This is a genomic window from Prevotella sp. C0026C3 (assembly GCF_056590795.1).
Genome location: NZ_JBWPWW010000007.1, coordinates 1 through 57671, shown reverse-complemented (window position 1 = coordinate 57671; position 57671 = coordinate 1). Strand labels below are relative to the sequence as shown.

Below are 57671 nucleotides of genomic sequence, written 5' to 3'. Positions count from 1 at the left end.
CCTGCTGTCATCCATTTCTTTGAAACATTCGATACCAATAGTTATATCACCATCTTTACTTTCCTATTGATAGGTACGGTTATCACTTGCGTGGTGCAATCATCAGCCGCTGTGATGGCAATCACTATCATGTTGTGTTCCAGCGGTGTGCTGCCTATCTATCTAGGTATCGCCCTTGTGATGGGAGAGAATATCGGTACCACGGCAACGGCTAATCTTGCGGCTCTCGGAGCAAATACACAAGCACGGCGAACAGCATTGGCCCATTTGGTATTCAACGTTATAGGAGTGGTTTGGGTGCTCTGTTTGTTCTATCCGTTTGTGCGTATGGTGTGCGGATTTGTAGATTATGATCCGGACGGACATAGCCTTTCTACGCAGGAACTGACTCTTCGTCTGCCTATTGTATTGGCGGCTTTCCATACTTCCTTCAATGTGTTGAACACAGGAATATTGATTTGGTTCATCCCGCAAATAGAGAAATTGGTTTGCTGGCTTATCAAGCCGGGCAATGTAGATACCGAAGATGACTTCCGTCTACGTTTTATTCAAACTGGTATTATGCGTACACCTGAACTCTCGGTGTTGGAAGCTCAGAAAGAAATCGAGTCGTTTGCTGAGCGTATCCAGCGTATGTTCAGTATGGTTCCGGAATTGTTGAAGGAGACCGATGATGCCAAGTTTGTGAAGTTGTATAGCAGGATTGAAAAATACGAAGGTATCTCTGATAATATGGAAATAGAGATAGCGAAGTATTTGGACGAGGTGGGGCGTGCCCATTTGAGTGATGATACGAAGGTGAAGATACGTGCTATGTTGCGCGAAATATCAGAGATTGAGAGTATCGGTGATAGCTGTTTCAACATGGCTCGTACCATTAGTCGTTTGCAGCAGAGCAAGGAAGACTTCACGGAGCAGCAATATGAGCATATCCACCAGATGATGCAACTCACGAATGATGCACTTACGCAGATGAATACACTCTTTGTGGGATGTAGAGAGGAGCTGGATGCCAATCATTCTTTCAATATTGAGAATGAAATAAACAACTTCCGTAACCAGCTACGCACGCAGAATATCAATGACATTAACAATCATCTATACACTTATAGTGTAGGAACAATGTACATGGACTTGATACAGGAGTGTGAGAAATTAGGCGATTACGTGGTGAATGTGGTTGAGGCTCGTTTGGGAGTACGCCAACATGTAATCTAATAAAAAAGAGGTTGAGCAACACAGCTCAACCTCTTTCATTTAATCTTGGGCAGGTATGTGGCCTATCAGCCGTTTCATAGGGTTACTATCGTCACACATGAGTGCCGCATAACGGTCTAGAAAGGCTGTCTGACGGACTTCTTTTCGTGTACGTGCCCGGTGTACGTAGGCTCTTGGATTGCGCGGTTCGTAGACATGGAGTACTGAACAAACATGGTGAATCATGTGCTTGAAGGTGAACGGGCAGCCTCGACGGTCGCGTAATTCACACATCATGTAGGTGTCGTACACCATTTCTATGAGGTCGGTGGTGGTACCTTTCCAGTAATAATTCTTGTGTCCGGGACTTAGTTTTAGCAATTGTTCCATCTCTTTTTCCAATTGACTGATGGCCTTGTTTATCCTGTTTCTTTTCTCTTGTTGGTCTAGTTGTCTCTGATTGTTTGAATAGATTTCGTTCATGTTCTGATGATTAAAAAGGGTTGTTATCTTGAAAACTGCTGCTCATATTCAGAAGTTTCGAAGGCAAAATTACTGTGAATGGTGGAAATATAGGTTCACACAATCGGTACATCTCGTTAATCGAGTTTAACGAGATATATTATAACAAAGTAGAAAATGGCCTTGACGGAGTCTACTTCTCACTGTTTCCGAGAAGTCTTTTGCTCAAGTATCTCACAGGATACCATACGGATAGCCATCCGGCAGCAAGCACTGTGATGAAGATAATGAGGATGTCGTCGTAGTGAACACTTACGGGATAGGCGTTCACGATGAAGTTTCCGCTGCTGCTACCAAGCGATACAAGGCCGTAACGTTGTTGTAACCAACAAAGCAACAAACCCAAGCCGATGCCTACAACGGCACCGATGAGCGAAATCATACGACCTTCAAATAGGAAAATATGGGTTATCTGTTTATCGGAAGCTCCTAGATTGCGCAGTGTGACGACATCGTCTTTCTTATCAATGATGAGCATGGAGAGTGATCCGATGATGTTGAAACAAGCCACTACTAATATAAATGAGAGGAACAGATAGGCAATAATCTTCTCTATCTGCATGATTTTGAAGGTATCGGCTTGTTGTTCGAAGCGGTCTCTGACAGTGTATTTATTACCTGCAATCTGTTGCATTTGCGCTTTTACCTCGTCGAGGTTGCTCCCGTCTTTCAACCGTATTTCGAGCGAAGACAGCATGCCTTGCTGTCCAAAGAGGTTGCGAGCGAAGACGATGGAGGTAAGGATATAGTTCTTGTCGTATCGAGCTTGATTGACAACAAAGACTACACCGGCTGATATAAGGGAGTCTTGCACGAATCCACTTGAAGGGTCTGTCATGTCGAGCTGCCCTTCGCGTTGTGGTGCATAGATTTGTAAGAAACCGTTCCAACGTGCTCCGATACCTAAAGTCTGTGCCAATCGGATGCCCGGAATACCGTATTGGAGGTTTCCGGCGTGCAAATCAAACTGGCCATCTCCGTAAAGTATGCTCTTGATATGGGTGAGTTGGTCGAAGTTGTCGTCCACTCCTTTGATGGTCACCATCGTTTGTTGACCTTGATACATGGCGAGTGCCATGTCTTCCACGCTCTCTGTTGACACGTCTACTTGTGGAAATGCCTTGATTTTCGTGAGGATTGGATCATCGGCGGGAGCTGTTTTCCCTTTGGTAGGAACAATCTCTAGTTGCGGGTCGAAGTTGGTAAATAGTGTAGCAACCAAGTCGTGAAACCCATTGAACACGCTCAGTACAATGACAAGAGCCATTGTAGCAACGGCTACACCCACCACCGATATGACAGAAATCACGTTGATGGCGTTCGTACTCTTTTTGGAAAAGAGGTAGCGGCGGGCTATGAACAGTGGGAAATTCATGTAGTTTGAAAAGTTACCGGTAACTCGATTAGTAGATTATTCGAATAATCTAAAAGACTTGTTAACTCGTTTACTTGTCTCCTAGTAAACTCTCTTACTTCTTCAGCAATTCGTCTATACGTTCGATATAGTCTAAGGAATCGTCGATGAAAAAGCGCAGTTCGGGGATGATACGTAACTGATTGTGTACGCGTTTGCCTAATTCGTAGCGGATGGTCTTTTCGTTTTTAACGATGTTTTTGAGCATTTCTTCCCCTTTTTCCGATGGGAATATACTCAAATATGCCGTACAAATACTCAAGTCGGGGCTGATTTTAACGCGTGTCACACTCACCATGGTGCCGTGCATCAGGCGTGTTTGCTCCTGAAAAATAGTTGCAATCTCTTTTTGGAGTAAGCGCGATATGCGGTTTTGTCTTGTCTCTTGCATAGTCTAAAACATATATGTTGTAGGGCAAAGTTACAAAATCTACGAATGTTAACATTAAGATTCTTTTACTTTTTATGTTTAATTAGCACCTCATCGGTTTATCCTCAGTATTAAAAAATACGTTTTAAGCATCTTAATTCTTCTCAATTCTTATAATATTGAGAAGAATTGCGTATCTTTGGCGCGTTCAATACTTGATAATATGATAGAAATTCCCCCTGTAATAGATGATATTTAATAATTATCAGACGACTCAATTCATCGTTGCGCATAAACATTAATCTTTATCAATAGACTTGTTATCAAACGTAAACAGGCTGAGAAGGATGCAGCCAATAGATTCTTTCATATTGGTGATATTAATGAGCGGCAGGCTCAAATCATCAAGATTTTCGATGAGAATATCAATGAGATTCTTACAGTCAAAGATGCTCAAGTGCGTTTTATGATTAGTAACAATACTGCAAAGACTGATATTATGGGGCTTGTGGCGAAAGGGATACTGAGGGAGATAGCCTTGAATAAGGTGAAACGAGGTTACGTGCGTACCGACGAATTCGATGAAATAGTCTATAGCTATTAAAGGTTTGGAAGTATGTATCAATCTATATTCGCAATAAAAATGTTGCAATCATGAGAAAATACTTGTTTTATATAGCCATTGCTGTGGTCTTGGCGGGATGTAGTAGACCTGTAAAGACCGAGCAGGAAAGGAGTCTATTTGTCAATGATGTGGTCATTAAGACTACGCCGGTAAAGAATCAAGGAAGCGGACAACTATGTTGGGCCTATGCCATGTTGGCCACCATTGAGAGCGAGCACTTGATGAGAGGCGACTCGGTGAATCTCTCTACAGCCTTCATCACCCGCATGCGATTGCAGCAAATGGCCCGTGCACGTTATTTGTCGCAGGGTGCTAGTACCTTCAGCTTACGCGGGATGGCACCGCTACTCATTGATATGCTGATGACAGTGGGGGCAGAACCCTATGATAGCTATGAGGATAAGGATGGTTTGAATGTCGCTGTATTGAGTCGAAAGGTAGCTCGTTTGGCCGATATGTCCGCTTCTCGACGCATTGGAATCGATAATATGACTGAGCAACTCGACAATATGCTAGACCGCGCTATGGGATATATGCCGTCACGCTATGTCCACATGCTGGGAGCAGAATATACTCCTTTGGAGTTTGCTCATAGTGTTTGTGGCCGAGACGAGTACGTCTCTTTCACGAGTTTTGCCCATCATCCTTGGGGCGAAGAGGTGGCTTTAGAGTTGCCCGATAACACCCAAGGTTTTCGTTTCCACAATCTTCCCATCGATGAATTGATGAAACGTATTCGTAAGACATTGGCAGAGGGGCATCCGGTATGTTGGGAAGGGGACATCAGTGAGCTTGGATTCGATTTCAAGCAAGGTGTGGCCGAGGTTGATGAGCACGACCGTAAGGCCACAGATATACGCCGCTTAAGCGACTTGCAACACTTCTTGACTACCGACGACCATTGTATGGAACTTGTAGGATTAGCTCGCGACTTACAAGGTCATCGCTATTTTATTGCCAAAAACTCGTGGGGTACGCATAATAAATATGGTGGCTTCATGTATCTAAGTGAAGATTATGTGCGACTGAAAACCGTAGCTGTGGTCATGCCACGTACTGAATGATAATCGTATCAAGGCATTGGTGAAATGTCATTTTGTTCATTAAACCTTATTTTTCGTCTCCTTTTGTTGTTCGTATCAATAGTTTTCATTATATTTGCTTGCAAGATACATTACCTTTTAACATCTCTAAAGAGGATAAATAAATAAGAAATGGAAAAGATAGACAACCTAGACAAGAAGATACTTAGTATTCTTTCTAACAATGCACGTATTCCTTTTAAAGACGTAGCAGCCGAGTGTGGTGTCTCGCGTGCAGCCATTCATCAGCGTGTACAGCATTTGATGGCCGGTGGAGTCATCACCGGGAGTGGTTTCGATGTCAATCCTAAGAGTCTGGGATATTCTACTTGTACTTATGTGGGGCTCAATCTAGAGCGTGGAAGCATGTACAAGACAGTGGTAGAGCGTATTGAGACTATTCCTGAGATTGTGGAATGCCATTTCACAACCGGTCCTTATACGATGTTGGTGAAGCTCTATGCCCAAGACAATGAGCAGCTTATGGACTTGCTCAACAATCAGTTGCAGGGTATTCCCGGTGTGGTGAGCACTGAAACCTTGATTTCATTGGAGCAGAGTATCAAGCGCGAAATACCCGTCAAGATAGACGAAGACACGAAGAAATAGTAATTACATGGAATCTTTTAACTTAGAGTCGCATCTCAACGATATTTATGCGACGTTTCCGGAAGGTAATCACCGGCCGATTATCGGGTTGACGTCTGATCACGCCGACATCGATGCTACGCTGCGCGACCGATATTATAAGCAGGTTGTAGCGGCCGGAGGAACGCCCGTCATCATCCCTCCTGTGGCCGACCGCCACGTCATCATCAACACACTTGAGCATCTCGATGGGCTCATCTTGACCGGTGGGGCCGACGTGAATCCTCTGTGGACGGGCGAAGAACCCGAATCCGGTGTGGGGCATGTGAATGGTGAGCGCGACTTAGCCGAACTTCTTATCTGTCGATTGGCCTTGAATCGGCAGATTCCTATATTGGGAATATGTCGCGGTATACAAACTTTGACCATTGCTTTAGGTGGGCATGTACGGCAGGACATGGGTACGACGGAAGTGAAACATTCGCAGAATGCCGACCGCACACTGCCTACGCATAGCGTTCGGATAGAGCAAGATTCCTACCTATATCATATATACGAGTCGGAAAACACCTTTGTCAACAGTTTCCATCATCAAGCTGTTGACAATCCGGGCAAGCATCTCCGCATTACGGCCAAGGCTGCCGATGGCACGATAGAGGGTGTGGAGAGCACCGAGTATAAGTCCATCTTGGGTGTGCAGTGGCATCCCGAATGGCTCGAAGCCGACGGGTTGAAGCTTTTTTCTTGGCTTGTGAAACGGGCAGCAGAGTATCGTGAGGCATGCGATGTACACAGTCGTGTGTTGACGCTCGATACCCATTGCGACACGCCAATGTTCTTTCCACAAGGTATTCATTTTGAAAGGCGCGATCCACGCATCCTTGTCGACTTGCACAAGATGACCGATGGTCGACAAGATGCCGTCACAATGGTGTCTTATCTGCCGCAACCTCGTGAGGGTGAAGACTTTTCTCAATTAGTCGATTATGCCAAGATTCAGACGAGCATGCACCGTCCCGGTGCGACTATCACGCCTACACAATATGCCAATCTCATCTTTGATAAGATAAAAGAAATAGTGGCTGCGAATAGTCGCTATGTATCTATCGCTCGCACTCCGCAACAACTTTATGAGAATAAAGCGGCCGGTCGAAAGAGCATCATGCTGGGTATCGAGAATGGTTTTGCACTGGGTCAAGACCTCAATTTAGTGAAGCACTTTGCTGACCGCGGTATCGTTTATATCACGCTGTGCCATAATGGTGACAACGATATATGTGATAGTGCTGCTCGTACCAACCATACGCACGACGGTGTGAGCGAGTTTGGTGAAGAAGTGATTCGCGAAATGAACCGTTGTGGAGTTATGGTCGACCTCAGTCATGGTGGTGTTAAGAGTTTTTATGATGCTTTGGAGATTAGCCAGACGCCTATTGTGTGCAGCCATAGCAGCTGTCGCGACCTTTGCGATGTGCCTCGTAACCTCTACGACGACCAACTACGGGCTCTTGCGGCCAAGGGTGGTGTGGCACAAATCACTATTTATAAAGGCTTCCTATGTAAGAATCCTAGCGAAGCTTCCATTGTCAATGTCATGCAACATCTAGAACATGCCATTGCCGTAGCGGGCATTGACCACGTCGGATTAGGTACTGATTTCGATGGCGATGGCGGTGCTCCGGGACTAGCCGACTCTTCCGAGCTTATTAATTTCACCATCGAACTGTTGCGTCGACGTTACAGCGAAGACGATATTCGGAAGATATGGGGCGGCAACTGGCTTCGTGTAATGACCCAAGTACAGAATTACGGAAAATGAAAAAGAAACCAATCATCATCATAGTGAGTTTACTTGTATTAGCTGGTATCGTTTATGCGTTCGTTGGGGGATACGGTTCGCAAACAGAAATGTTGCCCGAAACCGAGGAAGTGGAGAAAGTCAATCCCGTAGGTCCGGCCTTTAATGCCGATAGTGCCTATGCTTTCACACAAGCACAGTGCGATTTTGGTCCCCGCTCTATGAACAGTGTGGGGCACGACCGTTGTGCTGAATGGATAGTGAATCGTTTTAAAGCTTACGGTTGTAAAGTCGAAATACAGCGTGCCGACCTTACGGGGTACGATGGAACTGTGTTGAAGAGCCAAAATATCATGGCTTCTTATCGTCCCGAACTCACTACTCGTATTTTGCTATGTGCCCACTGGGATAGTCGCCCTTGGGCCGATAACGATCCCGATTCTGCTAATTGGCACAAGCCTATTATGGCTGCTAACGATGCTGCTAGTGGTGTGGCTGTCATGTTGGAGATAGCTCGATTGCTCAATCAAGATAAGAAATTGAACATCGGTGTCGACTTTGTTTGCTTCGATGCTGAAGATTGGGGCACCCCACAATGGGCTGATGTTGAAGATGATGGAGAAAGTTGGGCACTTGGAGCACAGTATTGGGCGCAGCATATCCCGGGTGGTTATGCCCCTCGTTACGGAATTTTGCTCGATATGGTAGGTGGCCAAGGAGCCCGATTCTTCCAAGAACAGATGTCTAAGCAGTATGCTCCCGACATTGTTAAGAAAGTGTGGCGTGCAGCTAGGTCGGCCGGTTATGGTAGCTTCTTCCCCAAGATCGATGGTGGAGCAGTGACAGATGATCACATCCCGGTGAACGATTTTGCCAAGATTCCTACTATTGATATTATCCCATATTATCCAGATTGCAGGCAAAGTTCGTTCGGTCCCACTTGGCATACCCTTGCCGACGACATGCAGCATATTGATAAGAATACGCTCAAAGCGGTGGGACAAACCGTTATTCAGGTGCTGTTTATGGAGTAAAAGAGGTTTGTAGGCAAATGGAATAATAACTTCTATCCCGGTTTTTCCCTATTGTGGAAGGCCGGGATTTTTTTGATGCGCTAATGATTCCTTCTCCCATAGAGAGGGGGAGAAGCTAGAAAGGGGAGTACTTTAACCTGATTCGTTATGTATGGGTAACCCTTTAGGGCTTCTTTTTCATAACAATGGCCGGACAAATTGCCCGGCCATGATAGTTTACGTGCGCTAACGAGCGAGTCGGAAGTGTACGTTATATATGCTTTTGCACTTGCAAAAGCGTTGTTATATTATTCTTCTACGAGTGAGAAATCTTCTTTGGTTACACCGCAAAGAGGGCAAACCCAATCTTCAGGAATATCTTCAAATGCTGTTCCGGGAGCGATACCGCCATCAGGATCACCTACTTCAGGGTCATAAATATAGCCACATACGTCGCAAACATACTTCTTCATAATGCTTATAGTTTTAATTAATACTTTATATTTTAATCTTGTTGAGGGCAAAGATAGATAAAATATAGATACGCTCCAAACGGTTTTGGAATTATTTTTAGAAATAAATCTTATTCGATATGAGCTAGTCTGATTCCAACAACCGATAGCGTCGCTCTGTAAGCTTGTTAGCTATGGTCTGTAATGCTTTGTTGCGTATGAGCAAACCTAGGATGCCCAAACCCATCAACGCGATATAGTTCCATGGTTGAGGCAGCAGATAATGCAGCACTCCGTACACGATAATGGCTCCGAATACGGACATGGTGGCAATGTAAGCTTTCATGTCGAAGCCTTGATTGTTAAATACCGAAGCACCAAAAAGGTCGGCCCGTTTCGATGTGAGCGTCAATGCGATGAGTATCAGGTCGACAATTCCGAGCCCAAACACGACGATGGCTACCCAGTCTATGAGCTTATGATTCATCCAAATATAGATAGGCAGGATCGTAATAGAAGAGATAAGGGTGAGCGCGGTATACATGTTGTATTTACGCCGGAGTAGCTGTTCGATGTCAAAAGGCTTCGTCCAAAGTCCGTGGAGATAGTTGGCTTCGATGCCAATGCCCCATTGCCCGATACCCATGGCGGCAGCTGTGAGAGCTAACAGGTTCCATGCCATGGTGAAAGACTCGCCCGACAGATTGGTGTAACTATAGTTATACGCATTGAAAAGGAAACAGGCTATGAGTATCCAAAAGGATACACGCAGGCGCTTGATGCGCATCAGACGTCGTAAGTCGGTTAATAACCCTGACCGTTGTATACTTTTGGTGCGACGTGATGAGGTTTTACGCTCATCGGGATAATTCTCCAGCCGATTGGTATAGTAGAATATCGGGGCGATGAGGAGGGCGATAATCAGCAGTGTGACGATGGCATGTGCTCCACCGGATAGTGCGAATGGGTTGATGGTATGGAGGAAAAGGCATATCAAGCAGAAAGGCAGATAGATGAAGACAGGCAATTTGTACTCCCAACCGTGGGCTTTGTGAAAGGCCAATATCAATGTGGCGTTGAGATAAGATACAGCCAATGATACCACGAACATGGCAAGGCTGCCGCGATAGATGGCTAATGGAAGGAGTAGAAGTGGATAGAATAAGGTTATCAGGTCGGCGCTTAGAGTGATGTATAGCAGCCATGTCCACTGACGAGAGGGGATGGGACGCGTCTTCACGAAGTCGCTCATGTCTGTATCGGGGTGCATGATGAAGAGCTTCATGATGAAGTCTGGGATGAGAAAACCAATGGCTATCATCGATACAACAGCCGTGTCGTCGCCCTGTTTGAGTAGCTGCCATGCCTTTGCGCCCCCAACTTCAAGGGCTATCCAAGCACAAAGTAGCGTAAGAAAATAGAAGTATGCTGCTACAATGATAGGTCTCCATTCGAAGTTGCGACGCTTCTGAACGAGCCACATGTGGAGAAGTAAGCGTATCATTGGGCTATGAAATAATGGTTTAATTCGTCAAATGCGCTGCCGGCTTCGTTGGCAATGTCTTTGACGATGTACCCTTTCTCCAAGAGAAGGATACGGGTAGTCACATCGGTAATGTAGTTTAGGTTGTGGCTGGAGATGATAACGGTGGTGCCAAGTCGCTCATTGAGTCGCTTGATATGGTGTGCCACAGCTATTTGTGACGACGGGTCGAGGTAGTTAAAAGGCTCGTCGAGTATCAGTATTTGGGGCTCAATGAGCATCGCACCGATGATTCCTATCTTTTGGCGGTTGCCCTCTGAGAATTCTTTGAGGTATTTGCCGGTGCCTAACACCTCGTCGTGCATGAGGTCGCTATATTGTTCCAACCGCATTTTTGCAATGTCGTGGTCGATTCCGTAAGCGTCGGCTATGAATTGGAAATACTCTTCAGGTGTGTAGAAATCAATGAGGAAACGACGATCTATGTACGACCCTGTGTAGTGTTTCCACGTCGTGTCTTCGTTGACAGGGACTCCGTTGCTGAGCACTTGTCCCGTTGTTGCCTTAATCAGGTCAAGCATTAATCGGAGCAGGGTGGTTTTCCCTGCTCCGTTGTTGCCTACCAAGCCGATGATTTCTCCGCTCTTGAAAGTGAGTGTGTCGATACTAAGAGCTGTCTTTTCGCCATAGACTTTGCTCAATTCGCATAATTGTAGTTCCATGAAATGATTTAATTTAAGTTTCGCCGGTGGCTCGACTTGGGAGTTCTTTGGAGTTAAAAGGGAGTTAACGGAAGATAACAGACACTTGTCGGATACCTCCCACTAACTCCCTTTTAATTTCCGTTAGCTCCTCAGATTATTTCACCCACTTGTCTAATACAGGTTCGGTGACTCCTGTGAGTTCGCTCTTCTTCTCGTCGTTCAGTTGCTCAAAGATGACGATCTTGTTTTCGCCTTTCTTCAAGAAACATCCCGGTAGGTAGAGCGTTTGCTGTGGTCCGACCTTCCAATAGCGTCCGAGGTTGATTCCGTTTACGAAGACGATGCCCTTACCCCATTTCTCCATATCGAGGAAAGTGTCTCCTACGGTGTCCAATTTGAATGTACCGCTGTAGAGAACAGGTGCCCCGGCATTGTATCCGGCGGGCATCTTATCTACGTTAGGCATCTCGCTCATAGGCAGACCGCGCATTTCCCAGTTGCCTGTAATCTCGTTTCCACCGATGGTGATAGGCTCGATGATACCCTTATGGTTGGCTGTGATGCGTGCACCATAGTTGATACGGCCAAAGTTTTCGACCAAGATGTCGAGTGTACTGTTGAAAGGTACGTTTATTTCCAAGCTGTCCTTGCCGGTTACACGGTTCAGTTCACCCACCTTTTCACCATTGATATATACTACGCCGAAGTCTGCGATGCCCGGCACTTTCATCATTCCGCTGATGGGTTGGTTGAAGTGTCGACGGTAAAGTACATATCCATGACCTTGATTCAACTGCTCGAAATTGAGTGGAGTGTCGCTCTCTACGGCTTTTACACCTTCTAGCAGAGTGAGTACATCGGCTGTCTTAGTGAGTTTGATTTGTGGTATCGAGATGACAGGAATGCGCTCCGGAACTGCCGGAACCTTATATTTTACCGACTTGCTGAGCAACTCTCTCAGTGCATTATACTTAGGAGTGGCCCATCCGGCTTCGCTGATAGGAGCGTCATAGTCGTAGGTTGTCATGTCGGGTTGTATGTCGTTCTTCTTCGCATAGTTCGCTCCTGAGGTGAAACCGAAGTTGGTTCCGCCATGAACCATGTAGTAGTTGAAGCTTACACCGGCATCCAAATATTTCTTGGTCTGCTTCACTATGCTCTCTGTAGAGACGAGTGGACGCTTTTCATTCCAGTGACATAGCCAACCGGGATAGAATTCTGCCACCATGTAAGGGCCTACACCGTTGTTGTATTCGTTTACGGTCTTCTTTAAATTCTCGATGTTGTCTTCGCCATTAGCAGTGGGAAGAATGCCCTTAACGGCTCCACCATTGAACAGCCAACTACCATCTGAGGTGAATCTAGGGATGTTGAAGCCCACCTCGTCGAGTATTTTTACAATCTTGGCATTGTATGCTTTGTGTACTTCTAAGGGTATATCCTTGCGTTGAGCCACGTAAGAACCGAACTCATTCTCGGCTTGTACCATGATGATTGGACCACCATTGGTAATTTGAAGATCCTTCACTTGGCCGGCCAACTGTGTCAAATACGTGCGACAAGCTTTGAGGAAAGCTTCGTTATCGGTACGGATAACCATATCTTTCTCGTTCTGTAACCACCAAGGATAGCCACCGAAGTCCCACTCTGCACAGCAGTATGGGCCGGGACGGAGTATCACCATCAAGCCTTCTTCGGCTGCGGTCTTAATGAATTGTTTGATATTATGGTTGCCGGTTGTCCAGTCCCATACGCCCGGAGCCACTTCGTGATGGTTCCAGAATACGTATGTAGCCACGGCATTAAGTCCCATAGCCTTCATCATCTTCAGGCGATGGCGCCAGTAAGGAGCCGGAATGCGAGCGTAATGCATCTCTCCGGAGTGGAGTTGGATAGGCTTTCCGTCGTACAAGAAATTACCCGATTGAATAGCGAACGTATGCTTTACGTTCTTTGCTGCATGTGCTCCTACTGTCAAAGTAAGGAACAGTGCGGTACAAAATAATTTTAAATGTCTCATATTTAGGTTGATGGTTATTAGTCAATAAGCCCATAGCTGGGGCTGCTTTTCGTGCAAAGATATAGCAAATTTTCCGAAGTCGTCTCGCTATTGTGTGAACTTTTTATATTTGTTGTGAAAAGATGAAGTGTTCATGGTGCTTTTATTGTCGGAAAATATGTATATTTGTGTCGTCCAAATATCAGTAAATATAATGGAAGCAAACACTCTCTTTGAAAATAGGTATCGACTTTCGAAGGCCATGATGTACGATTTTGTGAAGATCGTATATGGTATTAAAACATATATTCTCGCTTTTGCTTTAATCCTACTGTGTGCCTTTTATATTTGGGATATAGCATACTGGAAAGGCGATACGGTTGGCGGTGTGGTCATGCTGGCTATTCTTTTGTTCGGCCTCATGGCCATATCTCCTTACTTCACAGCCCGCCGCGGCTTTAAAGCTATGCGGAAACGCACCAAGGCTTTGCATGGAGTGGAAGACCCCGAAGTATGTTTTGAGTTCGGAGACAGAATCGTATGCCACGTCAATGAGAATGTATCTTATTATGACTACAGCCAAATCTTAAAATATAAGGAGCGTCCCCATGTCATCGCCTTGCTGCTTTCGAAGAACACGGGTATAATGCTCGACCCTCAGGGTTTCACCGTTGGCACCTTGGAAGATTTCAGGCGATTTATCGAAAAGAAGTGTCTGCAGGTGAAGAAGAGGATGTAAGAGGTTATCCCAGTAGGTCGGCTGGGTTACAACAGAAAAAATCTTCGGCTTTCATACCACCTTCGCCATCAACCAAGGAGTTGATAGGATGGAATTTGTCTCTAAATACTGATAGGGCGGTGTTAGTGGTCTCGCTATTGCTTTTTACCTCGATGGTGGCAATTCTACCGTTCTTGTGGATAATGAAACCTACCTCGTCGTTTCCCTCTCTCCAGTAGTTGAGATGGTAGCGATGAGTAAAGGCATAATTAATCAGGTGACCCCAGCATCTTGGAGATTTCCTATCATCTTGGTCAAAGATACAATTTCTCCCGAATAAGAAGCTCCCAATTCAAATGTTTGGCGTAGTAGTGCAGGCTTATTGACCACGGAATTGTATAAGATGTCTTTGTTAATGGTTGCATCGACAATAGTGCTATGGACATAAGCTCGCCATCGTTCTTCATTCTTGATGAGCGATGCACTTCCCGGATAGCCTACGAAGAAGATGTATTGTTCTAAAGAATAACCAAAAGCATCGCGCATTTCGGGGTACGACCAGTGCGACATTCTTATTTCTTCGAAGCGTCCCATGAGCGACTCTGATAGTCCGTGGAGGAGCATGATGCGCGAGGAACCAAGCAGGATAACCTTGATATTGATACCGTTAAAAGTATCGGCATCCCATTCGCGTTTTACGGCTTCGCTCTAATTATTAATTTTTTGTATCTCGTCTATGATGAGTATGCATTCTTGAAGTGCCTCTAATCTCATCTTGGCTCTTACATTTGCCCAACAATCTCCTATCCAATCGGTTTGTGTGGCGGGTATGTTGTCGGCTGTAAAAAAGGAAAATGGCAAGTCGGTGTCATTCAATACTTGGCGAATAAGTGTTGTTTTGCCAACTTGTCGTGGTCCCATAACTACTTGGATGAATTGCCTCGGCTCTTTCATTCTTTGCATTACCGTATGATATTGACTTCTTTTATAGACCATACTCTTTATATTTTTCGACACGAAATACAATATTTTACTCAACGGACTGAGTAATTTTACTCAATAGACAGAGTAATTTTACTCAATAGATGGCGTGAAATTAGTATAAATTATTAATTACATATTCCGTTAAGAAAGAACGGATTCGATTAAAATCATCTAATCGTTGTATAAATTCTGTATTTAATTTTGTGTCAAAACATTTCATTGGTAGCCTCATTGTTTTCTCCAATAACTCTCCGACATATTCTATACCAATATTGAAATTAACTTTGCTTAATACGACAGAACTTAAAGTATTGGATAATATATAACCCCCAAAAAAAGATAGCTGAACAAGAGATAATCTCAATATCGTATGAAGGTTTTTCTCCACAACTCCTTTATCAATGATTGATTGATATAAATAAGGAATCATCCAACTACATAACATTGAAATTATTAGTAATACAAGAGATTTATATATTTTAGTTTTAGACGTTACATATTTTTTTTAAAGTGACACTGCAATAGACCAATCATTCTTTTGTTTTGGAAAATTTGTTTCATAAAAAATAATTGTTGGTTGAGTAAGTATCACAATCCCATCTTCTTTTTCTTCAAGCCAGTATCTCTTTATTTCTTTTTCTGTAAATTTTATTTTTCCATTAGCAGGATCAGCAATATAATACGAATAGGTATTATCTCGTTCTTTTTTAACTTTATATAAAACAACAAAATGATTGCTATTCCAATGTAGAATAACTGGAGACTGCATCTTAACAATTGTTGCAAAGTTGCTTTTGCAACAATTGTATTAAGACCTAATTCCGTTGCTCTATTCTTAACATCTCTGATTGTTATGCCAATACGAGATATGCTAAGACCCTCTTTTATATTTTGTAGCGAAACAGGCTTTCCATAGAATGCACAGAGCATCTGCAAGCATACGGCTCCACAGTCTGTACTCTCCATTTGCCAAAGTGATTTATTTTTTTAAAAATTTACTTTTAATAATTAATATCAATTCCTCGTTCTATTCCCTCATTGTTCAAGGAGCGTTTGGTATTGTTTCGTTTTTTGCCAAAATCAAGCCTATAACTCACGCCCAACAACAGCATATTAGCATTATCCTTGATACATTGGCTGTATTCTTCGGGGTGGACGTCTGATACGACGATATTCTCATAAACACTGCCTCGCTTTGTGAACATATTCACCCCTGTAAGTGAAAAGTGCCAGTTCTTGTACTTATACTGAATCTTGACAGTGTTCCACCTATCCTTTGTGCTGTATGAGTTTCCTGACAAGATATAGTCGGGCTGTATCTGATACATAGCAGTTATAAGCCAATTACCGAAAGACAACGTCCCATTCAGGGATGCGTATAGTCGGTTCCTGACATAACTCTTATCTGTCATGGTGATATGCAAATTGTTCCAACCTACGTTCCCCCATACTGTTGCAAACCCGAAAAGCTCTTGTGTTGCTAAGTTCAACTCAAGATTGAATTGGTCGTTATGCTGTCCGTTAATGGGGCGACTCATAAACATATCATAATACGGACTTGAAACATCACTGATATAGCTATAAGTATAGTAGATAGGTTTCTCTGTCCTGCTGTAAGAAGCCCACAAAGAGCCCGTAAAACGTTTATCAGCATATCGTACATACACCCTGTTCCTAATGTAGGAAGACGGTTTCAGGTCTGGGTTACCCTGCCGGATGGTAATGTCGTCAACCCTTTGTGTCAGGGCAGACTGCTGCGTAACTGACGGCAGCGACGGTTCGAGCATCAGCAGATAATTCAACGTCAGACGTTGTGATAGCGGATAATTGACAACGATGTTTGATTTCAGCCTTACAGCATCTGTCTTGTACGAGTTGTTGTTGGCATGATTGTAAATGCCGATAGCACTAAGGCCGTAATTCAGACGCTTGATTTTTCCCTGGAGTTGACCGTACACCGACAGCCTGTTCTGAGTGATTTTACCCTTACCTAAAATCCCATTCTCTGTTTGTTCGTTGTCGGTACTGTTATAATACTCCTTGATTCCCAAGGCTGCGACAAGGTTCTTGAGGGTTTTAGAATACATCATATCGGCAGTTAAACGCCACGACTTATCGTTTGTTAGCGACAGTACGGAATCATCGGGCAACGGACTTTGATATAAGTTGATGTATCGACGGTTATAATCCCCCGACCCATATATGCCATACACATTGGCTTCAATGTATTGTGTTTCGTCTATCTGTTTTTTGAAGAACAAATCGATTGTGGGCAGACAGTATTTCAATTTTTTGTGCGTCAGGTTCTGATATTTTGACAGGTTACCCATATATTGCTGCGTGTTCCATGAATCTTCATCCATCTTTTGATTCTCAATTCCAAAACCAGCCTTTGCCGCAAAAACCGTATTAGGATCATGCATATAGGTATAACCCAATGATATCGTATTCCACCAGTAGCGGAAGTCGCCGGGTATTCCGTTTCTTTCTCTCAAGACTGGGGCATTCCGTCCGATAAACTCACTGGAAGAGTTTATTTCCCTCTCATCGTAATCTCTCCAGTTGGTGCTATAATTGAGTTCCCATTCGGATTTCTTGCGATAATACTCCAAACCAATATTGCCATTGAGAAAACCTGCATTAGCCCCTGTCAGCACATTGGCGATGACCGATCCCCCATCACCTCTCGGATTGAGTATCACATTAATCACCCTGCGGTTTTCATATCTTACGTCAGGATTGTCATGGTATTCAATACGTAAGATACGTTGCGGGTTTAACGCCAAGAAATGACTTAGACTACACGGTCTTCCGTTAATCTTAAAAACAGGTGTCGCATTATCCACCTGAACCGTTTGCAAAGACTCGTTCACCGTCAGTCCCGGCATTTTATATTGCATGTCGCTCAACAGTGACAAACCGTTGGCTGCCCGGTCCAACTCCTTTCTTGACGGGATGATGATATATCTGTCTGGCTTTTGAATGACCGTTTGGGCAGTGACAACAACCTCTCCCAAACTCACTTCCATAGGTTTAAGTTCTATTGTACCCAAATCTACAAACTTACCGTCAGTTCCCGATATTCTGATGTAGACCGTGGTATAATCCTCTTTCGATATTTCGATTGTCAATATAGAATCAGTGACGTTTGCCGATGAAAACATCCCCGATGGGTCGGTTTCAACCCCGACAACCACCTTCTTCATACTGTTACGTCCGATAACCAAGGCTTTCCGTATCGGCTTACCCTTTTCGTCAACCACAGATCCCTTTACTACATATGCATGCAAGAATATGGATTGCAATAACATAACCAAAGCAAAAAATATCTTTCGCATAGTCTAATTTTATTGTTAGTACCCGTTGGCAGAATTAAGTATGCACTAAATTAATTCCACCAACGGGTTTTTATGAGGTTTTTTCTTACCTCTTTTCGTTTTCCTCTTCTTGCTCGTTGAGGTCTTCACCCCAATGCACACGAGCCTCACGCTTTTCGCGTTCGCGTACTTCCAATACTTTCTGTGGGTAGAAAATCATGCGGAGCGACTGGTTGTAGTTGAAGTAGTTCCATATCCAGTTGAGCAATACCACCACCTTGTTGCGCACGCCCAAGATGGAGCGTAGGTGCACTAAGAGCCACATGAGCCATGCGATGAAACCGCTCAAACGGATACTTGCGAACTCGGCTACAGCCTTATTGCGTCCTACGGTGGCCATCGAACCGAGGTTCTTATAATGGAATGGTTTCAGTTCTTTGCCTTTTTCGAGTCGGCGAAGGTTTTTACCGAGGTTTACCCCCTGCTGGATAGCTACTTGAGCCAGCTGTGGATGACCGTTGGGATAGGCTTCGTCGCCACTCATAATACACTGGTCGCCGATGCTGAATACATCTTCTAATCCCTCTACTTGGTTGAATTCGTTCACCTTGATACGTCCGCCGCGCCCTAAAAGAGCATTGTCGAGATTGCCGACAGGCTGTCCTTTGACGCCACTCACCCAGATGAAAGTACGTGTAGAAATGCTGCTACCGTCGGCCAACATCACTTTGTGATCTTGGTAATCGGTTACCATCTTATTGAGTAGTACGTTGACACCCATGTTACGCAGGTATTTCTCTACCTCATCAGACGATTCTTTAGAGAAAGCAGGGAGTAATCGGTTGCCCGCCTCGATGAGGTAGATATTCATGAGCGACGCATCCAAGTCGGGATAGTCGTGAGGTAAGATAGTGTTCTTCATCTCTGAGAGCACGCCAGCCACCTCTACGCCCGATGCACCACCACCAACAACGACAACGTTCAAGAGTTCTTGTTGTTCCAATTTGGTAGCACAGGTGATGGAACGCTCTATGTTTGAGAGAATGGCATTCTGCAATCCCATGGCTTCAGATACCGTTTTCATGGGTACGGCATTGTGCTCTACGTTCACGTTTCCGAAGAAATTGGTGGTTGCTCCAGCCGAGAGTACGAGGTAATCGTACTCCACTTTGCCGATGGAAGTTTGTATAATCTTCTTGTCAGGATATATCGCACGCAGCTCGGCCATACGGAAATATAGGTTCTTACGGTTTTGAAAGTTCCGTCTGAAAGGGAAAGAGATGGAGCTGGGTTCCATTCCTGCCGATGCTACTTGGTAAATCAATGGGGGGAATTGATGGTAGTTGTTCTTGTCGATGAGAATCACTTGATAGTCGGCTCCTTTCAACTTGTTAGCCAGTTTTAGTCCTCCGAATCCGCCACCAACGATAACTACTCTCTTTTGATTGCCTTTGCTAATATTTAAACTCATATCCTATATACTTTAAAACCATTGCAAAATTACTCAATTTTAGATAAATATACTCTACTCACTTATGATTATTTTATCGCTGCAGATATTTTTCAGTATTGCTGCCTCGACTTTTCAGTGCTGTTGAATGGGCTTGGCAGCAATTCTGATGAGCCGTAGCAGTAGCCCCACCCCAACCCTCCCCAAAAGGGGAGGGGGCAAAGGTAAGAGTTAAAAGGTAAGAGATGTAGAGCCAGAAAGTTTTCCGTCTTACAAGCAAATAAGCCTCTTAGTATACCAATCTATACTAATATAGGTGTAAAAGGTACAAATACCACTTATTTTTATTACTTTTGCAATCAGAATATAATCAAGGGAATGACGGCTCATGTTAACCCGTTTTTGGCACAGTGAAGAGCGGTCGACCTACAAAACAATACGACAATGGAATACAATTTCAGAGAAATCGAGAAGAAATGGCAAAAGCGTTGGGTGGAGAATGCTACCTATCGTGTGACTGAGGACAAGACACGTAAGAAGTTCTATGTGCTCAATATGTTCCCATACCCATCGGGTGCCGGCTTGCATGTGGGCCATCCACTGGGCTATATAGCCAGCGACATCTATGCTCGCTACATGCGTTTGCAAGGTTATAATGTGCTCAATCCGATGGGATACGACGCTTATGGTTTGCCGGCTGAGCAGTATGCTATTCAAACAGGGCAGCATCCGGCCATCACAACCGAGCAGAATATCAACCATTATCGCGAACAGCTCGACAAGATTGGATTCTGTTTCGACTGGGAACGTGAAGTGCGTACTTGCGAACCGGGGTATTATAAGTGGACACAGTGGGCCTTTGAGAAGATGTTTGAATCGTATTATTGCAACGAAGAACAGAAGGCTCGTCCCATCACGGAGCTTGTGGAATATATCTCAAAGAATGGTACCAAAGGCTTGACAGTGGCTCAAAGCGAGGACTTGGACATCACGGCCGAGCAGTGGAATGGCATGAGCGAGAAGGAACAACAGCAGGTGTTGATGAACTACCGTATTGCTTATCTAGGCGAAACAATGGTTAACTGGTGTGCCGGACTGGGTACGGTGTTGGCCAACGACGAGGTGGTCGATGGCGTAAGTGTACGCGGTGGCTATCCCGTGGTACAAAAGAAGATGCGCCAATGGTGCTTGCGCACATCGGCGTATTCACAGCGTTTGCTCGATGGATTGGACAGTGTAGACTGGACTGACTCGTTGAAAGAGACCCAGCGTAACTGGATTGGTCGTTCGGAGGGTACCGAGGTGAAGTTCAAGTTGGCGAAAGCAGTGTCTGACAAGTCTGTTTTATCCGACCAATCTGACCTTTCAGAGTTCATTATCTTCACCACTCGTGCCGATACGATGTTTGGTGTTACGTTCATGGTATTGGCTCCTGAGAGCGAATATGTGGCTCAGGTAACTACCGATGAGCAGCGTGAAGAGGTGGAGAAGTATCTGGAATACGTGAAGAAGCGTACCGAACTCGACCGTATGAGCGACCGAAAAGTGACGGGTGTGTTCTCTGGTAGCTATGCCATCAACCCATTCACAGGCAAGCAGGTACCTATTTGGATTAGCGAATATGTATTGGCCGGCTATGGAACAGGTGCCATTATGGCCGTTCCGGCACACGATAGTCGCGACTATGCGTTTGCAAAACATTTCAATCTGCCTATTATCCCGCTGATTGGGGGAGCCGATGTGAGTGAGGAAAGTTATGATGCCAAGGAGGGAATTGTATGCAATTCGCCGGCTCAAGGAGAGTCGAGTTGTGGTTTGGTGTTGAATGGTTTAAGTGTCAAAGAAGCCATTGCAGCCACAAAAAAATATGTTGAGAGCAATGGATTGGGCCGTGTGAAGGTGAATTATCGCCTCCGCGATGCCATCTTCTCGCGTCAACGCTACTGGGGAGAGCCGTTCCCCGTGTACTATAAAGATGAGATGCCTTACATGATTCCGGAAGAATGCCTGCCGTTGGAGTTGCCCGAAATCGATAAATACGAACCAACGGAGACGGGCGAACCACCATTGGGACGTGCTAAGATGTGGGCGTGGGACACCGCGAACAAGAAAGTGGTAGACAAGAGTCTTGTAGACAACGTGTCGGTATTCCCCATCGAGCTCTATACCATGCCCGGATTTGCGGGTAGTTCGGCTTATTATCTGCGCTATATGGACAACCGTAACGATGAGGCTTTGGTGTCGAAAGAGGTCGATAACTATTGGCAGAACGTAGATTTGTACGTCGGTGGTACCGAACATGCGACCGGACACCTTATCTATTCGCGCTTCTGGAACAAGTTCTTGTATGATATGGGCGTGAGTTGCAAGGAAGAACCGTTCCAGAAACTCATCAATCAAGGCATGATACAGGGACGCTCCAACTTTGTATATCGGGTGAATAACGCCGACTCGGCCAAGGCTCCTGTCTTCGTATCGTTGGGTTTGAAAGACCAATACGAGACCACTCCGATTCACGTCGACGTGAATATCGTGAATGCAGATGTACTCGATACCGAGGCCTTTAAGGCTTGGCGACCGGAATATAAGAATGCAGAATTCATCCTCGAAGACGGTAAATATATTTGTGGTTGGGCTGTGGAGAAGATGTCGAAGTCTATGTTCAACGTTGTCAACCCAGACATGATTGTCGATAAATATGGTGCCGATACACTGCGATTGTACGAGATGTTCCTCGGCCCGGTGGAGGCTAGCAAGCCTTGGGATACCAATGGTATTGATGGATGTCACCGTTTCTTGAAGAAACTTTGGGCACTCTTCTGGGATGCACGTGGCGAGAATGACACGTTCTTGGTCAATGACGATGCTCCTACCAAGGACTCGTTGAAAAGCCTACACAAGTTGATTAAGAAAGTAACCGATGATATTCAGAAGTTCTCATACAACACTGCTATCAGCGCTTTCATGATAGCTGTGAACGAATTGAGCCAGCAGAAGTGTCATAGTCGCGAGATATTGCGTGCGTTGACCATTATCATCGCACCGTTTGCACCGCATATTGCCGAAGAGTTCTGGGCTTCGTTGGGCGAGCAGGGTAGCATTTGCGATGCACAATGGCCGGCTTTCGATGAGCAATATCTGGTGGAAAGCGAGATTCAATTGGCCATTTCCTTTAACGGAAAGGCTCGCTATCAAAAGACATTTGCGGCCGATGCAACCAAGGAATTCATGGAGAAAGCCGTGTTGGAAGATGAGCGTAGTCAGAAATATCTAGAGGGAAAGAGCATCGTAAAGGTGATTGTCGTGCCCAAGAAGATAGTTAATATCGTACTTAAATAAATCAGTATATGAATTTACCCTTTAACATTAGCCCCGTCATACGCGACGAAGTCAGGGACTATCTGTACTTGACACTGGGACTACTGCTCTTCTCTTTCGGGTGGGCAGTGTTCCTCTTACCATACGGAATCGTTACCGGTGGTGTGACGGGTATTGCTGCTATCATCTTCTATGCGACGGGAATACCGTTGGCTTACTCCTATTTTGTGCTCAATGCGTTGTTGTTAGGTGTCGCATTGAAGATACTTGGAGTAAAGTTTTTGATGAAGACCATCTATGCAATCTTGGTTCTTTCGCTGCTTCTTGATGTTGCTCAGAAAGCCGTTACACAGCCCGATGGCACGTTGCTTAGAATACTTGGCGATGGTCAAGACTTCATGTCGCTCATCCTTGGTTGCTCGTTTACGGGTGCATCGTTGGCCATTGTGTTCCTACATAACGGTTCAACGGGTGGTACGGACATCATTGCTGCGGTGGTCAACAAGTATCATAACATCTCTCTGGGGCGTGTATTGATCTTCGTAGACCTTTTGATTATTGGTAGTTCTTACCCTGTTTTCGAGGATTGGAGGAAGCTGGTGTTCGGTCTTTGTACGATGGTTATCGAGAATTTCGTACTTGATTATGTGATGAATGCGCGTCGAGAGTCGGTTCAGTTCATGATATTCAGCAAGAAATATCAAGAGATTGCCAATGCCATTGGTACACAGATGGATCACGGTGTGACCATTCTCGATGGGCATGGATGGTATACCGGACAGGAAATGAAGGTGCTTTGTATTCTTGCCAAGAAGCGAGAAAGCCAGTATATCTTCCGTCTTATCAAGATGATTGACCCTAATGCGTTTGTCAGTCAGTCGGCCGTTATCGGAGTATATGGTGAAGGTTTCGACGAGATGAAGGTGAAAGTACCTAAGGGTATAGAAAAGAAATGAAGATAGTTTTTGCTACCAACAATGCTCATAAACTCGATGAGATTCGACGAATATTGGGCAATCGCTTTGAAATAGTGTCGCTTGCCGATATCGGTTGTCATGAAGATATTCCCGAAACAGGCGATACTTTGGAAGCAAACGCGTTGCAAAAAGCGCAGTATGTGTACGAACATTACGGCTTGAGTTGCTTTGCCGACGACACAGGGTTGGAGGTTGAGGCGCTCGATGGAGCCCCCGGTGTGCACAGTGCACGCTATGCTGAGGGTACCGATCACGATTCCGAAGCTAATATGGCGAAGTTGTTGAGAGAGCTAGAGGGTAAGGATAATCGCCGCGCACAGTTCAGAACGGTGATTTGTTTGATTCAGAATGGCCCTCTCCGTCTCCCCAATGAAGGGGGAGTGTCTTCTCCTTTATCGAAGCATTCTCATGCTTATCAAACAGCAAATCGTGCTAACTATGGTATCCTAAAAGCTTTTAGGGAGGAGAACATTGGTCATACGACAGATGCCGAACGTGCATTATGGGATGCTATCAAGTGCGAAAATCTTGGTTTTAAGTTTCGCAAACAACATATAATAGGTGATTATATTGCTGATTTCGTGTGTCTTTCTGTGGGCTTAATAGTAGAAGTTGATGGTGAATATCATCGCTCTTACGACCAGCGAATTACCGATGAGCAACGTACACAAGACTTAAACAAATTGGGATTTGAGGTTGTTAGGTTTGCCAATGAAGAAGTTATTGAGAATATGGATGGCGTAATTCAAACTATTAAAAAACATCTTAGTGAATTACAAACACTAAAATTTGCTTCTCAACAAACTTCCAAAGTCTCCTCCTTAGGGGACGATTCAACAGGGACAATGACAGCATCTTATTCTGATTCTAGTCTTCAAGTCTCCCCTTCAAGGGGAGATTTAGAGGGGCCTATCTTCTTCTCTGGTTCTGTTTCCGGCACCATTGCACACTCAAAGAGTGGAAGTGGGGGATTCGGATACGACCCGCTGTTTGTTCCGGAAGGCTATGATAAGAGTTTTGCGGAATTGGGTGCTGAGGTGAAAAACAAGATTTCGCATCGCGCCAGAGCCGTGGAGAAGTTGGCAGAGTATCTCCATTCACTCGAAGAATAGGACGTCTTGATTACGCAGCTGTCGATACTTCTGCCCACCTACAACTGCTATTGTATGCGTTTGGTGGCCGCATTGCATGCTCAATGTGCTGCCATTCGTGCTTTAACATTTGAGATAATCGTGGCCGACGATGCTTCCACGGAGCACCGCTATGTGGAAGCTAATCGCTCTATTTGGCAGTTCGACCACGTGTCTTATATCGAATGCGAAGTCAATCGTGGTCGTTCGGGTATTCGAAACTTCCTTACTGCGCAATCACATTATCCCTTTTTGCTCTTTATTGATGGCGATTTGGCGCTCGATAATCCTCATTTCATCTTGCAATATCTATCCTCACAGGCCGATATCGTGGTAGGTGGAATAACTATTGGAGGCACTGTAGAACTTTGGAAGGACAATCTTCGATGGCTCTATGAGAAACGGTCGGAGTGTAAACATACCGTCGAAAGAAGACAACAGTACGGTTTTCGGCAGTTTCGTAGTACTAATTTCCTTGTTCGTAGAGTTGTTGCCGAGCGGTGTCCGTTTGATGAAAGTATCCGAATCTACGGTTATGAAGACGTGTTGTTTGGCAAGTTCGTTGAGCAACAGGGCTTTACTATTGCGCATATTGACAATCCCGTGCAGCTCAATGAGTTTGAGTCGAACGCTCTTTTCTTACAAAAAACAGAGCAATCTTTGCGTGTTTTATCCGGTTGTCGCAATCGATTGCAGGGTTATTCGTCCTTACTTCACGTGATCGAAATACTTCATCGGCTTCGATTGCATCCCTTTTTCAAACAGCTATACCATCTCTTTGGTTCCCGTATCAAACATAGGTTGGAAGGCAATAAACCCAATGTTTTTCTGTTAAATATATACAAGCTTCTCTTTTTAGCTAGCCTTATCAATCCTAAAGAAGACGTATGAAACAACGAATATTCAATTTGATAACCTTCCTTTGTGTCGCTTGTACTGCCTTACAAGCCGCGTCTATCGGCACATGGAAGGCTTATCGTGCTTACAGTGATATTACCGATGTGCAGCAAGGTGGCAATATGCTCTATGTGTTGGCATCTAAAAGCCTGTACACTTACAACAAAAATGACCACAGCTTGCAACTTTATGACAAGACCAATGGGTTGAGTGGTACCGATATTTCGTTTATAGCATGGTCGCAAACTGTCCGTAAACTTATCATTGTTTATACCGACGGGAACATCGATTTGCTCTCTGCTGATGGGCGAACTACCAATATTTTAGGCTATTATAATGCCAGTATTGCCGGCGATAAAACGATCTATGGGGTTGATATCAACGGCAAATTTGCCTATCTTTCCACCGGTTTCGGAGTTGTCAAGGTCAATATGGACAATGCCGAAATAGCTGAAACATATCATCTCGGATTCCGTATAGACTATACATATATTGATGGTGCCAAGCTGTATGTGGCTTCCAGTGTGCAAGGACTTTATGCCGCTGCACTCTCAAGTAATTTGCTTGATAAGGCAGTATGGGCTCGTGTGGGCGATTATCAAGCCTGTGTAAAGTCGATAGACGATGCCCTCTTGACGCAAGTAAAGTCGTTGAAGCCCGGTGGTCCCAAGTATAATGATTTTGGTTTCCTACTTTTTAAGCATGGAAAACTCTATTCAGTTCCGGGATATGCAGATAATCTTCCGGCTGTTATCCAGATATTTGATGGGAGCGACTGGGCTGTGACAAATGAAAAACAACCGTCATTGAACCACGTATTTGTGAACTTTGCGGCGTTGAGTGTAGACCCCACCAATGAGAAGCATGTTTTTGCTTGTGGGCAAACGGGGGTATATGAGTATCTCAACAACGAGATGGTGAAGGAGTATTCCAATCATAATAGTCCGCTACAGACGGCTTCCACAGTAGGCAACAATAATCGCAATTATGTTGTGACAACTGGACTTTGCCATGACAATACAGGTAATCTGTGGGTCATGAATAGCATTAGTCCCTCCACGTCTATCCTTGAATTGAAGAATGACAATACGTGGGAAGCTTTTTACCATAAAGAGTTGATGGTCTATAACAACCGTTCTTGGGAGAATATGGCGGATGTTATGTTTGATAGTCGTGGTCTCATGTGGTTTGTCAATAACTTCTATCGTGTACCGGCATTGGCCTGTTATCAGGCGGCTACCGATGTTATTAAGACTTATCCTACTATTACTAACCAAGACGGAACGCCCCTCCAAATAGGTTATGTGCGTTGTGTGGAAGAAGATTTGGATAAGAATATATGGGTGGGAACGAATGTCGGACCTGTCTATCTATCTGCTTCCGAGATAGCAAATAATGGAAATACATTCACACAAGTGAAGGTGGCGCGTAACGATGGTACCAATTTTGCCTCCTACTTATTAAGTGGTGTGGATATTCTCTCAATGGCTATAGACGGTGCCGGGCGCAAATGGTTCGGTACAAATGGCAATGGTGTCTACCTCATCAGTGCTGACAACCAGACTGAGTTGCAACATTTTGTGGCATCAAGTAGCCCACTTCTCTCCGACGAGGTACAGAGTATAGCCATTGACGATGCCTCCGGTGTGGTGTATTTCGGTACATCCAAGGGACTTTGTTCGTATCAAAGCGATGCCACCAAAGCTGCCGCTATCATGACCAAAGAGACGGTCTATGCCTATCCGAACCCTGTTCGCCCCGACTATACCGGGCCTATCACGGTAGTGGGATTGACCTATGATGCCGATGTTAAGATAGTTTCGGCAGCCGGATATTTAGTTAAACAAGGGCGCAGCAATGGTGGTACGTTCGTTTGGGACGGCACCGGTACGAATGGAAGGCGTGTCCCTAGTGGAATATATATGGTACAAACGGCTACGCAAGATGGCGATAAAGGAACGGTATGTAAGATTGCCATCATTAATTAACCAGTATTATGCGACAGTATATACATACTCATTGGGCTATTGCCATTATTCTATGCTTCTTCCCTGTTGCCTTATGGGCCCTGCTACAGTTACAACCTACATTTGATGATTGGACTTACTTGACGACTCCCTACACCGGAAAACTATCGGAAGTCATTTTTCCTGCAGGCGTCTATTGGCGTCCGTTCGACGGATTGATAGGCTATGTGCTGGGCTTCAATTACCATCTATTCCCTGCGCTCAACCATCTGATAGTGCTCTTGGGACATACTTTGGCTGCCGTATGTGTATTCCTTTTGTGCCAAAAATTGAAGTTTAAGGCTGCTTCTACAAACATAGCTACCTTGTTTTTCTATCTTGCTCCGGGCATGTTGGGCACGGTGTTGGATATCGATTCCATTAACCAGACTTACTCAGCTTTGTGGGGATTGATAGGACTTCTACTTTTTTTGCGTTATCAAGGTAGCGTTCGTATTGCTTGTTATGTCGTTTGTTGTTATTTTGCAGTGCTTTCCAAGGAGAACGGAATCCTTTGGTTTGCCATTATCCCTCTCTTTGCTTGGGGAACCAATAGGCTTTCCATGCGTTGCTTATGGCAGTTTGCCGGTCTTGCATTTGGCTGCATATTGCTGTATGGTATTGCAAGATTGTCATTGCCCAACAGTGGGATGTATGTCAACAATGAATATTATAGTTTTGCTTTGGCAGTCAAGATCAAGAATATCGCCAAGTTTGTGGCAGTTACATGTGTCCCTACTGATTATGTAGGTCTCATGCGTCGAAGCCCTATTGGTATTGCCGGTGCAGTCTTAACCTTCTTTATGGCCATGCCGTTTTACCTGTCATTGTTTGCTTCAAAGGTCCGTTATTGGCGCGAACGGACGTTTTGGATGTTCCTATTCTGCATTTTCTTAGGTGCTTCCATTCACTTGGCAACTATCTTTACCGTCATGCATGCCTACGCTTCTTTAGGTTTGGAAGCTCTCTTGGTAGCCTATCTGCTAGATAAGCAAACAGTCTCTAAGCGTATCATAGGTTTCACCTTATTATATATGGTGTCTGCTTTCATGATAGCCACTTCCCATTGGGATGCTGCAAGAGCAGCAGGGCAATTGGCTCAACGTATGGGAGAGAACACGCTGCGAGTGCTCAAAAATCCAGTTGATAGCGTTTATAGCATCACGTTGGAAGACACTGTAATACGTTATTCTTCGTTCCTTGTACCTCCTGCCAAGGCTTTTGGTTGGGGTAGAGCTGCCATACATGCAAGCGAATACCGATGGCCGAAAGAATGGAAAGATACATTGATACAGCGTGATAATAAGGCTGCTATCCCACGATTGGTAAAACTTGCACATCAAAAGGGCTATCGCTGCGTGATGGTTTATGATGGGGAGAGAATGAAGGTGGTGTCTCGATAGTTTCGTATTATCACTTGCCTGCATATCTCTTTAGTGTACAAAGATACTCTATTAGATTTAGTCTTTCCAAACAAATAGCATATTATTAGTGCATACATAGCAATGGTTCTTGGAAATGATGTTTCCCGTGCTAACCTATAATATATTGTGTCATTCGATAAGACTTATTAAAAACAAAGGGATTACCATTCATCTCAAATGGTAATCCCTTACTGTTAGCACCACGACTGGTGCCTATTGACTAAATTAGAGAGTTATGCTTACACCGCCATACCATGTTGCACCGTATACTGGAGCATACATGAAGGCTGCATCATCGATATGTTTGCCTGTTACGATGCTTTTCACATCACCAAAAAGCATCGCGTCTGTATCTTGCGCCACGCAGTGTAGCACTGCCATCAAGGCAAAGAGTGCTACGAAATACATTCTTTTCATATTATTGAAGTTACTGTTTTATCCGGTGCAAAATTATACTTTGTTTTATATATCAACAATACTTAAAAGTAGGTAAACATTTCTTGATTTTCTGTGGTATTGAGTTTTTAGGTATTATAAGTAAGTATTGTAAAGTGTAAATATATGCTTTCAGATGGAATTGTTTACCTTTGTGGTATGAAGAAGGTTTGTTTTTCATTTTTATTATGGTTGTTAGCAATGCCATATTGGGCTTTGGCGCAACAGTTAAGTCGCATGGCGCAAAGCTTAGAACGCCGTGGTTACGTGAATGTGAAGCAAGTTGAGCCTACGATTCAAGTGAGTCTGATGTATGGGCGTGCCGATAATTTCACGGGGCGGGTGCTTTACGATGACTTGCGCGAGGCTTACTTACATCCCCAAGCAGCCGCAGCACTGGCACGAGCACAGCGTCGGTTGAAGCAATTACGCCCCGACTTGTCACTCAAGGTGTACGATGCGGCTCGTCCCATGAGTATCCAACAGAAGATGTGGGACTGTGTGAAGAATACGTCGAAAGATATTTATGTGAGCAATCCGGCGCATGGTGGCGGTTTACACAACTATGGGTTGGCGGTTGATATCACTTTGTGTGATGCGCGAGGTGACACGCTTGATATGGGAACGAAGATAGATTATATGGGTGCGGCAGCTCATATAGACCGCGAAGATGCACTGGTGGCCGAGCGCAAAATCAGTCGTCGGGCACGCGATAATCGCCGATTGTTACGTCAAGTGATGCGTTATGCCGGTTTCAGAGGACTGCGCACGGAGTGGTGGCATTTTAATTTTAAGAGTCGGGCAGAGGCGAAACGTGCCTACCAAGTGATTAAATAAGGAGGATAGATTTCTGAATTTTGTCCAAAGGACAATTCTTTTAATTACCGTAAACCTAAAGGCTTACAGTAATTAAGTGGTTGTCTTTTAGACAGTATACTATTACAAATTAATCCTCAACACACTTCATATTTTGAGCCAACTGGGCTACGGAGCTGGCTCCGACGAGCACACTTGTCACGCCTTGTTGTTCTAAAATCCATCGCAAAGCTTTCTCTGCGAGTGTGTGTCCGGCTGCTTCGGCCTCTTGGTTCCATGTTCTGAGTTGCGCAAGAAGTTCGGGTGTGAGTCGCTCTTCGGGCAATGATGTGTGATGAGCCATGCGACTATCAGCCGGGATACCGTCTAGATAACGGTTGGTAAGCAGTCCTTGGGCAAGCGGAGAGAAGCTGATGAAGCCGATACCATGGGTGCGGCAATATTCCAATTGTCCTTCGTCCATAGGCTTACGGTTTATCATATTCAGGCAATCTTGGTAGATAAGCAACGGCACATCGCGCTTGCGTAGATACTTGTCGGCTTTCTTCAAGGCTTCCAACGGCCAACGGCTGATGCCCACATAGAGTGCTTTTCCCGCGCGTACAATATCTACTAAGGCTTGCAAAGTTTCTTCGATAGGGGTCTCTGGGTCGAATCTATGGCTGTAGAAGAGGTCTACATAGTCCAAATGCATGCGTCTAAGACTTTGGTCAATGCTTGCCATGAGATACTTACGAGAGCCCCATTCACCGTAAGGACCGGGCCACATGTCGTATCCGGCCTTTGAAGATATGAAGAGTTCGTCGCGATATGGGCGGAAATCATCGTCCATCAAGCGCCCCATTGTTTCTTCTGCCGTGCCGTAAGGAGGACCGTAGTTGTTGGCCAAATCGAAGTGGGTGATACCATGGTCGAATGCGTAGTGGGTGATAGCGCGGCTTCGTTCGTAAGGGTCTACGCCTCCGAAATTGTGCCAAAAGCCCAGTGAGATACGTGGAAGTTTCACTCCTGTGTTGCCACAACGGGCATAGAGTGTGCCGGAATGGTCGTAACGCTCTTCCGCTGCTGTGTACCGTAGTTTGAGATTCATGCTCTTTGTAGAATTAGTAGTTAGTAGTGAAGAGTTAGAAGTTTTTAGAATGAGGAATTAGGAATGAAAAGCTGTATCTTATTTTAATCAACTTCTCACTCCTAAATCCTCACTTCTCACTCTTAACTCAAAACTTTGTCGCTTTCAATCAGATTGAGTAGATGTTCCACGGCCACCTCTTGAGGGATGTTTCTCTCTACACATTCCTGTCGGCGATAGAGCGAAACCTTGCCCGGACCGGCTCCTACGTAACCGTAATCGGCATCGGCCATCTCGCCCGGACCGTTCACAATACAGCCCATGATACCAATCTTGAGACCCTTCATATCCTTGGTTGCCTCACGAATTTGGGCGATGGTCTGTTGCAAATTATATAAGGTGCGACCGCAACCGGGGCAGCTGATGTATTCTGTTCGGGTGGTACGAAGGCGCGAAGCCTGCAATATTCCATAGGCGGTTTGGTCGATGAAGCTTTGTGGAATGGTACCATCGTTCATCAGCCAGATACCGTCGGTGAGTCCGTCTATCATCAATGCGCCCATGTCGGCTGCTGCTTCGAGCTGCAAATCGCTCTTTTCAAGCTGTGAATGGCGATACATCTGTGCGAAGATAACAGGGTTTTCAACTCCCGCATTCATCATCTCGTGAACCAAAGCACGCTGCTCTCCTAATCTGTTTTGGTGATTTGAAGCACATACGACCACCACTTCTGGGTGACTCTTGAGGCATGCCAAATACTCTTCTGTGGGACAGCCATATTGCAGAACGAGGAATTTGAGCGGAGCAGAAACTTGTCCTATAAATGGCATAGCGCTTACCGGGAAGATGGGGAAGATGTGAGAAACGTCTCCACCTTGGCTTGCTAATTCGGCGTATGTGTTGAAATCGAGGATGTAGTTCTGCCCGGGGAACAACTTGTCGGGCATTGCCGAGCCGGCATAAATATAGTCCGGACGTTGCGAGGGAGTCTGCTTGTCGCGGCTATCGTCGTTTCCCAGATTACCGATAACCACAGGAACCTGTGTTCCACCCACGTGGTGTACGGGTTTGGTGTGGCGTCGTTCAGGGCGCAACCAGTCGAAACCGGTATATGGCTCGGCCGGAATGAGCATGTGACCGCTATGCTTTCCGAGGTAATCTACCAAGTGACGAGCCACAGGAATCTCGCATTCCGGCTCCTCGCTGAGCGATACACGAATGGTATCACCGATGCCATCGGCCAATAAAGCACCAATTCCTACAGCGCTTTTGATACGTCCATCTTCGCCTTCTCCGGCTTCCGTGACGCCCAAATGCAGCGGATAGTGCATGTCTTCGCGCTCCATCGTGTCGACCAAGAGGCGCATGCTGCGTACCATGACCACCGTATTTGATGACTTGATGGAGATGACTACGTCGTTGAAATTTTCTTTTTTGCAGATACGGAGAAACTCCATACAACTCTCAACGATACCTTCCGGTGTGTCACCATAGCGGTTGCGAATGCGATCAGAGAGCGATCCATGGTTCACACCGATACGAATTGCCGTGTGATTCTCCTTACAAATGTTGAGAAACGGTACGAATCTATCCTCTATCTTCTTTAACTCTTGCGCATATTCCTCGTCGGTATATTCCAACTTAATGAACTTGCGAGCAGGGTCAACATAGTTTCCCGGATTCACTCTTACTTTTTCTGCGTAGTGAGCAGCCACATCGGCTACGTTGGGATTGAAGTGTACATCGGCTACAAGTGGGGTGTTGTAGCCACGCGATCGAATGCCCGCGTTGATGTTTTTGAGGTTTTCTGCCTCCTTTGAACCTTGTGTTGTGAGTCGCACGAGTTCTCCTCCTGCGCGGATGATACGCTCTGCTTGTTCCACACAAGCATCGGTATCGTTGGTGTTGGTGGTCGTCATCGACTGTACACGGACAGGATTTTCGCCGCCCATGTCGATGGCTCCGATATGTACAACGGACGATTTGCGCCGTTGATAATTGAATAAATCTATCATTAGTTGGTCTTGAACTTATAGTCCTTTATATCTGCTAGCTCTGCATTTGCTTTCTCTATCTTTTGTCCCAAAGACGCTTTCCAAGCGTCAACTTTGGCTGCCATGTCGGCATCGGAGACCGCAATGATTTGCGCCGCTAGGATAGCTGCGTTCTGAGCAGCATTTATTCCCACTGTAGCTACGGGTATTCCGGGTGGCATTTGGATTATGGAAAGCATGGCGTCAAGCCCATCCAGCATGCCCTTGATAGGCACTCCAATGACGGGAAGTGGGGTAGATGCGGCGATAACACCGGGCAAAGCGGCCGACATTCCAGCTGCTGCTATGATGACTTTGATACCGCGTTCGCGAGCACCTTTGGCAAAAGCTTCGACCGCAGCGGGCGTTCTATGAGCCGAAAGAGCATTCACTTCGAAAGGTATCTCTTGATTTTCGAGCCATTTACAAGCTTTTTCCATGACGGGCAGATCGCTTGTGCTGCCCATGATAATACTCACAATAGGTTTCATATAAATGGATGTTTAATTATATAATTGCTATGGCGACAAACGCCAATAATAGTCCTAAGAAGAAGCCCGCAATGATTTGGGCCAATGAATGTTGCCGCAGAATCATGCGACTGGTACCTACCAAGCCGGCCAATATCATGACCAAGCAAAGCCACCATACCGGGTTGAACTCGAAGATGAGGGCAAATGCCATCAGCGCACCGGCTACTCCGCCACTCGCAACAGCATGGGTAGAAATCTTCCACCATACGTTTATCAGTGCACAGATAATCTGAATGACGAGCGCTGCCACCAAGATACCACCCATAAAGTGGGGCACATGGAGCAGATTCATCAGATAATAGCAGGCAAAGTAACACAATATGGAGATGACGTATGGCACCATTCGGCGCTCGCGAGCACCCAATTCGATGAGTGTCCACCCATGATAACGACGATACATGTGTATGAGTAGGGTAGGCGTAAGGATGGTAAAAAGATAGACCATAGCCAAAACGGAGAGCTTATAAGATAGCGGAAGCATGCTCAGATAGCTGAGTACGAAGAGTGCTACCAGTCCCAATAGTGGCAGATAGAAGGGCGAGAAGATGATACTTATAATTCTCGCAGCCGTTATAAGGTCCTTTTCTTTCATTACCTATGGTTAATCTAAAATCTTCAATTCAATTATTAATCTTTTATTCTTATTCTCTTTTTTGTCTCCCAAAAGCTACGTTTTGCGCAGTCGGGCAACCGGTAAGCCGAGTTGTTCGCGGTATTTGCCCACCGTACGTCGGGCTATCGGATAGCCTATCTTTTTCATTTCGGCCGTCAATAGGTCGTCGCTCATAGGCTTACGTTTATCTTCTTTGTCGATAATCTCTTTGAGTGCCAACTTGATTTTGCGTGTAGACATCTCCTCACCTTCCTCTGTCGTGTAGCTATCGGTGAAGAAATAGCGCAGTGGAAATGTTCCCCATCGTGTTTGGGCATACTTTACATTGCTTACACGACTGATGGTTGAGATGTCCAATCCCGTCTTGTCGGCAATGTCTTTCAGTATCATCGGGCGCAAATCGGCTTCGTCTCCGTCTTCGAAATACTTGTATTGCCAGTCTATGATAGCTTTCATGGTGACTGTAAGCGTGTGTTGTCGCTGCTTCACTGCCTCGATAAAGCCTTGTGCTTTGTCTACTTTACCCTTGGCATAGAGCAATGCCTCTTTCATCTGGCGGCTCATTCCGGCTTTGTTGTTCTTGTAGGTTGCCATCATATTGGCAAATGATTCCGAGACATGCAGCTCCGGAATATTCCCTCTATTTAGCGAGAAACTCACGCTACCATCATCGGCTGTGTCGATGATAAAGTCGGGTGTAATTTGGTGGACGTTCCGTCCTTCGGTCTCACCAAGTGATGCTCCGGGTTTCGGATTGAGTCTTATGAGCTCTCGATGCAACGTTTCGGTCTGTATATCGTTCAGTCCTAGTTGGCTTTGAATCTTATCCCAATGCTTGCGGGTGAATTCTTCAAAATAGTCGTTGACTACACGTTGCATGTATTCTTTGAGCTTATTATCGGGTCGACGGTCTATTTGTAGTAATAGACATTCTTGTAGTGAGCGTGCTCCGATACCTGCCGGGTCCATCGTTTGCAGCAATCCGAGCAAGCGTTCTATTTCCTCTTCGGGCACATCTATATTATGGTATACGGCCAATTCGTCGCAAATGCTGTCCAAATCTTTGCGCAACAAGCCGTCGTCATCAAGACTTCCGATGAGATATTCCATTACTTGGACATCTTGTTCTGATAGCTCCATCATGCCCATTTGCTCTTTTAGTTTGTCGTAAAACGACGTGGTGTCGCCATAAACCATCTCTTCGTAGTCGGCATTTTGGTTATTGCTGCCGCTGTAGGTCTGTGGCATTTCGTCGTCGCGCCCTATGTTTTCGAGGGCGGCATCGAGTGCATCTTGCCGCTCTTCACGCTCGTTCTCTGTGTCGAAATCATCATCTTGGCTGTCTAGACGGTCGTCTACAGTCGACTCCGGCATCTCTTCGTCGCCTTTTTCCAGTGCCGGATTGTCATCTAGTTCGGCATTGATACTTTCCTCAAGCTCCGTCAATGGCATTTCCAACAGGTGCACATTGAGCATCTGCTGTTGCGACAAGCGTTGTACTTGCGCCAGTTTCTGTTCTTGAGTTTGTACGAGTTTCTGTGCCATAGCCTATTCTTTGAAGTATGCCGAGAGTTGCGCTGCCATCGAGGAGAGTTCCTCCGGATTGCCATTGCCGTATCTGTTCCATACGCGTCGGCATGGTTCGAGTAGTTCATGTGGTTGTTGAGGCCGAGCGAGATAGGGATCGCAAAGTTGGAAAGCCTCCATCGCTGCTACCACATGTTGCACGTCTATGCCCATGAGCCGGCTTAGTTCCACCACTTCGGGTGTCTCGTCCACCATCGTAATGGGCGTGAGTCGGAAGTATAAGTCGAGTATCATGATGAGCATGGTAGGTGTCAACGGACAGCTAACAGATACCGGCCGGAAGTCGCTCTCGAATGTTTCGTGGATGTCCACACCCTCGTAGAAAGCGTCTGGTTGGCCGAATCCGCACATGGTTCGTAATTTTCCTACCTCTTTAGCCAACCGTTTCGGGTGCGTAGCGTATGTCTCCCACAACATTTTCATGCTAGGTGTGTCGAGCCTTCTGATGTGAAACATCTGTTGATAAAGAAATGTTGGTGGTATATGCAATTCCATTCCCACGTCGACCAAGGCTCTCGAATAAAGTGCCTTTACGCCAACGGGCTTCTTTAGGTATAGCTGTAAGAGAATCAGCCAGTATGTATCTTCCCACAAAGGATGCATGACCATCGCTCTTTCTTTTTATCGCAAAGATAGTGTAATTTGCAGACAAAAGCAAAGTTTTACTTTGATTTTGTTGAGATACCAGCCTATGTTGGGGGAGGAATGTGGGATGCCACGTCTCTACAGAAGCCTCTCCCCATCCATTATCTCCCTCATTTACTGTCGCACCGGCTGAGCCGACTGCAACTACTCGGTCGATGACCGTTGGTTCTCCAAAAGGAGAGGGAGTAAGAAATAGACCTTTTCTGTCCCACAACTAAAGAACTTATCAACTCGAAGCCATCTCCCTTCCCTTTTGGGGAGGGGCGGGGTGGGGCTGTAAAGGACTGAGGTTGGGCTGTTGCACCGCCTCTTCAGCATCGCTGCCTCGGCTCTTCAGCACTGCTGTTCGGACTTTGCAGCACTGCTGCCCTGCCTCTGCAGCGTATAGAGAGTAAAGAGCTAGCAGTGAGAAATACTTGATATGCGTGATTTTTTGTACCTTTGTATTGAATTAGTATTGGATCAATATGCATGTCATTTCTTTATTCAAGCATTTGAATTGTAACTGTGTGAGGATAATCATACTATCTTTATTCCTGTGTGTTGCAACACTGTCGCCAGCACAGAAGCATTTTCCGAATATCGGTTTCGGTATTAACCGTCATGCCACTGACGGTCGCTTGGTGGGGCATCTTAATTTGGGACTACTCAGCAAAGTAGATACTTTGCATGGTGTTCAAGTGGGGGTATTCTCCTCTGTTGTGTCCGGTGAGATGCGAGGGCTGTCGGTGGGTGGTCTAATGACGGTGTCTCATCGCATGAAAGGCTTTCAGATAGCCGGACTTACCAATGTGAGTACCACTCCGATGCAGGGTACACAGATAGCCGGAGTTACCAATATATCCATGGGAATCAAGGAGGGTATGCAGATAGCCGGAGCCGTCAATGTGTGTTCGGGTTATATGCGTGGTTTACAGGTTGCGCCCTATAACTATGCCGACAGCCTGAATGGATCGCAGATAGGAATGCTCAATGTGGCGGTAAGTCATCCTCGTGGCTGGCAAGTGGGTATCATCAACTACACTCGCGACACCATTGCCCACAAGATAGGACTTGTTAATGTGAATCCGAAGACATGCATCGACTTCCTCGTTTTTGCTGGTACTATCTCCAAGTTCAATGGTGCAATGCGCTTCCGCAACCATAGTACCTATAATATGATTGGTGTCGGAACCCACTATTTGGGGCTTGATAAGGAGTTTTCTGGAGCTATCTACTATCGCCTCGGACAGTATTTCAGATTGTGGCCACGCTGGACGGTGAGTGGTGATGTGGGCTTTTTCCATGTGGAAACCTTCAAACCTCATAGTCAGGAGACGCCTAAACGACTCTATTCTCTGCAAGTGCACGTGAACATGGACTACCAAGTGAACGAAATATTGGGTGCTTTCGTCAGCACGGGATATGGAGATACCCGCTATTATAGTGGCGGCGACTATCGGCATCGCTTCTTGTTTCAAGGTGGTATCTCCATTCGTTACAATCGTAAATAAGCAAGTATGAAGAAGTTTTTCCTTATCCTTTTCGTATGGATGGCAGTGTTGTCAGGACAGGCGCAACATCTCTCGGATACCGTCGTGATACAACATGAGCGCGATATAGCGCCCTATGGGCAAATTATTCCGACCGACTCGTTGGTATGGCATAACCGGTTTCGTACCGATGATCCCGACTATTTGCATCCACATCCGTGGAAGGCGGCCGTCCAGGCAGCTGGTATCAACGTGTTCGTACATTGTTTCGACCGCTTTGTGATGGGCGAAGACTTTGCCAAAGTGACGTTTAAGACCATCGGCAACAATTTCCGTCATGCCTTCGTGTGGGATAACGATCAGTTCTCTACCAATCTTTTTGCCCATCCGTATCATGGTAACCTCTACTTCAATAGTGCCCGTAGTCGTGGCCTTTCGTTTTGGCAGAGTGCCCCTTATGCGCTGGGTGGCAGCCTGATGTGGGAGTTTTGTGGCGAGAAAGAGCCTCCGGCCATTAACGATTTGATGGCTACTACGTTCGGCGGAATAGCCATTGGCGAGATTACGCATCGTATTTCATCCCTCATTCTCAATGATCGTGCACACGGCTTCCGTCGCTTCTTACGCGAATTTGGAGCCACGGTGGTCAATCCGATGCAAGGTTTGGTGAGGTTGATGAATGGTGATGCGTGGCGCATTCGCCAAGAAAACTATCTCTATCATGATTATGAACAGTTCCCAGTAGACTTCAAAGCAACTGTCGGATTGCGCTATTTGGCCGATGATGGTGGACTGTTTCGAGGTGAGAGTAATCCTTATGTGAACTTCTACTTGGAGTATGGCGACCCTTTTAAGGAAGAGACAATGAAGCCATACGACTATTTCATGGCCAATGTTACGTTTGGTTTGTCGCGTAATCAACCATTGGTCAATGGTGTTCATCTGCTCGGACGCATTTGGGGAGTGCAGAACCAGAATTTCGATGGTATCCAAAGTCAGTTCGGAATCTTTCAGCATTTCAATTATTATGATTCGAGTCCGGTGAAGAATGGTACCTCGTTGACTCCCTATCGCATTAGCGAAGCTGCTGCATTTGGCCCCGGTGTCATCTATCGTTTTCCCCATGTGGGCAACCTACAACGTCTCGAACAGCGTATATTCCTCGACGCTATACTGCTCGGTGGAACCAAAAGCGACTACTATAATATGATAGATCGCGACTATAATATGGGTAGTGGATATAGTCTAAAACTCAATACACAGATGGATTTCCCGCGTATGGGACGCTTTGCTTTCAATGTAGATTACTACCATATATATACTTGGAAAGGATATGAGGGTAAAGACTTAGCCAGTATAGATCCACTCTATCTGAACGCGCAAGGCGATTGGGGCAATGCGGAACTGCTTGTGCTGAATCCGCTTTTCGTGTTTAAGTTGCGCAATGGTATGGGAGTGGAATTGAGTGGAAGCTACTTTTTGCGTACTACGCGGTATAAATATTATACCAATGTGCATGCCCAGACTTTTGAATTGCGCATGGGGCTAGTGCTGTAAGTGACAAAATGTTAAACTAGGTCAATCTGTTTGACTTACTGGAATTATTTGTAATTTTACCAACTATTATTAATTTTAAAAGACTCAAGTAATGAAAATGAAACATCTCGGTGTCGTTGCCGGCTTCATGGCAGCCACCCTTTTAAGTACATCGTGTGTGGGCTCGTTCAGCCTCTTCAATAAGTTGGCTCATTGGAACAAAGGTGCAACGAACAGTAAGTTCCTCAACGAACTTATCTTCTTGATTATCTCTCCGGCTTATGGAGTTTGTACGCTCGTTGATGCGTTGGTTCTCAACACCATGGAATTTTGGACCGGAAGTAACCCGATAGCCCAAAATGTAGGTAAGACACAAGAAGTGAAGGGGCAGGATGGTCGTTACTATGCTGTAAAGACGTTGAAAGATGGTTATGAGATTACCAAACCTACCGGTGAGAAACTCTATTTTGTGTACAATCAAGAGACCAAGACATGGTCGCAAAAGCAGGATGGCAAGACCACAGATATTTTCACTTTCAACGACGATGGTACTATCCAAGCTCATTTGGGTAACGGTAAAGATGTGACCGTGACGCAAGATGAGGCTGGTGTTTATAAGTTGAAGATGGCTACAGGCATGGGCACTTACTGGGCTATGAGATAAAAAACACCCTGTAATTCCTCTTTTCGGAGAGTTGATAGTAACAAGAGGTGCTGAGTAAGAGGTAAGAGACTGACTTGATAGTCAACTCTCTTACCTCTTATCTTTTTCTTTTTATCTAAATATATGTGGCGTGTTTGGATTCGTGGATAAATTGAATTAACTTTGCAGAAAACATTGATGAATGAATACAGACAACGCAGCGACCGAGAAATATAAACATGGTCTCAGTGCTTCTGAGGTGAGTGAAAGCCGTAAGATGCATGGCGAGAACGTGTTGACACCGCCTGCCCGCACTTCGCTTTGGAAACTTTATGCCGAGAAGTATCGCGACCCGATTATTCAAATTTTGCTGGTAGCCGCTACCATTTCGCTGATATTGGCATTTGTAGAGCACGATTTTGTGGAGACCATCGGTATCTTTATGGCTATATTCTTGGCTACGACGGTGGGTTTCTATTTCGAGCGCGATGCCGCACGGAAGTTTAATGTACTCACAGCATTGACAGATGAGCAGTCTGTGAAGGTGCGTCGAGACGGTCGGGTGATGGAGATTCCGCGTCGAGAGGTTGTTGTGGGCGATGTCATCTTGATAGAAGTGGGCGACGAAGTGCCTGCCGATGCGCAGTTGATGGAGTCGGTAGATTTGCAAATAGACGAGTCGTCGTTGACCGGTGAACCTATCACGACGAAGCATGCCGATCCCAGTAAGGAGCAGAATAAGTCTACCTATCCGGTCAATATCATCCTGCGTTCGACGATGGTGATGAGTGGTCAGGGCTTAGCTGTGGTACGTGCGGTGGGTGATGAGACCGAGATAGGCAAGGTAGCACGCAAATCCAGTGAGGCCACAGATATTAAAACCCCTCTGAATATACAGTTGGGTAAGTTGGCGAGGCTTGTCTCCAAGGTGGGAACCGGAGTGTCTATACTGGCATTTGTGGCTTTTTTGCTACACGATATACTCACCAATCCGGCCGTATGGCATAGTACCAACTATATCCTTATGGCCGAAACGGTGTTGAAATACTTCATGATGGCTGTTACACTCATTGTGATGGCTGTGCCCGAAGGGTTACCGATGGCCGTCACTTTGTCGTTGGCCTTGAACATGAGACGTATGCTGAAGAGCAACAACTTGGTGCGTAAGCTGCATGCCTGTGAGACAATGGGGGCTGTAACCGTCATTTGTACCGACAAGACGGGAACCCTTACGCAGAACCGAATGACCGTAGGAGATATGGTCATCGTGGATGGTGACAAGCGGGAAATGGCCGAAGCGATAGCCGCTAACACCACAGCCGAGTTGAATGGAGACGAAGGTGTTGGCAATCCTACAGAAGTTGCGTTGCTCAATTGGGCACGAAAAGAAGGCTTTGATTACGCAAAATTGCGTAGCGAACGGCCGCTCGTGGAGCGTCAACCGTTCTCTACGGAGCGGAAGTACATGTCGACTACGGTGGCCGATGGTACTAGATATATCAAGGGAGCACCTGAGATAGTCATGAAATATTGTGATATGACCGATGCACAGCGTGCTGAAATATCGCAAAAGTTAGCCGAATATCAGCACAAAACCATGCGTACTTTGGCCTTTGCCAGAGGTTGTAGACTGCAGGGAATCACTGCTATCTCCGACCCGATACGCGAGGATGTGCCCGCAGCAGTGTCCACTTGTGGCAACGCCGGTATCGAAGTGAAAATCGTAACAGGCGACACTGCGGCTACAGCAGCGGAGATAGGGCGACAGATAGGAGTCTGCGATGAGCGCACACCTCAAGCAGCTTTCATCACCGGAACGGAGTGGGCGGCTCTCTCAGACGATGAGGCTTACGATCGAGCAAAGCAGATACGCGTGATGTCGAGAGCCAAACCGACCGATAAGCAGCGACTCGTGGAGCTGTTACAACGCCGCGGTCATGTGGTAGCAGTGACGGGTGACGGTACCAACGATGCCCCCGCGCTGAACTATGCACACGTAGGCTTATCTCTAGGAAGCGGTACCAGTGTGGCCAAAGAGGCTTCCGATATGACTCTTCTAGACGATTCGTTCGGCTCGATAGCCAATGCCGTGATGTGGGGACGGTCGCTTTATCGCAATATTCAGCGCTTCCTTTTCTTCCAGTTGGTGGTGAATCTGGCGGCTTTGTTGCTCGTGTTGGGTGGTTCGGTGGTTGGTACCGAGATGCCATTGACCGTTACTCAGATACTCTGGGTGAACCTGATTATGGATACATTTGCCGCTATGGCGCTGTCGTCGTTACCTCCTTCGCGTGAGGTTATGACTGAAAGTCCTCGCAAGCAGAGCGATTTCATCATCTCAAAGGGCATGGCTCGCGGTATCATCTTCTGTGGTGTGGCGTTCTTTATCGTGATGTTGATATACCTTATCATTGTTGGGGGACATGGAATCGGTGGTGTTGACATCCACGAACTGACTATCTTCTTCACCACTTTTGTGATGTTGCAGTTCTGGAACCTGTTTAATGCCAAGTGTCTAAGGTCGCATCATTCGGCTTTCAGACGCCTGTGGGCCGACAAAGGATTAGGTCTTGTGCTGCTTATCATACTCGTCGGACAGTGGGGAATCGTCACTTTCGGTGGTAAGATGTTCCGCACCGTGCCTCTCTCAACTACTGAATGGCTGACGATTATAGGTGCTACTTCGATGGTGCTGTGGTTTGGTGAGCTGTGGAGATGGGGCTTGAGACTAAGAGAAAAATAGGAAATGAGCAAAATAGAAATCATAGGTCATACGGAGAAACCATCGCTGCCGAGTGTAGCTACCGTTGGTTTTTTCGATGGCGTACACCTTGGACACCGGTTTCTGATAGACCAATTGAAGGCTGAGGCTGCCCGTCGTGGGATGCTTTCAATGGTCATTACATTTGCAAGACACCCTAGAGCTGTGTTGCAAGACGACTATGTGCCCCAGTTGCTGACGCAGCATAAGCGTAAATTAGAACTCTTGGAGCAGACCGGTGTGGACTGTGTGGTGGTGCTGGATTTTGACCGTGAAATGGCCGGACTTACTGCACGGGAATTCATGGAACAGTTGTTGCGCAACCAATTGGATGTGCATTGCTTGTTGACAGGGTATGATAATCGCTTCGGACACAACCGTGCTGAGGGCTTCGACGACTATGTAGGCTATGGTCGGGAGTTGGGAATGGATGTTGTTAGAAGCAAGGCTTTCGTGCTAGAGGGTGTCAATGTGAGTTCGTCGGTCATTCGTTCGTTGTTGCAAGAAGGCGAGGTAGAGTTGGCCAATCGCTGCTTGGGTTATCATTACAATATCTGTGGACGAGTGGTTCACGGCTTTCAAGAGGGACGGAAGTTGGGCTATCCTACGGCCAACATAGATGTACAAGACACCAATCAACTTGTTCCAGCCATGGGGGTATATGCTGTTCGGGTGCGTGTAGAAGGCGATTCGCTGACGTATGGTGGCATGATGAGCATTGGAACACGCCCCACTTATAATGGAACGGAGCGTACACAAGAAGTGAACATCTTTCACTTTGAAGGCGATATTTATGGCCGTGAGGTGGAAGTGGAGTTCGTCAAACGCACACGTAGCGAAGAAAGATACGATAATATACGCCAGTTGGTAGATCGACTGCGTCAAGACGCGATAGAAATAAAAGAAATATTAAGAATGTGAATATGAATAAGACAATCAAGATCATATGGGATGTGGCATGGTATCTCATCGTGTTCATCTTGCTACAAATACTGGTACAGTTTGCTACGGAGGCGATAGACCTGAGCGCTTCGGGCAAGAATGCTTCTGAGGTAATAGCGACCTTGAGGAACGGTTGGCTGCCTAGTCCGATGAATGTCATCGTGTCAACGGTGATAAGCAGCCTGTTGACCATTGCCATCTTCTTTTGGCGGAAGTGGACTCCTTACTCTCGTAGCTACATAGCGATGCGCCCTTGGCTCACGTTGGTGTGGATTGCGGTGGCAACGGTGGGCACTTTGATACCCTCTATATGGATGCAAGAGATGCTTGAGATGGACATGCCCGACTATTTAGAGAAGATGTTTATAGGCATCATGAGCGAGCCACTAGGCTATGTAGTTATCGGAATCTTGGCTCCGTTTGTGGAAGAAGTGGTGTTCCGTGGAGCCATCTTGCGTCGTTTGCTCGAAGTGATGGGGGAAAAATGGCATTGGGTTGCCATCCTTATCTCAGCGATACTCTTTGGTTGTGTACATGGTAATCTACCACAATTCGTGCATGCCGTGCTACTCGGATTGTTGTTGGGATGGATGTACTACCGTACCGATAGCATCGTTCCCGGTGTCGTTTTGCATTGGGTGAACAATACAATTGCTTATGTAGTGACCAATCTGATGCCCGGAATGGAGGATGCCAAGCTCATCGATTTGGCCGGTGGCAGTCAAATGCGCGTGTATCTGTGGGTGGCATTCTCGCTCTGTATCCTGCTTCCGGCACTGTTCCAACTGAACATGCGATTGCCTTTGAAAAGTCAGAAGAAGGGATAAGGAACTTCGGATAAACATATTTTGAAGGCAATAAAGCCTGCTTTTACATTTTCAAGAAATAGATTTGGATTTGCTGCCAAGCCTTGACAATCTTGTTGTCAAGGCTTGGCAGCATTGCTGTTTGGGCTAGACAGTATCGTTGTTGAGCCGTAGCAGTAAAGAGAGTTGATGAGTCTTGAAAGGTATTCATTTTTTTATTGGAATGTGAGATGGAGATTGTCGTAAAATGATGATGGCAGACTATGGGGATAATTAGAGTGATATGCCGTTATGATTTTTGTATTAGTGATAAGCTGAATAGCATTGAATAATAGAGAATTCCTACAGACTTGATAGTTAAGAAAATAAAAAAACACTATATATATAAGGTGTAAGCAAAAAGTTTATTTACTTTTGCGCCTTAATAACGTACATTCGTAACTATGCAAGATAATCTAGTTATCGTTGAGAGTCCGGCTAAGGCAAAGACGATAGAGAAGTTTTTAGGTAAGGATTTTAAGGTAATGTCTTCTTACGGACACATCCGTGATTTGAAGAAGAAAGAGCTTAGTATTGATACAAAGACGCTAGAACCCGACTACGAAATTCCCGAAGAGAAGAAGAAACTGGTTGCCGAACTGAAAGCGTCGGCAAAGAAAGCAAGTAAGATATGGCTTGCTTCCGATGAGGACCGTGAGGGAGAAGCCATCTCATGGCACCTGTGCGAGGTGTTGGGATTGGACGAAGAGAAAACCAGTCGTATTGTTTTCCACGAGATAACGAAACCTGCTATCTTGGCAGCTATTGAGCATCCGCGTCGTCTGAATATGTCTTTGGTGAACGCACAGCAGGCTCGTCGAGTACTTGACAGATTGGTAGGATTCAGACTTTCGCCCGTGTTGTGGCGCAAGGTGAAGCCGGCTTTGAGTGCCGGTCGTGTACAAAGTGTTGCCGTGAGACTCATTGTTGAGCGCGAACGCGAGATACAAGCTTTCCAATCAGAGCCTTACTACCGTGTGAATGCCATCTTTGGTATCGTGCATAGTGATGGTTCGGCCTCGGAAGTGAAGACCGAACTCGATACTCGTTTCAAAACTCACGAGGAAGCATTGGCTTTCTTGGATAAGTGTAAGGATGCTGAATTTACGGTTTCCAGCATTGCCAAAAAACCGTTGAAGCGCACTCCTGCTCCCCCATTCACAACCTCTACATTGCAACAGGAGGCTGCCCGTAAACTCGGTTTCACGGTGAGCCAGACCATGATGGTGGCTCAACGACTATACGAGGGTGGACGTATCACTTATATGCGTACCGACTCTGTGAACCTGTCGTCGCTGGCTATCAATACCAGTAAGGATGAAATCATCGGCCGTTACGGCAAAGAATACAGCAAATCACGTAACTATCATACGCACGCCAAAGGTGCGCAAGAGGCTCACGAAGCCATTCGTCCGACTTTTATGGCAACAACCGAGATTGACGGAACGTTGCAGGAGAAGCGTCTCTACGACCTGATTTGGAAGCGTACGGCAGCTAGTCAGATGGCTGATGCGCAGATAGAGAAGACCACAGTAACCGTTAATATATCGGGAGCTAGCGAGAAATTTGTGGCTACCGGAGAGGTTATAGCTTTCGACGGATTCTTGAAAGTGTACCGCGAGTCGGTAGACGACGAAGATAACGCATCGGAAGAGTCGACCAATATGTTGCCTGCCATGAAGGAAGGTGACGTGTTGCAGCGTCGTGAAATCAGCTCTACCGAACGTTTCAGTCAAGGACCTATTCGCTATACGGAGGCTAGCTTGGTGCATAAACTCGAAGAGTTGGGCATTGGGCGCCCGTCTACTTACGCTCCCACCATCAGTACTATTCAGCAACGTGAATATGTACAGAAGGGCGATAGAAAGGGGGAAGAGCGCTCTTATACCATTGATGTGTTGAAGGGAATCAAGGTTGCCAGTCGCGTCAAGAAAGAAATGGTGGGTAGCGAGAAAGGTAAGTTGCTGCCTACAGATACCGGCATTGTGGTGAATGACTTCTTGATGCAGAGTTTCCCCGACATCATGGATTACAACTTCACAGCACGTGTGGAGCAGCAGTTCGACCAAATAGCCGAGGGTAAGGAAGGTTGGCACGACATGATGAGAGACTTCGATAAGAAGTTTGAACCGACTGTAGAGAAAGTGATGAATGCACGTTCGGAGCATAAAGCGGGCGAGCGTGAGCTGGGAACCGACCCGAAATCGGGTAAGCCGGTGTTTGTGAAAATCGGTCGATTTGGTCCGATGGTACAGATAGGTACGGCCGATGACGCAGAGAAACCACGTTTCTCGCAGTTGCCGGCTGATAAGAGTATGGAAACGATAACGCTTGAAGAGGCATTGGAACTGTTCAAATTACCCCGCACGGTGGGGCTATATGAGGGTACCGATGTAGTCATAGGTTCGGGACGTTTTGGTCCTTACATCATGCATAACAAGAAGTATGTGTCGCTGCCCAAGGGTGAAGACCCCATGACAGTGACGCTTGATACGGCGGTGAAACTAATTCAAGCGAAGGTGGAACAAGAAGAGAAACGCCACTTGAAGCAGTTTGATGAGGATGCTAAATTGGAGGTGCTTAATGGTCGTTACGGCCCTTATATAGCATACGATGGCAACAACTATCGCATGCCTAAAGCACTCCATGAGAAGGCTACCGATCTTACTTATGAGCAATGTATGGAGATTGTGAATACAGCTCCGGCTCCGAAAGCTAAAACACGTCGCAAGAAGTGAAGCGAATCATTATCATAGGATACATGGGTGCCGGCAAAACGACGGTGGGAAAGGCACTGGCTCAAGAGTTGGGATTACCTTTCTATGACCTCGATTGGTATATAGAGAGCCGGATGCACAAGACGGTGAAGCAGATATTCGACGAACAAGGAGAAGACGGATTTCGCCGAATTGAGCGCAACATGTTGCATGAGATAGCCGAGTTTGAGGATGTTGTCATCAGTTGTGGTGGCGGTACGCCCTGCTTCTATGATAATATCGACTACATGAATCGACAGGGAGAGACGGTCTATCTCAAGGCCACGCCTGAGGTATTGTATGGACATTTGAAGATGGGACGGTCGGTTCGCCCCCTTCTACTCAACAAGACTCCCGAAGAAGTGGAGGCTTTCATTCATGAACAATTGGCCTATCGGGAACCTTTCTACGCCCAAGCCAAGCATACACTAGACGTGAATTTGCTCGATAACTTCGAGAAAATCAAGATTTCAGTGAAGAGAGTGAGGGAACTCGTACAGGTATAAGCTGCCTCGATTCACATATTATTATTTATTCAGCTAACTTCCAAAACAAGATACTTCAATGAAAAAATGGACTGTTGAAGACTCCAAGGAACTCTACAACATCAATGGATGGGGAACCTCTTATTTCGGCATTAATCCTAAAGGTGACGTCTATGTCACCCCGTGCAAAGACAATACGCAGATAGACTTGCGCGATGTGATGGACGAATTGTCCCTGCGCGACGTGACGCCACCGGTGTTGTTACGCTTCCCCGACATCCTTGATAGTCGTATTGAGAAGACAGCTTCGTGCTTCAGTAAGGCGAAAAAGGAATACGACTACAAGGCCGAGAACTTCATTATTTATCCCATCAAGGTGAATCAAATGCAGCCGGTGGTAGAGGAAATCATCTCACACGGCCGTAAATTCAATCTAGGTTTGGAGGCCGGCTCAAAGCCTGAGCTTCATGCTGTGATTGCCGTGCAATGCCAAAGCGACTCGTTGATTATCTGCAATGGTTATAAAGACCAGAGCTATATAGAGTTGGCGCTGCTCGCACAAAAGATGGGAAAGCGTATTTTCATCGTTGTAGAGAAGTTGAACGAGCTTGAAATCATTGCTCAAGCAGCCAAGAAACTGAAAGTAAGACCTAATTTGGGTATCAGAATCAAGCTCGCTTCGAGTGGCAGTGGTAAATGGGAAGAAAGTGGTGGAGACGCTTCCAAGTTCGGATTGAATTCGTCTGAGTTGTTGAAAGCATTGGAAATGCTCGAAGAGAAGGGACTCAAGGACTGCTTGCACCTTATCCATTTCCACATAGGAAGCCAAATAACAAAGATTCGTCGTATCCAAACAGCCCTGCGAGAGGCAGCACAATTCTATATCAACCTGCACAAGATGGGGTATGAAGTAGACTTCGTGGATTGCGGTGGTGGTCTGGGTGTCGACTATGATGGTACGCGTTCGTCGAGCAGTGAGAGCTCTGTGAACTACTCGATACAGGAATATGTGAACGACTGTGTGTATACTTTCGTGGATGCGGCCGATAAAAATGCTATTCCACATCCCAATATTATCACTGAAAGTGGACGTTCGCTCACAGCTCATCACTCCGTATTGGTAATCGATGTGCTTGAGACTGCAAGCCTACCGGAGATGCCTGAAGAGTTTGAACCGAAAGAAACGGAACATCAACTGGTGAAAGACCTCTACGAAATATGGGATAACCTGAATCCACGCTCAATGTTGGAAGACTGGCACGATGCCGAACAGATACGCGATGAGTCGTTAGAACTCTTCTCTCATGGTATTGTTGATTTGAAGACACGTGCCGAGATTGAGAGCATGTATTGGAGTGTTTGCCACGAAGTCAACTCGCTTTGTAGGACAATGAAACATGTGCCGGAGGAATTGAAAGGACTTGATAAACTCTTGGCTGATAAATATTTTTGTAACTTCTCGTTGTTCCAAAGCTTGCCGGATAGCTGGGCTATTGACCAATTGTTCCCCATAATGCCTATCCAAAGACTTGATGAGCGACCCGCACGCAATGCTACTTTGCAGGATATTACGTGTGATAGCGATGGCAAGATAGCTAATTTCGTGAACGACGGACGTGTCAGTCACGTGTTGCCTGTTCATCCTTTGAAGCGTAACGAGCCTTACTACCTAGGTGTTTTCCTCGTTGGAGCTTACCAAGAGATACTCGGCGATATGCACAACCTGTTTGGTGATACCAACGCTGTGCACATTTCGGTGAAGGATGGAGGTTATCATATCGACCAAATCATCGATGGTGAGACGGTGGAAGAAGTGCTCGACTACGTTCAATACAACCCTAAGAAACTCGTCAGACAACTCGAAATTTGGGTGACGAAGAGCGTTAAGCAGGGTAAAATCTCTTTGGAAGAGGGCAAAGAGTTCCTAAGTAATTACCGTTCGGGCCTATACGGATACACTTATTTGGAGTAAATCGCAATGAAGGAAAAGCTTACTATCGTTAAAGTTGGGGGTGCTGTGGTAGAAGATGAGGCGCAGTTGGCTCGTCTTCTACAAGATTTCTCGGCCATAAAAGGACGTAAAGTGTTGGTTCATGGCGGTGGTCGCAGGGCTACGAAGGTGGCTGCTGCCCTCGGTATCGAGAGTAAGATGGTGAATGGTAGACGCATTACCGACCGCGAGATGCTGGAAGTGGTGACGATGGTCTACGGTGGATTGGTGAATAAGACTATCGTAGCTCGCTTACAAGCGATAGGTGTCAATGCCCTCGGACTAACGGGTGCTGATTTCAATGCCATTCGTTCGCACCGTCGACCGATACAGAATGGCGTGGATTATGGGTTTGTAGGAGATGTAGACCAAGTGAATGCCAATGGACTATCTACACTCATTGAGGCCGGTCTGACGCCTGTTATGGCTCCTTTGACACACGATGGTGAGGGCAATATCCTCAACACCAACGCCGATACTATAGCCGGTGAGACGGCTAAAGCATTGGCTGTAAAATACGATGTGACGCTCATGTACTGCTTTGAAAAGAAAGGAGTGTTGAGCAATCCCGACGATGACGACAGTGTAATCCCCGTGATTACACGTCAAGACTTTATACGTTATGTGGCCGATGGCATTGTTGCCGGGGGTATGATTCCTAAGTTGGAGAATGCTTTGGCAGCTATAGAAGCCGGTGTTTCGAGTGTTATCATCACACAAGCCACGGCTATTGACGGTCTGCAAGGTACCGTTATTCGATGAAAGTTAATTTTTGTTTATACTGTAACTTTACTTTATTCCATTCGTCATTCAATTAGAGAGATGAAAATTATCAGCTTCCGAAACGATGTACTGCCGCTGAAGAATCAGCTCTATCGGCTCGCTCTCCGCATTACGCTAGACAGCGCCGAGTCCGAAGACATTGTACAGGAGACGATGATTAAGGTGTGGGATAGGCGCGAAACATGGCAGGAAATAGAGTCCATTGAGGCTTTCTGCTTTACAATATGTCGAAATTTAGCACTCGACAGCATCAAACGCCACGGTAATCAGAATGATTCGCTTGACGAACATGATACCGATAGCCCCGATCAATCTCTTGATCCGTACGAGCAAATGCTACGAAACGATAGGTTGGATGTAGTCAAGAAGCTCGTGGATGAGTTGCCCGAAAAGCAGCGAAGTTGTATGCAACTGCGCGATTTTGAGGGAAAGCCCTACAAGGACATAGCCTCCGTGCTTGGTATAACCGAAGAACAAGTGAAGGTAAATATTTACCGAGCACGTCAGGCTATCAAAGTTAAATTTCAAGAAATCGACAATTATGGATTATAAATACATCGATCAGCTGTTGGCACGCTATTGGGATGCGCAGACAACTCTCGAAGAAGAGGAGATTCTGAAGGCATTCTTTAGTCAGGAAGATATTCCTGCCAGCCTGCTCAAGTACAAGTCGTTGTTCGCTTATGAGCAACAGGAGGTACGTGAGGATGTGCTGGGTAGCGACTTTGATGCTAAGATATTGTCTATGATAGAAGAGGTTGCGCCTGTGAAGGCACGCACCGTCTCTATGGCTTATCGCTTGCGTCCGCTGTTTAAGGCAGCTGCTGTGGTGGCCATTATCTTGACACTTGGCAATGCCGCTCAAGCCACTTTTGATGATAAAAATGATGGTTATGCGGGTACAATGATGGAGAAGACCCACGAAGGGGCTTCTGTAGCGCTGACCGATTCAGCCGTTATCGACTCTGTTCAGCATTCTAGTATAGATGCAGTTCAGGTTCCCGGTACGGTTATACTCAAATAGATTATTTCTATGCTTTCTCTATAAATCATGTTTAGTAAAACAACAATGAAGCTGTGAAGCTTCTATTCTCTCAAATTTTTCATAACATACTAACGTAGTAAAGGGCTGTACCAAGAGGTGCAGCCCTTTTATTTTGTGTACAATGATAACCTTTTTATAAAGAGATATAGAGTATTTGGTATAACTTCGATTAACTCTATAACTTCCTTCATTACACTTGTCTATCCTTGCCTTTCAGCCCAATCTCCACGGTCAAGATTGCGATAACTCACAGCTTCGGCAATATGTTGGGCGGTTACTTGGTTGCTTCCAGCCAAGTCGGCAATGGTTCTAGCCACTTTCAAGATGCGACTATAGGCGCGAGCACTCAAACTTAATCGCTCCATAGCGGTGCGAAGCATGTCTAAGCCGGCACTGTCCGGCTCGGCAAATTGATGTATCATGCGTTCGGTCATCTGTGCGTTACAATGCACGTGAGCCTGTCCGCGGAAGCGAGCCGTCTGTATTTCGCGTGCTTTGATGACTCTCTCGCGGATGGCACTGCTTGGTTCGCCGGGCTGAACCTTACTTAAATCCTTGAATGGAACGGGTGTTATTTCTACCTGAATGTCTATGCGGTCGAGTAAAGGACCACTGATTTTGTTCATATAACGCACTATCTGACCGGGCAGGCATACGCAGTTGTGTGTGGGATCGCCGTAATATCCGCACGGACAAGGGTTCATACTGGCCACGAACATAAATGAACATGGATATTCAACATTATATTTGGCACGGCTAATGGTTATCTTTCTGTCTTCTAATGGTTGCCGCAATACCTCCAAAGTATGCTTGTTGAATTCCGGTAATTCGTCGCAAAAGAGCACGCCATTGTGAGCCAAACTAATCTCGCCGGGCATGGGATTGGCTCCTCCACCAACGAGGGCAACCTCCGAAATGGTGTGGTGAGGGGCGCGGAAAGGGCGTTGTGAGATGAGCGAATCATTCATTCCCAGTCGCCCAGCCACACTGTGTATCTGCGTAGTTTCAAGACTTTCGGCCAACGAAAGGGGCGGAAGGATAGACGGTAACCGCTTGGCCATCATCGATTTGCCACTTCCCGGTGGTCCAATCATAATGAGATTGTGTCCACCTGCGGCCGCAACTTCGAGCGCACGTTTCACATTTTCCTGTCCCCGAACATCGGCAAAGTCGAGGTCAAACTTATATTGCTGCTCGTAAAACTCACGTCGTGTATCAATGACGGTGGGTGAATAGCTATCTGTTCCGGCTATGAATTTCACCACGTCGAGCAGCGATTCCATGCCATAGACATTAAGGTTGTTCACCACGGCGGCCTCCCTCACGTTCTGTTGGGGCACGATGAGACCGTCAAAGTGCTCGTTGCGTGCTTTGATGGCAATGGGTAAGGCACCTTTGATGGGCTGTAGATGCCCGTCGAGACTCAATTCGCCCACCATCATATAGCGTCCTAAACGTTCGTCGGGAATGTTTCCATTGGCAGCCAAAAGGGCAATTGCCAATGGTAAATCGAAGCTGCTACCCTCTTTACGAAGGTCGGCCGGTGCCATATTCACTGTGATGTCGGCTTTCGGGAACTGATAACCATTGTATTGCAGGGCTGCAGCTATGCGGTCGCGTCCCTCTCTTACGGCCTCGTCTCCAAGTCCGGTAAGATGGTAGAGTATTCCCGGTGTCAAGCTAACCTCGATGGTAACGGTCGTCACGTCGAGACCATTGACGGCCGCACAATAAGTCTTTACTAGCATGTCTTCTTGGTATTAAGGTACGACGATGTCGTTATTTCATCTTCTCCAGTTCACTACGAAGTTGTTCGGGATTCATTCCGCGCCCAACGATGCGCCCACGTTTCATGACGATATTGTCGGGAACATTGAACAGGCCTAGTTGTTTGATGAGGTTACTATCGAACATCTTGCCGTCGCAAACTACACTCCATCCCCATTCTTCGCGCTCCACATTGTCCTTACAGAGTTTGGAATCGGCATCCAAGCATATGCTGATGATGGCCAGTTTGTTGCCCAAATCCTCATGATATTGCTTGAGTAGGCGTACGGCATCCATCGATTCGTAACTCCATGTAGCCCATGTGTTGATGATGGCGATAGGTGCTTTGGCTAGTGTAGGGCTAGTGATACGTTTGCCTTTAAGGTCTACGGCCGTAAATTTAGGTAGTTTTGTGGGCATGCTACGTGCTTTCTGGAGCAGTCGAGCCACGTATCCATTGTTGGGTTGCGCCTGTCTCAATGTCGTCAACAAACGTATAGCTGTGGCATGATCGGGCTGTGGTGTCAGCAGAAAGTATTTGCTTACTAAGTAAGCTCCGACTGGTGAATCGGTATGGTCGGCTACAAACAGTTCGGCATGTTTCTTGATTTCGGGTGGCGAGTTGTTCACTATCTGCCTGCGGAACTTCGTCATAAGTTCGTTATCCTTAGTTCCCGTTATCTCCATCTCTTTCAGGTGAGACGCATCTCCACTGATGTCGACAGTCTTACCCGGTACAGCAAACACCGGTTGTTCGGAGAAATTGGGGAATACTATCATCAGTGTGGCTTCGCGTTCGAGCGGAGTCTCGTACGAGAAACGGCCACCTACCACTTTGATAGTGTCCATACCATTGAGGCCACCATCGGGACTATAAACGTAAAACTCACCCTGATTCAGGTTGATGAGACGCCCGTCAATCTTAAAATGTCGGCCGTTCGTCCCACACGAAACCAAAATAAGGGTGAGCAGTATAAACTGTATGAGTCTTCTCATTTATCTGACCTTGGCAAATTCAAGATCCTTCTCAGCATATTTAGACAACGAAGAATCCTTTTGCAATGCCTCTTTTAGATATGAGTTAGAAGCATATTTATTCTTCATGCGTGCGCTGATGATGGCATGTAAATAACTTGTCATGGCATCAGGATGCTTGATATTCTTCAGTGTAAGGATTGCAGCTGCATAGTCCTTGTTTAAGATTTGAGCCAGTGCAGCGCTGTTACTATCGGAGTTCTTCAAGTTTTCTGCAGCCTGTGCAAAGTTTCCTTTGGCAATATTCAGATTACCCATCACCTCGTTGAAGCCGTTGGCATTTACTGCATCCGCTAGTTTAGCTTCGGCCTCTTTCACATTTCCTTGTTGTAAAGCTAATAGTGCTTGGTTGGCGAAAGCCTCCGGAGCTTTACTATCCACGTGCTGTGCCTGCTTGAAGTAATCGGCAGCGGCTGCATTGTTGCCTTCGTTGAAAGCCAAGACACCTAGGTTGTTGTAAGCACGATAGTCTTTATCGTAAAGTTCTGTGGTCTTCTTGTAGATGGCAGCTTGCTTGGCTGGGTTCTCCTCCAAGGTAGCAGCGTAGAGCAATTCTTCCAAACTCAATTTGACAGGGTCGGCAGCATATTGTGCTTTAATCTGTTCGTCGTCGCGTCCGATGGTCTCGTAGTTGATGATTAGGCGGCTTCTACGCAATTCGGGCAATACTTCATTGGCCAGTTCACGGAATCCCTCGCTCATGTTACGAATCTGCTGTTCGCGCTCCTGTGGGTCTTTATACATGGAGAGTACGCGCAAGATGACATCCTTATCTTGTATATTGGAAGCCTGAACCAATTGCTGGAAACCTTCCCAGTCTTGTGCTGTATAGTGAGCATCGATGGGTGCATCCACCTTTGTATTCTTGAGTTGCTGTTTGACATAACCCTCACTTACGGTCTGACGCTTGTTGGCCAACTTATCATTGAAGTCGAATCCACCTTCAGGTGAAGCGTATGCCGAAACCTCTACGTTCTGAATATTGAGTTGTTCGCGGTCGGCATTAATCTTCTTGAGCAGTTTCACAAACTCCTGAACGCTGTTGTTTTTCAGTTCGCTTTGGCGCAGATTAGCTTGGTTTACAAGGAATCTTACGTTGGCTTCCTGCTTCATAGCGTTCACACGCTGGAAAGAATCGGGAGCTATACAAGCCCCTCCGTTCAGCAAAGTTTGGCGATAAAGTTCGCTTGTAGCGATGACACCGTTAGCAATTTTCACAGCCGGAACTTTCACCGTCTTATTACCTATGCGTGCATTGAATGTGAGATACAACTCGCTTTGTTGCATGGCAGGCGTATAATCGAAGTTGGTCTTCATGGTGTAACGGCCACCCAAGCGATACGAAATGCTTTGGTTGTTACCCATCACACCTTCGCCTTGGAAAGTAGCACCTTGTCCTTTGACCACCTGTCCACCGCCATAACGCAGTTCAGGAACAACGGTTACGGTAGCCTTTTTCTTCATATATTTCTCAGGAAACACACCGTTGATGGTGGCAGGAACTTCGCCGCCTACTGTCTCTAATGGGTTAGGATCTACTGTGAAATGGTCTGCTGAAAGCGCTCCCATCTTCCCCGAGCAAGAGGAAAGGGCAACTAATACGCCGGCAGATAAAGAAAGAATAAGACTTTTATTCATACTACGATTAAAGTTTAGGAGGTAAAAAGTGCCGCGAGCGGGACTCGAACCCGCACAGCCATTACTGGCCAAGGGATTTTAAGTCCCTCGTGTCTACCAATTCCACCATTGCGGCTACTGGAATCTTTGTTGTCTTTCAGAATGTAAAGAGAGCGGAAAACGGGACTCGAACCCGCGACCCCGACCTTGGCAAGGTCGTGCTCTACCAACTGAGCTATTTCCGCGTAGCATGCTAAACGAGCTACCTCGTTCTGCAACGTGGATGCAAAGATAGTTGATAATCTCGGAATAGCCAAACGAATTACATTTTTTTTGTAAAAGCAAGGAATTGAGAGTGTTGGAGCAGTGTTTGCTATTTGGGTTCTGTTCTATGTTTTGTCCTTAGATATAATAGTCGGTATAAGCCAGCAATATGTTGTAGTTCGCTTGTAAGGCAGCGGACTTTTCGTCTCTACTGTTGTTGGTTTTAAATCCTCAAAACTCTCATTTCTCACTGCTTACTCTTCACTCTCTATACGCTGCAGGGCTGGGGCAGCGTTGCTGCAAAGACCGGGCAGCATTGTTGAAGAGCCGAGGCAGCGATGCTGAGGGGGCGGTGCAAAGGCCCCACCCCAACCCTCCCCGAAAGGGGAGGGGATAGAGTTTGGAGGTAAAAGATAGGAGGTGAGAGTTAAAAAGTAAGAGGTAAAAGCTGCCGATAAACTTTATTCTCTATTCCATCAACCCTAACCCACCACTCCCTCCCCCTTTGGGGCGGGGCGGGGTGGGGCTTTT

The 57671-nt window shown here is 46.0% G+C and carries 46 protein-coding genes, 2 tRNA genes and 5 pseudogenes (1 of these 53 running past the window's edge); 27 read left to right on the top strand and 26 right to left on the bottom strand.

Annotated features, from left to right (window positions below; all coding sequences use genetic code 11):
* On the top strand, positions 1-1218 hold the 3' portion of the coding sequence (locus AC1EK4_RS06110) for a Na/Pi cotransporter family protein (RefSeq protein WP_036898174.1). The gene continues 498 nt to the left of window position 1, outside the view; the window shows 1218 of its 1716 coding nt (coding positions 499-1716); its start codon lies off the left edge, out of view; its stop codon occupies positions 1216-1218.
* Between the two features lie 39 nt (positions 1219-1257).
* Here the strand turns inward: AC1EK4_RS06110 and AC1EK4_RS06105 are convergent, their stop codons facing one another.
* The 4 genes from AC1EK4_RS06105 to AC1EK4_RS06090 all read right to left on the bottom strand — a co-directional run bounded on the left by AC1EK4_RS06105 (position 1258) and on the right by AC1EK4_RS06090 (position 3960).
* On the bottom strand, positions 1258-1680 hold the full coding sequence (locus AC1EK4_RS06105; RefSeq protein ID WP_480357420.1) for a hypothetical protein: 423 nt from the start codon (positions 1678-1680) through the stop codon (positions 1258-1260).
* Between the two features lie 172 nt (positions 1681-1852).
* Complete coding sequence (locus AC1EK4_RS06100; RefSeq protein WP_480357419.1) at positions 1853-3094, bottom strand: FtsX-like permease family protein; 1242 nt, start codon at positions 3092-3094, stop codon at positions 1853-1855.
* A gap of 94 nt (positions 3095-3188) precedes the next feature.
* Positions 3189-3524: a 30S ribosome-binding factor RbfA gene (rbfA, locus tag AC1EK4_RS06095; protein ID WP_036898190.1), complete on the bottom strand. Its 336-nt coding sequence runs from the start codon at positions 3522-3524 to the stop codon at positions 3189-3191.
* Positions 3525-3801: 277 nt separating this feature from the next.
* Positions 3802-3960, bottom strand: coding sequence for a hypothetical protein (locus AC1EK4_RS06090; protein ID WP_156431099.1), 159 nt, complete (start codon positions 3958-3960; stop codon positions 3802-3804).
* Positions 3961-3969: 9 nt separating this feature from the next.
* On the opposite strand from AC1EK4_RS06090, the gene AC1EK4_RS06085 reads away from it, so the two are divergent.
* The 5 genes from AC1EK4_RS06085 to AC1EK4_RS06065 all read left to right on the top strand — a co-directional run bounded on the left by AC1EK4_RS06085 (position 3970) and on the right by AC1EK4_RS06065 (position 8630).
* A complete protein-coding gene (locus AC1EK4_RS06085) occupies positions 3970-4107 on the top strand; it encodes a hypothetical protein (RefSeq protein WP_156958381.1) in 138 nt (45 codons plus the stop codon).
* Positions 4108-4157: 50 nt separating this feature from the next.
* Positions 4158-5192 carry a C1 family peptidase gene (locus tag AC1EK4_RS06080; RefSeq protein WP_480357418.1) on the top strand — a complete coding sequence of 345 codons (1035 nt, stop codon included), beginning with the start codon at positions 4158-4160 and terminating at the stop codon, positions 5190-5192.
* A 150-nt stretch (positions 5193-5342) separates the two neighbouring features.
* Positions 5343-5819 carry an Lrp/AsnC family transcriptional regulator gene (locus tag AC1EK4_RS06075; protein WP_036898194.1) on the top strand — a complete coding sequence of 159 codons (477 nt, stop codon included), beginning with the start codon at positions 5343-5345 and terminating at the stop codon, positions 5817-5819.
* 7 nt (positions 5820-5826) lie between these two features.
* Positions 5827-7617: a membrane dipeptidase gene (locus AC1EK4_RS06070; protein WP_480357416.1), complete on the top strand. Its 1791-nt coding sequence runs from the start codon at positions 5827-5829 to the stop codon at positions 7615-7617.
* Positions 7618-7706: 89 nt separating this feature from the next.
* Positions 7707-8630: a M28 family peptidase gene (locus tag AC1EK4_RS06065; protein ID WP_480357509.1), complete on the top strand. Its 924-nt coding sequence runs from the start codon at positions 7707-7709 to the stop codon at positions 8628-8630.
* Between the two features lie 287 nt (positions 8631-8917).
* On the opposite strand, the gene rd is transcribed toward AC1EK4_RS06065, so the two are convergent.
* From rd to AC1EK4_RS06045, 4 genes are all read right to left on the bottom strand, one after another.
* Positions 8918-9082 (bottom strand): rubredoxin, encoded by a 165-nt coding sequence (gene rd, locus AC1EK4_RS06060; RefSeq protein WP_062435174.1) that lies wholly within the window; start codon positions 9080-9082, stop codon positions 8918-8920.
* Positions 9083-9206: 124 nt separating this feature from the next.
* A complete protein-coding gene (locus tag AC1EK4_RS06055) occupies positions 9207-10565 on the bottom strand; it encodes a DUF5687 family protein (protein WP_480357413.1) in 1359 nt (452 codons plus the stop codon).
* A complete protein-coding gene (locus tag AC1EK4_RS06050) occupies positions 10562-11266 on the bottom strand; it encodes an ABC transporter ATP-binding protein (RefSeq protein WP_036898205.1) in 705 nt (234 codons plus the stop codon). The genes AC1EK4_RS06055 and AC1EK4_RS06050 overlap by 4 nt, the downstream gene beginning before the upstream one ends.
* A gap of 136 nt (positions 11267-11402) precedes the next feature.
* Complete coding sequence (locus AC1EK4_RS06045; RefSeq protein WP_480357411.1) at positions 11403-13268, bottom strand: glycoside hydrolase family 35 protein; 1866 nt, start codon at positions 13266-13268, stop codon at positions 11403-11405.
* Between the two features lie 193 nt (positions 13269-13461).
* Between AC1EK4_RS06045 and AC1EK4_RS06040 the strand changes: the two genes are divergently transcribed.
* Positions 13462-13986: a YcxB family protein gene (locus AC1EK4_RS06040; protein WP_036898210.1), complete on the top strand. Its 525-nt coding sequence runs from the start codon at positions 13462-13464 to the stop codon at positions 13984-13986.
* A gap of 4 nt (positions 13987-13990) precedes the next feature.
* On the opposite strand, the pseudogene AC1EK4_RS06035 reads toward AC1EK4_RS06040, so the two are convergent.
* The 5 genes and pseudogenes from AC1EK4_RS06035 to AC1EK4_RS06015 form a co-directional block, all read right to left on the bottom strand.
* Positions 13991-14961: pseudogene (locus tag AC1EK4_RS06035) on the bottom strand (ATP-binding protein).
* Between the two features lie 100 nt (positions 14962-15061).
* Positions 15062-15427, bottom strand: a complete 366-nt coding sequence (locus AC1EK4_RS06030; protein WP_369793933.1) for an ABC transporter transmembrane domain-containing protein — start codon at positions 15425-15427, stop codon at positions 15062-15064.
* A gap of 27 nt (positions 15428-15454) precedes the next feature.
* Positions 15455-15879: pseudogene (locus AC1EK4_RS06025) on the bottom strand (cysteine peptidase family C39 domain-containing protein).
* Between the two features lie 71 nt (positions 15880-15950).
* The gene (locus AC1EK4_RS06020; RefSeq protein ID WP_062434254.1) at positions 15951-18287 is read right to left on the bottom strand and encodes a peptidase associated domain and porin domain-containing protein; all 2337 of its coding nucleotides are present in this window, start codon (positions 18285-18287) and stop codon (positions 15951-15953) included.
* A gap of 85 nt (positions 18288-18372) precedes the next feature.
* Positions 18373-19737 (bottom strand): NAD(P)/FAD-dependent oxidoreductase, encoded by a 1365-nt coding sequence (locus tag AC1EK4_RS06015; RefSeq protein ID WP_036898219.1) that lies wholly within the window; start codon positions 19735-19737, stop codon positions 18373-18375.
* Positions 19738-20160: 423 nt separating this feature from the next.
* Between AC1EK4_RS06015 and leuS the strand changes: the two genes are divergently transcribed.
* The 7 genes and pseudogenes from leuS to AC1EK4_RS05980 all read left to right on the top strand — a co-directional run bounded on the left by leuS (position 20161) and on the right by AC1EK4_RS05980 (position 29447).
* The gene (leuS, locus tag AC1EK4_RS06010; protein WP_480357410.1) at positions 20161-23055 is read left to right on the top strand and encodes a leucine--tRNA ligase; all 2895 of its coding nucleotides are present in this window, start codon (positions 20161-20163) and stop codon (positions 23053-23055) included.
* A gap of 8 nt (positions 23056-23063) precedes the next feature.
* The gene (locus AC1EK4_RS06005; protein WP_036898225.1) at positions 23064-23990 is read left to right on the top strand and encodes a YitT family protein; all 927 of its coding nucleotides are present in this window, start codon (positions 23064-23066) and stop codon (positions 23988-23990) included.
* A pseudogene (locus AC1EK4_RS06000) lies at positions 23987-24766 on the top strand (non-canonical purine NTP pyrophosphatase); the annotation flags it as partial. The gene AC1EK4_RS06005 and the pseudogene AC1EK4_RS06000, both read left to right, overlap by 4 nt.
* 156 nt (positions 24767-24922) lie before the next feature.
* Positions 24923-25123, top strand: a pseudogene (locus tag AC1EK4_RS05995) (non-canonical purine NTP pyrophosphatase); the annotation flags it as partial.
* A gap of 6 nt (positions 25124-25129) precedes the next feature.
* A complete protein-coding gene (locus AC1EK4_RS05990; RefSeq protein WP_480357409.1) occupies positions 25130-26032 on the top strand; it encodes a glycosyltransferase family 2 protein in 903 nt (300 codons plus the stop codon).
* Complete coding sequence (gene porZ / locus AC1EK4_RS05985; protein ID WP_480357408.1) at positions 26029-28026, top strand: type IX secretion system anionic LPS delivery protein PorZ; 1998 nt, start codon at positions 26029-26031, stop codon at positions 28024-28026. Before AC1EK4_RS05990 ends, porZ begins: the two co-directional genes overlap by 4 nt.
* Positions 28027-28034: 8 nt before the next feature.
* Positions 28035-29447, top strand: a complete 1413-nt coding sequence (locus AC1EK4_RS05980; protein ID WP_480357406.1) for a hypothetical protein — start codon at positions 28035-28037, stop codon at positions 29445-29447.
* A 246-nt stretch (positions 29448-29693) separates the two neighbouring features.
* Here AC1EK4_RS05980 and AC1EK4_RS05975 read toward each other — a convergent pair.
* Positions 29694-29774, bottom strand: a pseudogene (locus tag AC1EK4_RS05975) (TonB-dependent receptor domain-containing protein); the annotation flags it as partial.
* Positions 29775-30062: 288 nt separating this feature from the next.
* Between AC1EK4_RS05975 and AC1EK4_RS05970 the strand changes: the two are divergent.
* A complete protein-coding gene (locus tag AC1EK4_RS05970; protein WP_480357404.1) occupies positions 30063-30740 on the top strand; it encodes a M15 family metallopeptidase in 678 nt (225 codons plus the stop codon).
* A gap of 109 nt (positions 30741-30849) precedes the next feature.
* Here the strand turns inward: AC1EK4_RS05970 and AC1EK4_RS05965 are convergent, their stop codons facing one another.
* From AC1EK4_RS05965 to AC1EK4_RS05940, 6 genes are all read right to left on the bottom strand, one after another.
* Positions 30850-31809: an aldo/keto reductase gene (locus tag AC1EK4_RS05965; RefSeq protein ID WP_036898239.1), complete on the bottom strand. Its 960-nt coding sequence runs from the start codon at positions 31807-31809 to the stop codon at positions 30850-30852.
* A gap of 122 nt (positions 31810-31931) precedes the next feature.
* Positions 31932-33803, bottom strand: a complete 1872-nt coding sequence (locus tag AC1EK4_RS05960; protein WP_480357403.1) for a 4-hydroxy-3-methylbut-2-en-1-yl diphosphate synthase — start codon at positions 33801-33803, stop codon at positions 31932-31934.
* Entirely contained in the window at positions 33803-34312 is a 510-nt protein-coding gene (gene purE, locus AC1EK4_RS05955; protein WP_480357401.1) for a 5-(carboxyamino)imidazole ribonucleotide mutase, read from the bottom strand. The genes AC1EK4_RS05960 and purE overlap by 1 nt, the downstream gene beginning before the upstream one ends.
* Before the next feature lie 16 nt (positions 34313-34328).
* Positions 34329-34946 (bottom strand): phosphatase PAP2 family protein, encoded by a 618-nt coding sequence (locus AC1EK4_RS05950; protein ID WP_036898245.1) that lies wholly within the window; start codon positions 34944-34946, stop codon positions 34329-34331.
* Positions 34947-35021: 75 nt separating this feature from the next.
* On the bottom strand, positions 35022-36512 hold the full coding sequence (gene rpoN / locus AC1EK4_RS05945; protein WP_480357399.1) for an RNA polymerase factor sigma-54: 1491 nt from the start codon (positions 36510-36512) through the stop codon (positions 35022-35024).
* Between the two features lie 3 nt (positions 36513-36515).
* Positions 36516-37163 carry a hypothetical protein gene (locus tag AC1EK4_RS05940; RefSeq protein ID WP_036898250.1) on the bottom strand — a complete coding sequence of 216 codons (648 nt, stop codon included), beginning with the start codon at positions 37161-37163 and terminating at the stop codon, positions 36516-36518.
* A gap of 545 nt (positions 37164-37708) precedes the next feature.
* On the opposite strand from AC1EK4_RS05940, the gene AC1EK4_RS05935 reads away from it, so the two are divergent.
* From AC1EK4_RS05935 to AC1EK4_RS05910, 6 genes are all read left to right on the top strand, one after another.
* A complete protein-coding gene (locus AC1EK4_RS05935) occupies positions 37709-38692 on the top strand; it encodes a hypothetical protein (RefSeq protein ID WP_156431068.1) in 984 nt (327 codons plus the stop codon).
* Between the two features lie 6 nt (positions 38693-38698).
* The gene (locus AC1EK4_RS05930) at positions 38699-40228 is read left to right on the top strand and encodes a DUF3943 domain-containing protein (RefSeq protein ID WP_480357398.1); all 1530 of its coding nucleotides are present in this window, start codon (positions 38699-38701) and stop codon (positions 40226-40228) included.
* A gap of 91 nt (positions 40229-40319) precedes the next feature.
* Positions 40320-40871, top strand: coding sequence for a DUF3332 domain-containing protein (locus tag AC1EK4_RS05925; protein ID WP_480357396.1), 552 nt, complete (start codon positions 40320-40322; stop codon positions 40869-40871).
* 181 nt (positions 40872-41052) lie between these two features.
* Positions 41053-43593: a calcium-translocating P-type ATPase, PMCA-type gene (locus tag AC1EK4_RS05920; RefSeq protein WP_480357395.1), complete on the top strand. Its 2541-nt coding sequence runs from the start codon at positions 41053-41055 to the stop codon at positions 43591-43593.
* 3 nt (positions 43594-43596) lie between these two features.
* Complete coding sequence (locus AC1EK4_RS05915; protein ID WP_480357394.1) at positions 43597-44532, top strand: bifunctional riboflavin kinase/FAD synthetase; 936 nt, start codon at positions 43597-43599, stop codon at positions 44530-44532.
* Positions 44533-44534: 2 nt separating this feature from the next.
* Positions 44535-45380, top strand: coding sequence for a CPBP family intramembrane glutamic endopeptidase (locus tag AC1EK4_RS05910; RefSeq protein WP_036898273.1), 846 nt, complete (start codon positions 44535-44537; stop codon positions 45378-45380).
* Positions 45381-45423: 43 nt separating this feature from the next.
* Here the strand turns inward: AC1EK4_RS05910 and AC1EK4_RS05905 are convergent, their stop codons facing one another.
* The gene (locus tag AC1EK4_RS05905; protein ID WP_480357392.1) at positions 45424-45570 is read right to left on the bottom strand and encodes a hypothetical protein; all 147 of its coding nucleotides are present in this window, start codon (positions 45568-45570) and stop codon (positions 45424-45426) included.
* Between the two features lie 232 nt (positions 45571-45802).
* Between AC1EK4_RS05905 and topA the strand changes: the two genes are divergently transcribed.
* The 6 genes from topA to AC1EK4_RS05875 are packed head-to-tail and all read left to right on the top strand — an operon-like array spanning position 45803 to position 52436.
* Positions 45803-48136: a type I DNA topoisomerase gene (topA, locus tag AC1EK4_RS05900; RefSeq protein WP_480357390.1), complete on the top strand. Its 2334-nt coding sequence runs from the start codon at positions 45803-45805 to the stop codon at positions 48134-48136.
* On the top strand, positions 48133-48660 hold the full coding sequence (locus tag AC1EK4_RS05895; RefSeq protein ID WP_036898279.1) for a shikimate kinase: 528 nt from the start codon (positions 48133-48135) through the stop codon (positions 48658-48660). The genes topA and AC1EK4_RS05895 overlap by 4 nt, the downstream gene beginning before the upstream one ends.
* A 58-nt stretch (positions 48661-48718) precedes the next feature.
* Complete coding sequence (gene speA / locus AC1EK4_RS05890; RefSeq protein WP_480357388.1) at positions 48719-50611, top strand: biosynthetic arginine decarboxylase; 1893 nt, start codon at positions 48719-48721, stop codon at positions 50609-50611.
* A gap of 6 nt (positions 50612-50617) precedes the next feature.
* On the top strand, positions 50618-51391 hold the full coding sequence (argB, locus tag AC1EK4_RS05885; protein ID WP_480357387.1) for an acetylglutamate kinase: 774 nt from the start codon (positions 50618-50620) through the stop codon (positions 51389-51391).
* A 60-nt stretch (positions 51392-51451) separates the two neighbouring features.
* Positions 51452-51964: an RNA polymerase sigma factor gene (locus tag AC1EK4_RS05880; protein WP_036898290.1), complete on the top strand. Its 513-nt coding sequence runs from the start codon at positions 51452-51454 to the stop codon at positions 51962-51964.
* Complete coding sequence (locus AC1EK4_RS05875) at positions 51954-52436, top strand: hypothetical protein (RefSeq protein ID WP_036898292.1); 483 nt, start codon at positions 51954-51956, stop codon at positions 52434-52436. Before AC1EK4_RS05880 ends, AC1EK4_RS05875 begins: the two co-directional genes overlap by 11 nt.
* Positions 52437-52657: 221 nt before the next feature.
* Here AC1EK4_RS05875 and AC1EK4_RS05870 read toward each other — a convergent pair whose 3' ends face one another.
* The 5 genes from AC1EK4_RS05870 to AC1EK4_RS05850 form a co-directional block, all read right to left on the bottom strand.
* Positions 52658-54205 (bottom strand): YifB family Mg chelatase-like AAA ATPase, encoded by a 1548-nt coding sequence (locus tag AC1EK4_RS05870; RefSeq protein ID WP_480357386.1) that lies wholly within the window; start codon positions 54203-54205, stop codon positions 52658-52660.
* 31 nt (positions 54206-54236) lie between these two features.
* On the bottom strand, positions 54237-55220 hold the full coding sequence (locus AC1EK4_RS05865) for a DUF4369 domain-containing protein (protein WP_480357385.1): 984 nt from the start codon (positions 55218-55220) through the stop codon (positions 54237-54239).
* Positions 55221-56897, bottom strand: a complete 1677-nt coding sequence (locus AC1EK4_RS05860; protein ID WP_036900494.1) for a tetratricopeptide repeat protein — start codon at positions 56895-56897, stop codon at positions 55221-55223.
* A gap of 29 nt (positions 56898-56926) precedes the next feature.
* Positions 56927-57012: transfer RNA gene (locus tag AC1EK4_RS05855), tRNA-Leu, on the bottom strand.
* A 36-nt stretch (positions 57013-57048) separates the two neighbouring features.
* Positions 57049-57121, bottom strand: a tRNA-Gly gene (locus AC1EK4_RS05850).
* Between the last annotated feature and the right edge of the window lie 550 nt (positions 57122-57671).

Coding starts and splice junctions, on each gene's coding strand:
- AC1EK4_RS06105 (WP_480357420.1), bottom strand. CDS start 1,680: ATGAACGAAATCTATTCAAACAATCAGAGACAACTAGACCAACAAGAG.
- AC1EK4_RS06100 (WP_480357419.1), bottom strand. CDS start 3,094: ATGAATTTCCCACTGTTCATAGCCCGCCGCTACCTCTTTTCCAAAAAG.
- rbfA (WP_036898190.1), bottom strand. CDS start 3,524: ATGCAAGAGACAAGACAAAACCGCATATCGCGCTTACTCCAAAAAGAG.
- AC1EK4_RS06085 (WP_156958381.1), top strand. CDS start 3,970: ATGATTAGTAACAATACTGCAAAGACTGATATTATGGGGCTTGTGGCG.
- AC1EK4_RS06080 (WP_480357418.1), top strand. CDS start 4,158: ATGAGAAAATACTTGTTTTATATAGCCATTGCTGTGGTCTTGGCGGGA.
- AC1EK4_RS06075 (WP_036898194.1), top strand. CDS start 5,343: ATGGAAAAGATAGACAACCTAGACAAGAAGATACTTAGTATTCTTTCT.
- AC1EK4_RS06070 (WP_480357416.1), top strand. CDS start 5,827: ATGGAATCTTTTAACTTAGAGTCGCATCTCAACGATATTTATGCGACG.
- AC1EK4_RS06065 (WP_480357509.1), top strand. CDS start 7,707: ATGTTGCCCGAAACCGAGGAAGTGGAGAAAGTCAATCCCGTAGGTCCG.
- rd (WP_062435174.1), bottom strand. CDS start 9,082: ATGAAGAAGTATGTTTGCGACGTATGTGGCTATATTTATGACCCTGAA.
- AC1EK4_RS06055 (WP_480357413.1), bottom strand. CDS start 10,565: ATGATACGCTTACTTCTCCACATGTGGCTCGTTCAGAAGCGTCGCAAC.
- AC1EK4_RS06050 (WP_036898205.1), bottom strand. CDS start 11,266: ATGGAACTACAATTATGCGAATTGAGCAAAGTCTATGGCGAAAAGACA.
- AC1EK4_RS06045 (WP_480357411.1), bottom strand. CDS start 13,268: ATGAGACATTTAAAATTATTTTGTACCGCACTGTTCCTTACTTTGACA.
- AC1EK4_RS06040 (WP_036898210.1), top strand. CDS start 13,462: ATGGAAGCAAACACTCTCTTTGAAAATAGGTATCGACTTTCGAAGGCC.
- AC1EK4_RS06020 (WP_062434254.1), bottom strand. CDS start 18,287: ATGCGAAAGATATTTTTTGCTTTGGTTATGTTATTGCAATCCATATTC.
- AC1EK4_RS06015 (WP_036898219.1), bottom strand. CDS start 19,737: ATGAGTTTAAATATTAGCAAAGGCAATCAAAAGAGAGTAGTTATCGTT.
- leuS (WP_480357410.1), top strand. CDS start 20,161: ATGGAATACAATTTCAGAGAAATCGAGAAGAAATGGCAAAAGCGTTGG.
- AC1EK4_RS06005 (WP_036898225.1), top strand. CDS start 23,064: ATGAATTTACCCTTTAACATTAGCCCCGTCATACGCGACGAAGTCAGG.
- porZ (WP_480357408.1), top strand. CDS start 26,029: ATGAAACAACGAATATTCAATTTGATAACCTTCCTTTGTGTCGCTTGT.
- AC1EK4_RS05980 (WP_480357406.1), top strand. CDS start 28,035: ATGCGACAGTATATACATACTCATTGGGCTATTGCCATTATTCTATGC.
- AC1EK4_RS05970 (WP_480357404.1), top strand. CDS start 30,063: ATGAAGAAGGTTTGTTTTTCATTTTTATTATGGTTGTTAGCAATGCCA.
- AC1EK4_RS05965 (WP_036898239.1), bottom strand. CDS start 31,809: ATGAATCTCAAACTACGGTACACAGCAGCGGAAGAGCGTTACGACCAT.
- AC1EK4_RS05960 (WP_480357403.1), bottom strand. CDS start 33,803: ATGATAGATTTATTCAATTATCAACGGCGCAAATCGTCCGTTGTACAT.
- purE (WP_480357401.1), bottom strand. CDS start 34,312: ATGAAACCTATTGTGAGTATTATCATGGGCAGCACAAGCGATCTGCCC.
- AC1EK4_RS05950 (WP_036898245.1), bottom strand. CDS start 34,946: ATGAAAGAAAAGGACCTTATAACGGCTGCGAGAATTATAAGTATCATC.
- rpoN (WP_480357399.1), bottom strand. CDS start 36,512: ATGGCACAGAAACTCGTACAAACTCAAGAACAGAAACTGGCGCAAGTA.
- AC1EK4_RS05940 (WP_036898250.1), bottom strand. CDS start 37,163: ATGGTCATGCATCCTTTGTGGGAAGATACATACTGGCTGATTCTCTTA.
- AC1EK4_RS05930 (WP_480357398.1), top strand. CDS start 38,699: ATGAAGAAGTTTTTCCTTATCCTTTTCGTATGGATGGCAGTGTTGTCA.
- AC1EK4_RS05925 (WP_480357396.1), top strand. CDS start 40,320: ATGAAAATGAAACATCTCGGTGTCGTTGCCGGCTTCATGGCAGCCACC.
- AC1EK4_RS05920 (WP_480357395.1), top strand. CDS start 41,053: ATGAATACAGACAACGCAGCGACCGAGAAATATAAACATGGTCTCAGT.
- AC1EK4_RS05915 (WP_480357394.1), top strand. CDS start 43,597: ATGAGCAAAATAGAAATCATAGGTCATACGGAGAAACCATCGCTGCCG.
- AC1EK4_RS05910 (WP_036898273.1), top strand. CDS start 44,535: ATGAATAAGACAATCAAGATCATATGGGATGTGGCATGGTATCTCATC.
- AC1EK4_RS05905 (WP_480357392.1), bottom strand. CDS start 45,570: ATGAATACCTTTCAAGACTCATCAACTCTCTTTACTGCTACGGCTCAA.
- topA (WP_480357390.1), top strand. CDS start 45,803: ATGCAAGATAATCTAGTTATCGTTGAGAGTCCGGCTAAGGCAAAGACG.
- speA (WP_480357388.1), top strand. CDS start 48,719: ATGAAAAAATGGACTGTTGAAGACTCCAAGGAACTCTACAACATCAAT.
- argB (WP_480357387.1), top strand. CDS start 50,618: ATGAAGGAAAAGCTTACTATCGTTAAAGTTGGGGGTGCTGTGGTAGAA.
- AC1EK4_RS05880 (WP_036898290.1), top strand. CDS start 51,452: ATGAAAATTATCAGCTTCCGAAACGATGTACTGCCGCTGAAGAATCAG.
- AC1EK4_RS05875 (WP_036898292.1), top strand. CDS start 51,954: ATGGATTATAAATACATCGATCAGCTGTTGGCACGCTATTGGGATGCG.
- AC1EK4_RS05870 (WP_480357386.1), bottom strand. CDS start 54,205: ATGCTAGTAAAGACTTATTGTGCGGCCGTCAATGGTCTCGACGTGACG.
- AC1EK4_RS05865 (WP_480357385.1), bottom strand. CDS start 55,220: ATGAGAAGACTCATACAGTTTATACTGCTCACCCTTATTTTGGTTTCG.
- AC1EK4_RS05860 (WP_036900494.1), bottom strand. CDS start 56,897: ATGAATAAAAGTCTTATTCTTTCTTTATCTGCCGGCGTATTAGTTGCC.